Origin of the sequence: Halorubrum sp. AS12, assembly GCF_051122765.1 — an archaeon.
Taxonomy (GTDB): Archaea; Halobacteriota; Halobacteria; order Halobacteriales; family Haloferacaceae; genus Halorubrum; species Halorubrum trapanicum.
The window spans coordinates 846,582-903,804 of the sequence record NZ_CP185385.1 but is presented as its reverse complement, the minus strand read 5'-3'; the positions used below and the strand labels follow the sequence as shown (position 1 = coordinate 903,804).

45 protein-coding genes and 10 pseudogenes (2 of these 55 only partly in view) are annotated in these 57,223 nt (G+C 69.6%); 41 read left to right on the top strand and 14 right to left on the bottom strand.

Features of this window, described 5'->3' with window-relative positions:
* A protein-coding gene (locus ACODNG_RS04530; RefSeq protein ID WP_434522601.1) for a multiprotein bridging factor aMBF1 crosses the window boundary here: on the top strand, positions 1–398 show its 3' portion. It extends 139 nt beyond the left edge of the window; only the last 398 of its 537 coding nucleotides appear in the window; its start codon lies beyond the left edge, outside the window; the stop codon is at positions 396–398.
* An 81-nt stretch (positions 399–479) separates the two neighbouring features.
* On the opposite strand, the gene ACODNG_RS04525 is transcribed toward ACODNG_RS04530, so the two are convergent.
* Both ACODNG_RS04525 and ACODNG_RS04520 read right to left on the bottom strand, forming a co-directional pair.
* On the bottom strand, positions 480–890 hold the full coding sequence (locus ACODNG_RS04525) for a disulfide bond formation protein B (protein WP_434522600.1): 411 nt from the start codon (positions 888–890) through the stop codon (positions 480–482).
* Entirely contained in the window at positions 887–1,681 is a 795-nt protein-coding gene (locus tag ACODNG_RS04520) for a DICT sensory domain-containing protein (RefSeq protein ID WP_434522599.1), read from the bottom strand. The genes ACODNG_RS04525 and ACODNG_RS04520 overlap by 4 nt, the downstream gene beginning before the upstream one ends.
* A gap of 156 nt (positions 1,682–1,837) precedes the next feature.
* On the opposite strand from ACODNG_RS04520, the gene tpiA reads away from it, so the two are divergent.
* The 11 genes and pseudogenes from tpiA to ACODNG_RS04465 all read left to right on the top strand — a co-directional run bounded on the left by tpiA (position 1,838) and on the right by ACODNG_RS04465 (position 14,825).
* A complete protein-coding gene (tpiA, locus tag ACODNG_RS04515) occupies positions 1,838–2,482 on the top strand; it encodes a triose-phosphate isomerase (protein ID WP_434522598.1) in 645 nt (214 codons plus the stop codon).
* Positions 2,483–2,706: 224 nt separating this feature from the next.
* A complete protein-coding gene (dnaK, locus tag ACODNG_RS04510) occupies positions 2,707–4,653 on the top strand; it encodes a molecular chaperone DnaK (RefSeq protein ID WP_434522597.1) in 1,947 nt (648 codons plus the stop codon).
* A gap of 72 nt (positions 4,654–4,725) precedes the next feature.
* Entirely contained in the window at positions 4,726–5,892 is a 1,167-nt protein-coding gene (gene dnaJ, locus ACODNG_RS04505; protein WP_434522596.1) for a molecular chaperone DnaJ, read from the top strand.
* Between the two features lie 94 nt (positions 5,893–5,986).
* Positions 5,987–6,307 (top strand): cupin domain-containing protein, encoded by a 321-nt coding sequence (locus ACODNG_RS04500; protein WP_434522595.1) that lies wholly within the window; start codon positions 5,987–5,989, stop codon positions 6,305–6,307.
* Positions 6,308–6,580: 273 nt separating this feature from the next.
* Positions 6,581–7,342, top strand: coding sequence for a hypothetical protein (locus tag ACODNG_RS04495; protein WP_434522594.1), 762 nt, complete (start codon positions 6,581–6,583; stop codon positions 7,340–7,342).
* Positions 7,343–7,948: 606 nt separating this feature from the next.
* Positions 7,949–9,706, top strand: a complete 1,758-nt coding sequence (locus ACODNG_RS04490) for an ABC transporter substrate-binding protein (RefSeq protein WP_434523055.1) — start codon at positions 7,949–7,951, stop codon at positions 9,704–9,706.
* A gap of 88 nt (positions 9,707–9,794) precedes the next feature.
* Positions 9,795–10,751 (top strand): ABC transporter permease, encoded by a 957-nt coding sequence (locus tag ACODNG_RS04485; RefSeq protein WP_434522593.1) that lies wholly within the window; start codon positions 9,795–9,797, stop codon positions 10,749–10,751.
* The gene (locus tag ACODNG_RS04480; protein ID WP_210113204.1) at positions 10,744–11,796 is read left to right on the top strand and encodes an ABC transporter permease; all 1,053 of its coding nucleotides are present in this window, start codon (positions 10,744–10,746) and stop codon (positions 11,794–11,796) included. The genes ACODNG_RS04485 and ACODNG_RS04480 overlap by 8 nt, the downstream gene beginning before the upstream one ends.
* Positions 11,796–12,874 (top strand): annotated as a pseudogene (locus ACODNG_RS04475) (ABC transporter ATP-binding protein). Before ACODNG_RS04480 ends, ACODNG_RS04475 begins: the two are co-directional and overlap by 1 nt.
* Positions 12,867–14,195 (top strand): ABC transporter ATP-binding protein, encoded by a 1,329-nt coding sequence (locus ACODNG_RS04470; protein ID WP_434522592.1) that lies wholly within the window; start codon positions 12,867–12,869, stop codon positions 14,193–14,195. Before ACODNG_RS04475 ends, ACODNG_RS04470 begins: the two are co-directional and overlap by 8 nt.
* A gap of 90 nt (positions 14,196–14,285) precedes the next feature.
* Positions 14,286–14,825, top strand: a complete 540-nt coding sequence (locus ACODNG_RS04465) for a hypothetical protein (RefSeq protein ID WP_434522591.1) — start codon at positions 14,286–14,288, stop codon at positions 14,823–14,825.
* Between the two features lie 55 nt (positions 14,826–14,880).
* Here ACODNG_RS04465 and ACODNG_RS04460 read toward each other — a convergent pair whose 3' ends face one another.
* The 3 genes and pseudogenes from ACODNG_RS04460 to ACODNG_RS04450 form a co-directional block, all read right to left on the bottom strand.
* On the bottom strand, positions 14,881–16,224 hold the full coding sequence (locus ACODNG_RS04460; RefSeq protein WP_434522590.1) for an ABC transporter ATP-binding protein: 1,344 nt from the start codon (positions 16,222–16,224) through the stop codon (positions 14,881–14,883).
* Positions 16,221–17,346: pseudogene (locus tag ACODNG_RS04455) on the bottom strand (ABC transporter ATP-binding protein). The gene ACODNG_RS04460 and the pseudogene ACODNG_RS04455 overlap by 4 nt, the downstream one beginning before the upstream one ends.
* The gene (locus ACODNG_RS04450; protein ID WP_434522589.1) at positions 17,343–18,554 is read right to left on the bottom strand and encodes an ABC transporter permease; all 1,212 of its coding nucleotides are present in this window, start codon (positions 18,552–18,554) and stop codon (positions 17,343–17,345) included. Before ACODNG_RS04450 ends, ACODNG_RS04455 begins: the two are co-directional and overlap by 4 nt.
* A gap of 252 nt (positions 18,555–18,806) precedes the next feature.
* Here ACODNG_RS04450 and ACODNG_RS04445 point away from each other — a divergent pair, with 252 nt between their 5' ends.
* The gene (locus tag ACODNG_RS04445; RefSeq protein ID WP_434522588.1) at positions 18,807–19,748 is read left to right on the top strand and encodes an ABC transporter permease; all 942 of its coding nucleotides are present in this window, start codon (positions 18,807–18,809) and stop codon (positions 19,746–19,748) included.
* Between the two features lie 18 nt (positions 19,749–19,766).
* On the opposite strand, the gene ACODNG_RS04440 is transcribed toward ACODNG_RS04445, so the two are convergent.
* Together ACODNG_RS04440 and aglJ are read right to left on the bottom strand one after the other, a co-directional pair.
* On the bottom strand, positions 19,767–20,795 hold the full coding sequence (locus tag ACODNG_RS04440) for a hypothetical protein (RefSeq protein ID WP_434522587.1): 1,029 nt from the start codon (positions 20,793–20,795) through the stop codon (positions 19,767–19,769).
* 89 nt (positions 20,796–20,884) lie between these two features.
* Positions 20,885–21,919 carry an S-layer glycoprotein N-glycosyltransferase AglJ gene (gene aglJ / locus ACODNG_RS04435; RefSeq protein ID WP_434522586.1) on the bottom strand — a complete coding sequence of 345 codons (1,035 nt, stop codon included), beginning with the start codon at positions 21,917–21,919 and terminating at the stop codon, positions 20,885–20,887.
* Positions 21,920–22,103: 184 nt separating this feature from the next.
* Between aglJ and ACODNG_RS04430 the strand changes: the two genes are divergently transcribed.
* Positions 22,104–22,484 (top strand): DUF7522 family protein, encoded by a 381-nt coding sequence (locus ACODNG_RS04430; RefSeq protein ID WP_434522585.1) that lies wholly within the window; start codon positions 22,104–22,106, stop codon positions 22,482–22,484.
* Positions 22,485–22,514: 30 nt separating this feature from the next.
* Here ACODNG_RS04430 and ACODNG_RS04425 read toward each other — a convergent pair whose 3' ends face one another.
* The gene (locus ACODNG_RS04425) at positions 22,515–22,874 is read right to left on the bottom strand and encodes a response regulator (RefSeq protein ID WP_434522584.1); all 360 of its coding nucleotides are present in this window, start codon (positions 22,872–22,874) and stop codon (positions 22,515–22,517) included.
* Between the two features lie 199 nt (positions 22,875–23,073).
* Here ACODNG_RS04425 and ACODNG_RS04420 point away from each other — a divergent pair, with 199 nt between their 5' ends.
* From ACODNG_RS04420 to ACODNG_RS04395, 6 genes are all read left to right on the top strand, one after another.
* On the top strand, positions 23,074–24,105 hold the full coding sequence (locus ACODNG_RS04420) for a PhoU domain-containing protein (RefSeq protein ID WP_434522583.1): 1,032 nt from the start codon (positions 23,074–23,076) through the stop codon (positions 24,103–24,105).
* 89 nt (positions 24,106–24,194) lie between these two features.
* A complete protein-coding gene (locus tag ACODNG_RS04415; protein ID WP_434522582.1) occupies positions 24,195–24,377 on the top strand; it encodes a DUF7525 family protein in 183 nt (60 codons plus the stop codon).
* A 105-nt stretch (positions 24,378–24,482) separates the two neighbouring features.
* Positions 24,483–24,710 (top strand): DUF7123 family protein, encoded by a 228-nt coding sequence (locus ACODNG_RS04410; RefSeq protein WP_008440311.1) that lies wholly within the window; start codon positions 24,483–24,485, stop codon positions 24,708–24,710.
* Between the two features lie 145 nt (positions 24,711–24,855).
* A complete protein-coding gene (locus ACODNG_RS04405; RefSeq protein ID WP_434522581.1) occupies positions 24,856–25,287 on the top strand; it encodes a CoxG family protein in 432 nt (143 codons plus the stop codon).
* Positions 25,284–26,090 (top strand): carbon-nitrogen family hydrolase, encoded by an 807-nt coding sequence (locus tag ACODNG_RS04400; RefSeq protein WP_434522580.1) that lies wholly within the window; start codon positions 25,284–25,286, stop codon positions 26,088–26,090. The genes ACODNG_RS04405 and ACODNG_RS04400 overlap by 4 nt, the downstream gene beginning before the upstream one ends.
* 807 nt (positions 26,091–26,897) lie before the next feature.
* Positions 26,898–27,944: a presenilin family intramembrane aspartyl protease PSH gene (locus ACODNG_RS04395; protein WP_434522579.1), complete on the top strand. Its 1,047-nt coding sequence runs from the start codon at positions 26,898–26,900 to the stop codon at positions 27,942–27,944.
* Positions 27,945–27,950: 6 nt separating this feature from the next.
* Here ACODNG_RS04395 and ACODNG_RS04390 read toward each other — a convergent pair whose 3' ends face one another.
* The 3 genes from ACODNG_RS04390 to ACODNG_RS04380 form a co-directional block, all read right to left on the bottom strand.
* The gene (locus ACODNG_RS04390) at positions 27,951–28,568 is read right to left on the bottom strand and encodes a hypothetical protein (protein ID WP_434522578.1); all 618 of its coding nucleotides are present in this window, start codon (positions 28,566–28,568) and stop codon (positions 27,951–27,953) included.
* Between the two features lie 131 nt (positions 28,569–28,699).
* The gene (locus ACODNG_RS04385) at positions 28,700–29,209 is read right to left on the bottom strand and encodes a PUA domain-containing protein (protein WP_434522577.1); all 510 of its coding nucleotides are present in this window, start codon (positions 29,207–29,209) and stop codon (positions 28,700–28,702) included.
* Between the two features lie 101 nt (positions 29,210–29,310).
* Complete coding sequence (locus ACODNG_RS04380; RefSeq protein WP_434522576.1) at positions 29,311–33,162, bottom strand: tetratricopeptide repeat protein; 3,852 nt, start codon at positions 33,160–33,162, stop codon at positions 29,311–29,313.
* 117 nt (positions 33,163–33,279) lie between these two features.
* Between ACODNG_RS04380 and ACODNG_RS04375 the strand changes: the two genes are divergently transcribed.
* Positions 33,280–34,836, top strand: a complete 1,557-nt coding sequence (locus ACODNG_RS04375; protein WP_434522575.1) for an aldehyde dehydrogenase family protein — start codon at positions 33,280–33,282, stop codon at positions 34,834–34,836.
* A gap of 39 nt (positions 34,837–34,875) precedes the next feature.
* Here ACODNG_RS04375 and ACODNG_RS04370 read toward each other — a convergent pair whose 3' ends face one another.
* Positions 34,876–35,808 (bottom strand): HD domain-containing protein, encoded by a 933-nt coding sequence (locus ACODNG_RS04370; RefSeq protein ID WP_434522574.1) that lies wholly within the window; start codon positions 35,806–35,808, stop codon positions 34,876–34,878.
* Positions 35,809–35,952: 144 nt separating this feature from the next.
* On the opposite strand from ACODNG_RS04370, the pseudogene ACODNG_RS04365 reads away from it, so the two are divergent.
* The 7 genes and pseudogenes from ACODNG_RS04365 to ACODNG_RS04335 all read left to right on the top strand — a co-directional run bounded on the left by ACODNG_RS04365 (position 35,953) and on the right by ACODNG_RS04335 (position 43,242).
* Positions 35,953–36,637 (top strand): annotated as a pseudogene (locus tag ACODNG_RS04365) (haloacid dehalogenase type II).
* Positions 36,638–36,909: 272 nt separating this feature from the next.
* Positions 36,910–37,912: pseudogene (dapA, locus tag ACODNG_RS04360) on the top strand (4-hydroxy-tetrahydrodipicolinate synthase).
* On the top strand, positions 37,909–38,718 hold the full coding sequence (gene dapB / locus ACODNG_RS04355; RefSeq protein ID WP_434522573.1) for a 4-hydroxy-tetrahydrodipicolinate reductase: 810 nt from the start codon (positions 37,909–37,911) through the stop codon (positions 38,716–38,718). The pseudogene dapA and the gene dapB overlap by 4 nt, the downstream one beginning before the upstream one ends.
* Positions 38,719–38,775: 57 nt before the next feature.
* A pseudogene (locus tag ACODNG_RS04350) lies at positions 38,776–39,616 on the top strand (2,3,4,5-tetrahydropyridine-2,6-dicarboxylate N-succinyltransferase).
* Positions 39,613–41,085 (top strand): diaminopimelate decarboxylase, encoded by a 1,473-nt coding sequence (lysA, locus tag ACODNG_RS04345; protein WP_434522572.1) that lies wholly within the window; start codon positions 39,613–39,615, stop codon positions 41,083–41,085. Before ACODNG_RS04350 ends, lysA begins: the two are co-directional and overlap by 4 nt.
* Positions 41,082–41,996, top strand: a complete 915-nt coding sequence (gene dapF / locus ACODNG_RS04340) for a diaminopimelate epimerase (protein ID WP_434522571.1) — start codon at positions 41,082–41,084, stop codon at positions 41,994–41,996. Before lysA ends, dapF begins: the two co-directional genes overlap by 4 nt.
* Positions 41,993–43,242, top strand: a pseudogene (locus ACODNG_RS04335) (M20 family metallopeptidase). The gene dapF and the pseudogene ACODNG_RS04335 overlap by 4 nt, the downstream one beginning before the upstream one ends.
* 20 nt (positions 43,243–43,262) lie before the next feature.
* Here the strand turns inward: ACODNG_RS04335 and ACODNG_RS04330 are convergent.
* Positions 43,263–43,760, bottom strand: a complete 498-nt coding sequence (locus ACODNG_RS04330) for an NYN domain-containing protein (protein WP_434522570.1) — start codon at positions 43,758–43,760, stop codon at positions 43,263–43,265.
* A 117-nt stretch (positions 43,761–43,877) separates the two neighbouring features.
* On the opposite strand from ACODNG_RS04330, the gene ACODNG_RS04325 reads away from it, so the two are divergent.
* The 3 genes from ACODNG_RS04325 to ACODNG_RS04315 all read left to right on the top strand — a co-directional run bounded on the left by ACODNG_RS04325 (position 43,878) and on the right by ACODNG_RS04315 (position 47,066).
* Entirely contained in the window at positions 43,878–44,981 is a 1,104-nt protein-coding gene (locus tag ACODNG_RS04325; protein WP_434522569.1) for an AI-2E family transporter, read from the top strand.
* An 81-nt stretch (positions 44,982–45,062) separates the two neighbouring features.
* Positions 45,063–46,244 (top strand): cell division protein FtsZ, encoded by a 1,182-nt coding sequence (locus tag ACODNG_RS04320; protein ID WP_434522568.1) that lies wholly within the window; start codon positions 45,063–45,065, stop codon positions 46,242–46,244.
* An 87-nt stretch (positions 46,245–46,331) separates the two neighbouring features.
* Entirely contained in the window at positions 46,332–47,066 is a 735-nt protein-coding gene (locus ACODNG_RS04315; protein ID WP_434522567.1) for a hypothetical protein, read from the top strand.
* Between the two features lie 54 nt (positions 47,067–47,120).
* Here ACODNG_RS04315 and ACODNG_RS04310 read toward each other — a convergent pair whose 3' ends face one another.
* The gene (locus ACODNG_RS04310) at positions 47,121–47,807 is read right to left on the bottom strand and encodes a DUF7344 domain-containing protein (protein ID WP_434522566.1); all 687 of its coding nucleotides are present in this window, start codon (positions 47,805–47,807) and stop codon (positions 47,121–47,123) included.
* Between the two features lie 335 nt (positions 47,808–48,142).
* On the opposite strand from ACODNG_RS04310, the gene ACODNG_RS04305 reads away from it, so the two are divergent.
* The 10 genes and pseudogenes from ACODNG_RS04305 to ACODNG_RS04260 form a co-directional block, all read left to right on the top strand.
* On the top strand, positions 48,143–49,660 hold the full coding sequence (locus tag ACODNG_RS04305) for a PGF-pre-PGF domain-containing protein (RefSeq protein WP_434522565.1): 1,518 nt from the start codon (positions 48,143–48,145) through the stop codon (positions 49,658–49,660).
* 134 nt (positions 49,661–49,794) lie between these two features.
* Positions 49,795–50,976, top strand: a complete 1,182-nt coding sequence (locus tag ACODNG_RS04300; protein ID WP_434522564.1) for a 5-(carboxyamino)imidazole ribonucleotide synthase — start codon at positions 49,795–49,797, stop codon at positions 50,974–50,976.
* 519 nt (positions 50,977–51,495) lie between these two features.
* Positions 51,496–52,104, top strand: a complete 609-nt coding sequence (gene purE, locus ACODNG_RS04295; protein WP_434522563.1) for a 5-(carboxyamino)imidazole ribonucleotide mutase — start codon at positions 51,496–51,498, stop codon at positions 52,102–52,104.
* A 198-nt stretch (positions 52,105–52,302) separates the two neighbouring features.
* A complete protein-coding gene (locus ACODNG_RS04290; protein WP_210113239.1) occupies positions 52,303–52,719 on the top strand; it encodes an NADH-quinone oxidoreductase subunit A in 417 nt (138 codons plus the stop codon).
* Positions 52,719–53,421 (top strand): annotated as a pseudogene (locus ACODNG_RS04285) (NADH-quinone oxidoreductase subunit B). Before ACODNG_RS04290 ends, ACODNG_RS04285 begins: the two are co-directional and overlap by 1 nt.
* Positions 53,418–55,082, top strand: coding sequence for an NADH-quinone oxidoreductase subunit D (locus tag ACODNG_RS04280; protein ID WP_434522562.1), 1,665 nt, complete (start codon positions 53,418–53,420; stop codon positions 55,080–55,082). Before ACODNG_RS04285 ends, ACODNG_RS04280 begins: the two are co-directional and overlap by 4 nt.
* Positions 55,082–56,154: pseudogene (locus ACODNG_RS04275) on the top strand (complex I subunit 1/NuoH family protein). The gene ACODNG_RS04280 and the pseudogene ACODNG_RS04275 overlap by 1 nt, the downstream one beginning before the upstream one ends.
* Before the next feature lies 1 nt (position 56,155).
* Positions 56,156–56,619 (top strand): annotated as a pseudogene (locus ACODNG_RS04270) (NuoI/complex I 23 kDa subunit family protein).
* 43 nt (positions 56,620–56,662) lie between these two features.
* Positions 56,663–56,931: pseudogene (locus ACODNG_RS04265) on the top strand (NADH-quinone oxidoreductase subunit J).
* Positions 56,928–57,223, top strand: partial view of a hypothetical protein gene (locus ACODNG_RS04260; RefSeq protein WP_434522561.1) — the 5' portion only. It continues 52 nt past the right edge of the window; only the first 296 of its 348 coding nucleotides appear in the window; its start codon is at positions 56,928–56,930; its stop codon lies off the right edge, out of view. Before ACODNG_RS04265 ends, ACODNG_RS04260 begins: the two are co-directional and overlap by 4 nt.

Sequence of the window (57,223 nt, the reverse complement as noted above, 5' to 3'; positions counted from 1 at the left end):
GCAAGTACTCCACCAGCTCCAGCACCGGGAAGTCGTCCTCGTCGTCCGGCTCGTCCGGCTCGTCGAGCGGTTCCGGAAGCTCCGGCGGCTCGACCCGCCCCCGCGACATGTTCGACGACATGGACGAGATCGCCACCGACTACGACGAGCGGATCCGCGAGGCGCGGGAGTCGCGCGGGCTGAGCCAAGAGGAGCTGGCCGACCAGCTCAACGAGAAGGCGAGCCTCATTCGCAAGCTCGAACGCAGCGACACGCTCCCGACCGACGAGGTCCAGCGCAAGCTCGAACGCGCGCTCGACATCTCGCTGGTCGAGGGGCAGTCGTCCGACGACGCCGACTGGGAGACCAACGACGCGGGCACGATGACGCTCGGCGACGTCGTCAAGCGCAAGGACTGAACGGGCCGGGTTCGAACGGGCCGGGTTCGAACGTGACCGTCCGGGCCGCCGTTCTCGTTTCTGTCGCTCGCGCTCACCTCCTCAGACGCGTCGCCGCATGCCGACGAGCAGGACCGCGAGCAGCCCGAACGCGACGAGCGAGAGGTTCGGAATCGTGAGTCCGAGCACTGGACTCCGCCACAGCACGGTCGCGCACGGGCCGCCGAGCGAACACTGTCCCATCGTCGCCTGGAGGTACGAGTGATACGCGGCGAGGCTCAGACCGATCGCCACGAGCGGCAGCGCGGTCCGCCGGACTGCCGGTCGCTCCTCGACGGTCGCGACGCCGAGGACGACGACGAGCGGGTACATGGCGATCCGCTGGTACCAGCACAGGTCGCAGGGGGTGAGACCGAGTCCGAGGCTGAACCAGAGGCTCCCCGCGGTCGCGACCGTCGCGACGACCGTCGCGGCCGACAGCCACGCGGTCGTCTCCGAAAGCCGACCCCTCACACAGTCTCCCCGCCCTCGTCCGTCTGCTCTGACCCCCCGTAGCGCTCGGTCAGGTAGTCGATGATGTAATCGACGGTCTCGGGGTCGTAGCTCCAGAACCCGTAGAACTCCCCCGGGGCGCGCTCCTCGGCGAGCAGCGCGCACTTCGCGTCCTCGTACCCGCCGCCGTCGTACGCGACGAACCACGTCTCGCGGATCTCTGCGGTCTCACCGACGTGGACGGCGTAGTGTTCCACGTCCGGTGCGTCCCCCTCGTCGGCGGCGTACGCGTGGACGTCGAGCCGCTCCTTCTCGCCGAGTAAGTCGTAGGTGTCCGCCTCACCGGTGAGTACGTCGAGCGTCTGGAACCCGGCGTGAAGCTCCCCGTCGCCGACCCGCCAGGCGCGGTCCTCGATCTCGCGGGACGCGGCGACCATGTCCTCGCGAGAGTAGGAGGTGAACATCGTCTCGTCGAGGTGGTCCAACACCGGCCGCCCGACGCGTTCGCCGGTTCCCACTTCGGCTCCCGGTCCGTCATCCGCCGCTGCTCCTTCCCTGTCCCCCGACGATCTCGCTCCGTCCCCGCCGGGGCGCGGCAACAGCTCGTCGACGGTCACGGCCGTGACGAACTCCCCGTCCCGCGCCAGCACGGCGAACTCCTTCGGTCCGGAGGCCGTCTGGTCGCCGACGATCCGGACGTTGCGGTCGGCGAAGTGCTCCCGAAGCTCGTCCGTCACCGCCGGATCGGCGTTGAACACAGTCAGCGTGGCCTCGTGGGCTTCCACGCCAGCGATGAGCTCGATGAGGGACATCCCTTGTCGGACCCACAGTAGCGGGGTATAAGGTCGTTTCTGCTGTCCGGACCTCGGGCCCCTCGGAACTGAAACTCGCGAGGAGTCACGACGAGAGGTCGTCGGGGGAGCGCCGCGAAGCGTGAAGCTATTTGCGCCGCGTCCCCGAGTGAGGGTATGTTCATTCTGGTGAACCTCAAGGCGTACCCGTGCGATCCGATCGAAGTCGCGACCGCGGCCCGCGACGTGGCCGAGGCGTCCGGCGCCCGGATCGCGGTCTCGCCGCAGGCCGCCGACATCGCCCGCGTCGCGGACACCGGCGTCGAGACGTGGGCACAGCACGTCTCGCCGAACGCGCACGGCTCCCACACCGGCTCGACGCTCTCCGAGGCCGTCGCGGAAAACGGCGCCGAGGGGACCCTCATCAACCACTCTGAGAACCGCCTGAAGCTCGCGGACGTCGACGGCTCCGTCCGGGCGGCCGAGCGCGCCGACCTGGAGACGATCGTCTGCGCGAACAACCCCGCGCAGGTCGGCGCCGCCGCCGCGCTCGGTCCCGACGCGGTCGCCGTCGAACCCCCGGAACTGATCGGAGGCGACGTCTCCGTCGCCACCGCCGACCCCGGGATCGTCGAGGACGCGGTCGCGGCCGCCGAGTCCGTCGACCCCGCGGTCGACGTGTTCTGCGGTGCCGGCGTCTCGACCGGCGAGGACGTCGCGACCGCCGGCGACCTCGGCGCCGCGGGCGTCCTGCTCGCCTCCGGCGTCGCGAAGGCGGACGACCCCGAATCGGTGCTCGAAGACCTCGTGAGCGGGATCTGAGACGGATATCTGAGTTGGAGACCCGAGATGAGGGCGGCGAGGCGATCCGCGACCGGGTCCTCGGCGATTCCGAAGCGCCGCTGCGTTTGCGGATCTGTATAAAGACATCGATGTGACCGACTCACACGATCGGGAAATCGCACGACTGCGGCGCCTTCTTTCTTCCGGCGGAATGGCAGCGTCTAGTAACCTTTAACCGAAACAAGCCGCTACCTGTGAGCAAGATGGCGAGCAACAAAATTCTCGGTATCGACCTCGGTACCACCAACTCCGCGTTCGCGGTGATGGAGGGCGACGAGCCCGAGATCATCGCCAACGCGGAAGGCGACCGAACCACTCCGTCGGTCGTCGCCTTCGCCGACGACGACGAGCGGCTCGTCGGCAAGCCGGCGAAGAACCAGGCCGTTCAGAACCCCGACCGCACTATCCAGTCGATCAAGCGGCACATGGGTGAGGACGGTTACACCGTCGAGATCGGCGACGAGGAGTACACGCCCGAGCAGGTGTCGGCGATGATCCTCCAGAAGATCAAGCGCGACGCCGAGGAGTACCTCGGCGACGACGTCGAGAAGGCGGTCATCACCGTCCCCGCCTACTTCAACGACAAGCAGCGGCAGGCGACGAAGGACGCCGGCGAGATCGCCGGCTTCGAGGTCGAGCGCATCGTCAACGAGCCGACCGCGGCCTCCATGGCGTACGGTCTCGACGACGAGTCCGACCAGACCGTCCTCGTGTACGACCTCGGGGGCGGCACGTTCGACGTGTCGGTCCTCGATCTGGGCGGCGGCGTCTACGAGGTCGTCGCCACGAACGGGGACAACGACCTCGGCGGCGACGACTGGGACGAGGCGCTCATCGACCACCTCGCCGACGAGTTCGAAAACGACCACGGGATCGACCTCCGCGAGGACCGACAGGCGCTCCAGCGGCTGAAAGACGCGGCCGAGGAGGCGAAGATCGAGCTGTCCAACAAGAAGGAGACCACCGTCAACCTCCCCTTCATCACCGCGACCGACAGCGGTCCGGTCCACCTCGAACAGTCCGTCACCCGCGCGACGTTCGAGAACCTCACGTCGGACCTCATCGGGCGCACCGTCGATCCGACCGAGCAGGCGCTCGCCGACGCCGACTACTCCAAGTCTGACATCGACGAGGTCATCCTCGTCGGCGGCTCCACCCGGATGCCGCAGGTTCAAGAGAAGGTCGAGGAGTTGGTCGGTCAGGAGCCGAAGAAGAACGTCAACCCGGACGAGGCGGTCGCGCTCGGCGCGGCGGTCCAGGGCGGCGTGCTCTCCGGCGACGTGGATGACATCGTCCTGCTGGACGTCACCCCGCTCTCGCTCGGGATCGAGGTGAAGGGCGGTCTCTTCGAGCGGCTCATCGAGAAGAACACCACGATCCCGACCGAGGAGTCGAAGGTGTTCACCACGGCCGCGGACAACCAGACCTCCGTCAACGTCCGCGTCTTCCAGGGCGAACGCGAGATCGCCGAGGAGAACGAGCTGCTCGGCGCGTTCCAGCTCTCCGGCATCCCGCCGGCGCCCGCCGGGACCCCGCAAATCGAGGTCTCCTTCAACATCGACGAGAACGGCATCGTCAACGTCGAAGCCGAAGACCAGGGCTCCGGCAACGCCGAGTCGATCACCATCGAGGGCGGCGTCGGCCTCTCTGACGAGGAGATCGATGAGATGGAAGAGGAGGCAGAGAAGCACAAGGAGGAGGACGAGGCCCGTCGTGAGCGGATCGAGGCCCGCAACGAGGCCGAGACGACGATCCAGCGCGCCGAGACCCTCTTAGAGGAGAACGAGGAGGAGCTGGACGACGAGGAGCTCGTCGCCGACATCGAGGCGGCCATCGAGGATGTCGAGGAAGTGCTCGAAGACGAGGACGCCGACACCGACGAGATCGAGTCCGCCACCGAGGCCCTCACCGAGGAGCTGCAGGAGATCGGCAAGCAGATGTACGAGGGACAGGCCGCGCAGGCCGGTCCGGGCGGCGCGGGCGGCGCCGGTCCCGGCGGCATGGGCGGTATGGGCGGCGCGGGTGGTCCCGGCGGCGCGGGTGGTCCCGGCGGCGCGGCCGGCCCCGGCGGTGCCGGTCCCGGCGCCGACGCGGACGACGAGGAGTACGTCGACGCCGACTTCGAGGACGTGGACGACGACGAAGAGTAACGCCGACCCTCTCGCCTTCGGACGGGCCGTTTAACACGACCCAACCACGAACGACTCAACAACGAACAACGCATGAGCGAAGATTTCTACGACGTCCTCGGCGTGTCGCGGGACGCCAACGAGGAGGAGATCAAGAAGGCGTACCGCAAGCAGGCCGCCGAACACCACCCCGACGTCAGCGACGACGACGACGCCGAGGAGCGGTTCAAGAAGATCCAGAAGGCCAAGGAGGTGCTCACCGACGAGCAGAAGCGGAAGCAGTACGACCAGATGGGTCACGACCGGTTCACCGAGGCCGACAAGCGCGGCGCGACCGGGGGCGGCGGTCCGGGCGGCGCCGGCGGTCCCTTCGGCGGCGCGGGCGGTGCCGGGGGCGCCGGCGGCTTCGAGGACATCTTTAACCAGTTCTTCGGCGGCGGCGGTCGCGGCCGCGGCGGCGGTGGCGGCGGCAACCGACCGCGACAGGGCCGCGACCTCAAGACGGGGCTGACGATCGACCTCGAAGCGGCGTTCGAGGGCGCGACAAAGGAGGTCACGCTCACGCGACCGACGACCTGCGCCACCTGCGACGGCGCGGGCCACCCCCCGGACGCGGACGTGGAGACGTGCCCGCAGTGTAACGGCCGCGGACAGGTCCAGCAGGTCCAGCAGACGCCGCTCGGGCGCGTCCAGCAGACGTCGACGTGTCCCCGCTGCGAGGGCGAGGGCGAACTGTACAGCGAGGACTGCGCCGACTGCGGCGGCGACGGCGTCGTCCGCGAGGAGGCGACGCTCTCGGTCGAGATTCCGGCCGGGATCCGTTCCGGACAGAGCCTCCGGATGGAGCGCGAGGGCGCCCCCGGTGAGAACGGCGGCCCGAAGGGCGACCTGCTCATCGAGGTCGACGTCGACGTCGGCGACCGATTCGAGCGCGACGGCGACGACCTCCGCGTCAACGAGGCCGTCTCGTTCCCGCAGGCCGTCTTCGGCGACACCGTCGAGGTGGAGACGGTCGACGGCAGCGTCGAGATGGACGTTCCCGCCGGCACCCAGAGCGGCGAGACGTTCCGGCTTCAGGGGAAGGGAATGCCCCGTCTCCGTCGTCGTGGGCGCGGCGACCTCTACGTTCAGGTCGCGGTCGTCGTCCCCGAGTCGCTCAACGACGAACAGCGCGAGGCGCTGGAGGCGTTCGCCGAGGCCGGCGGCGAGGACATCGACGTCGGCGGTGGCTTCTTCGAGAAGCTGAAAAGTTCGTTCTGACCGGCGTCTCCGCCGCCGGTCACGCGTCTCCGACTGCGGAATCTTGGCTTCCGCAGCCCGTAGCTTTTCCGCCCTCCGGCTCGTCCACCGAGACATGGGCTACGACACGACGGCCTACGACGACGTCGAACCGCGCGCTCCCGGGATGTACTTCCTCCGTGAGGCGCTCGACTGCGAGAACCTCGGCGTGACCGTCGTCGAGGCCGACGACGGTTGGGAGGGGATGGAGCACGACCACGGCGACGCCGACCACGAGGAGGTGTACGTGCTGCTCCACGGCGAGGCGACGCTCACCGTCGACGGGGACGACGTCGACCTCGCGCCCGGCGACGCGGTCCGCGTCGACCCCGGGTCCACGCGCGACCTCGCCTTCTCGGCGGACGGCTCGAAGATGGTCATCGCCGGCGCACCCTGACGCCGGCTCGAAGATCGTCATCCCCGGCGCGCCCTGACGCCGGCTCGAAGATGGTCATCGCCGGCGCACCCTGACGCCGGCTCGAAGATGGTCATCGCCGGCGCACCCTGACGCCGGCTCGAAGATGGTCATCGCCGGCGCACCCTGACGCCGGCTCGAAGATCGTCATCCCCGGCGCGCCCTGAGCGTCGGCGTCGACGCTGCCGGGTCTGTTCTCGACCTCCCGACGGGCGACGCCGCAGCGTTAAGGCTCGCGCGCTCCGAGAGCCGCGCATGGACCTCGTCGGCGACCTGCTCGCTCGCGACCGGCGCAGCCGCGACGCGGCGCTCGTCACGCCGGACGGCCGGGAGCGAACCCACCACGACCTGATCACGAACGGCTACAAGGCGGCGAACGTGCTCCGCTACCTCGGCGTCCGCGCGGGCGCGACCGTCGCCGTCGACCCGACACCGGGGTTTCACACGACGCTCGCGTTCCTCGGCGCCGCCGCCGTCGGCGCCCCGGTTCGGTTCGACCCGGAAGCAGGGATTGAGGCGGGCGACCGCGTCGTGCTCGCCCCGGTCGCGACCGCGGCAGCTCTCGATCCGGCGCCCGGGACGAACATCGCTGCGTTCGGGGGAGCGCCCGACCGCCCCGACACGACTCACTGGGAACAGGAGCTGTGGAGCGAGAACCCGGGAACCCCGCCGAGCGATGTCGATCCCGCCGACACCGCTATCGTCGGGCCGGGTCGCGAGTTCAGCCACCGCGAACTGTGTTCCACCGCGACGGCCGCAGTCGAGGCGGTCGAGATGGACGCGGAGACGCGGGTGGTTCTCCGCCGCCCGTTCTCCGATCTGCCCGCCGTCGCGGCCGGTCTCGTCGCCTCGCTCTCGGTCGACGGGACCGCGGTGCTCGCCCCTCCGAGCGACGGTCGCGAGGCGGACGACGGAGACGGGGAGTCCCGCGGCGACGTGGCCGTGGCTCCGGCGGATACGAACGTTCCGGAGCCGCGCCGGGTCGACCCGGCGACGCTCGCGTCGACGGCGGAGTGAACGCTGTTCGGAGCCACGGCTGGTCGGACCGAACGCCGACGTAGGTGATTCGCCTCTCGGCTCACGCCTCCGAACCACGACCGAACCGTCATATTCCGGCCCAGTTCTTCTCAAAATCCCGTCACATCTGCGGCAGATCGGGTATGGACTGGAACTTACTCGACATATTTGTGGTTTCAAGATCTAAACACACTTTTATTCTATAATGATTATTCATTTTTCCTTGTCGGCTTGCCGTTCTATACTTTTCGATTGTATATGTATTCGGTCGTATAAATCCGATTTTGTCCAATAATACGTTCCAAACGCACTACCCCAGCGTATCGTAACATATTATAGTAATCAGTTGTAGGATGTGGTATGCCAAGTCGGCACAACGCATCCGATAACAACCAAACGATAAATCGACGTAACGTTATCGCCACCATCGGGGCGGCTGGAGCAGCCAGCCTGGCCGGGTGTGGCGGCCAATCCGACGGCGGCGACGGCGGCGATGGCGGCGATGGCGGCGACGGAGGTGACGGCGGCGATGGCGGTGACGGTGGAGAACTCTTCCCCCTCGACGTCCAGCTCGAAGTCAACGCCGACAACAGCGACCGGCTTCAGATGGTCGAGCTCATCGCCGAGTCGATGGAGCAGACCGGCTACTTCAACACGACGGTCGAGACGTACGAGTGGAACACGTACACCGGCCGCGTGCTCGACCCCGAGTACCAGAACAACGGGTACGTTCCCTGTATCGGCCTTTCCGGCACGTTCAACCCCGGGAGCTTCTGTAACGCCCTCCACCACTCCAGCAACATCGGCGCATGTTGTAACCTCAACGGGATCAGCGACTCCGAGCTGGACGACATGATGGACTCCGCGCGGTACGGTGTCGAGGTCGCTCAGGACCCCGAACTCCGCGCAGAGCGGTACGACGAGGTCTGGAACTACCTCGCGGACGAGCGCTACAGCTCGATCACTCACTTCGGTCTCTCCACCTCCGTCTCCAACACGGACCTCCACGGCTTCGACATGTGGCCCTTCCAGGGCAACCTGTACAGCTACAACATGTTCGCGCCGCAGGAAGAGCAGGTCATGTGGATCGACCGCGACAACACCGCGGGCGACTCCGACCTCTCGGATTTCCGCGAAGGCGGCACGCTGTCCATGGCCATCTCCGCGAACGTCGAGTCGTTCGACCCGCCGCACAGCAGCGACACGACGTCGACGCTGGCGCAGAACTTCATCTACGAGGGACTTGTCGCCAACGACAAGCAGGGTAACATCCACCCGTGGCTCGCCGAGAGCTACGAGCTGCTGGACACGGCCGACGTCGACCGAACCGCGTACGCGGACTACATGTCGGCGGTCGGGACGACCGAGGAGGGCGCGATAGACACGGACGAGCAGGTCATCGTCCAGCACCCGGAGGACAGCCCCGCCGAGGACGACGAAGTCCGCGTGCTGCTCCCCGACGACGCCACCAAGGCGGCCGAGGACGGAACCTACGGGATGGAGTACCGGTACAACCTCCAGGAGGGCGTCGAGTTCCACAACGGCGACGAACTCACCGCGGAGGACGTGGTCGCGACCTACGAGTACGCCGAGAACTCCGTGCTCGCCCCCCAGACGTTCGACTCGGTGCTGACCGTGACTCAGGTCGACGAGTACACCGTCGACATCTACGCTCAGATTGCCGACGCCGAGGCCGAGCGCTCGCTCCCCGCGCTGCTCATTCTCAACTCCACGCAGATCGAGGAAGTCGAGAAGGGCAACATCGACCCGCGTCAGGGCAACACCCCCATCGGGACGGGTCCCTACGAGTTCTCCGAGTTCGAGGACGCCCAGTACTACGAGGTCACGAAGTTCGACAACTACTGGACCGAGCAGAAGGGCGTTAGCGAGGCGTTCAGCTGGTTCGACGGCTCCGATGAGTTCCCGGACGGTCCGGTCATCGACGCCTTCGAGATCGACATCGTCCCCGACAACTCCACTCGTTCCGGGGCGCTCCAGAACGGCGAGATCGACTCCACCTACGGGCTGAACACCTCGACGCTCGACCAGTTCGACTCCTCGGAGGACTTCCTCCTGTACGAGATCGAGACCGGCGGCTACGAGTACATCCAGTACCCGGCCAACGTCGCGCCGTTCGACGACGCTCGGCTCCGGCAGGCGATCAACCACCTGATCCCGCGCGAACGGATCGTCGAGAACGTGTTCAGCGGCTACGGGCGTCCGGCGTGGACGCCTATCCCCGAGCTGGCACAGGGAAGCGGGACCACCGACGCCGAGGCCTTAGAGGAAGAGCTTCGGCCGACGAACGAGTACAACGTCGAACGCGCCGAAGAGCTGCTCGAGCAGGTCGCCGCGGACAACTGAGGCGTTCCGCGGACACCCCGTTTCCGATCACACAAATGACGTCATTACGTCTACTGACAACTGAACTCGACACGATAACCACGCAACGATGAGCCTCCAACGTTTCATACTGAAACGAACGCTGTCGATAATCCCGATCATGTTCGGGGTGTCGGTGATCACGTTCGGGATGTTCCACCTGACTCCCGGCGACCCGGTCACCCAACTTGTCGCACTGAACCCCGACGTGAGTGCGGCCGAAGAGGCCGCGCTCCGCGAGCGCTGGGGACTTTCCGGCCCGGTATGGCAGCAGTACCTCGACTGGATCTCGAACGTGCTCGTCGGCGACTTCGGTCAGGAACTCCAGACGGGCCGTGAAGTCTCCGATATCGTGTGGCGGCGACTCCCGGAGACCATCGCGCTCGGTCTCTTCGGGTGGGCGTTCGCGCTCGTCATCGCCATTCCAGCGGGGATCTACGCGGCGGTCAACAAAAACCAGCTCGGGGACACCGTCAGCCGCTTCCTCGCGCTGTCCGGGATCTCGATCCCGAACTTCTGGCTCGGCTTGATCTTGATCCTGATATTCTCGCTGTATCTGGGTCTGTTCCCGGTGCTCGCGCCCTCGAGGCAGTCGCTTCTCTCCCCGGAGATGCTGTGGTATCTGATCCTTCCGGGCATCACCATCGGGACCGCTTCGGCGGCGAGCATCATGCGCGTGATGCGGACCTCGATGACGGAGGAACTGAACAAGGAGTACGTCACCGCGGCCCGCGCGAAGGGACTCCCCGAGCGGACGGTGATTCTCAAACACGTACTGCGGAACTCCCTGATCTCGGTCGTCACGCTCGCGGCGACGCTCACGGCATCCATCGTGGCCGGGTCGGTCGTCGTGGAAGTCGTGTTCAACTGGCCGGGACTCGGACGGGAGTTCATCAACGCTATCAACCAGCGGGAGATCAACGTCGTCATGGCGATCACCCTCTTTACCGGGTTCTTCGTCATTCTCGCGAACCTCGTTGCCGACATCGTGTACGCGGCGCTTGACCCGAGGATCCGATATGACTGATCGACACACCCACGACGAACGCGGCCGGATCCGCATCTCCGGATTCGATTCGGACCGCGTCAGAGACCGAGAGCCGATGTCCGACTGGACCGACGAATCGAGCGGCGAAACGGTCGGTCGCTGGCGGCGCGGCTTCAGGAAGTTCAAGCGGAACCGCTCCGCGATCGGCGCGCTCGTCGTCGTCGTCGTGATGGCGCTGGCGGCGTTCTTCGCGCGCCCCATTGAGGTGTTCGGCGTGGTCGTCCAGCCGTTCTCGCTGGCCCCGTACGACCCCACGACGATCCTGTACTTGGGGGTCGACCCGAGCGTGAACGTGTACGATCCGCCGTCGTGGCAGTATCCGATGGGCGTCGACGGCTCCGGCCGCGACCTGTTCTCGCGGCTCCTCGTCGGCGGTCGGTACAGCCTCTCGATCGGCTTCATCGTCGTCGGACTCACGGCGTCGTTCGGTCTGATCTACGGCTCCATCTCGGGGTACTACGGCGGCAACGTCGACGAGCTGATGATGCGAATCGTCGACACAATCTTCGCGTTCCCCGGACTCATCCTGGCGCTCATCATCGTCGCCATCCTCGGCGGCGGCTACTGGCAGCTGGTCTTGGCGTTCAGCCTCTTCGGCTGGGCGGGATACGGTCGTCTCGTCAGAGGTGAAGTGCTGAAGATCAAGGAGAACGAGTACGTGCTGGCGGCGAAAGCGCTCGGTGCGCGCGACCGCTCGGTGGTGTTCAGACACATCGCGCCGAACGCGATGCCGCCGCTCATCGTTCTGGCGTCGCTCAATATCGGAAGCGTCGTCATCGGCGTCGCCGCGCTCGGGTTCCTCGGACTCGGGCTGGACCCCAGCTCGGCCGAGTGGGGAACGATGTTGAACGCCACGCGGTCGACGCTGATCCAGGGACCGGGCGGCCAGATCCCGTGGTGGGCGACGGTGTACCCCGGTGCGGCCATCTTCATCTTCGTGATGTCAATGAACATGATCGGTGACGGTATCAACGACGCACTGGACGCACAGCAGACTGGTGTCGGCCGCGGGGGTGAGGACTGATGGCGCTGCTCGAAGTGAAGGATCTCACCGTCCGCTTCTACACGCAAGAAGGCGTGGTGACCGCCGTCGACGACCTCTCGTATCGCATCGAGCGGGGCGAGAAGTTCGGTGTGGTCGGCGAGAGTGGAGCGGGCAAAAGCGTCACCGCGCTCTCCGTGTTGCGACTGATCGACAGCCCCGGCCAGATCGAGAGCGGCGAGATCCTGTTCAAAGGTGAGGACCTGCTGGAGATGTCCGAGTCGGAGATCCGCTCGATCCGCGGCAACGAGATCTCGATGATCTTCCAGGACGCGCAGACGGCGCTCAATCCGGTGTACACGGTCGGCGGTCAGATCGCGGAGGCGATCGAACACCACTTGGACTACACGTCGGAGGAGGCGAAGGCTCGGACGATTCAGCTGCTCGATCGCGTCGGTATCCCGGAGGCCGAAGAGCGGTTCTCCGACTACCCGCACGAGTTCTCCGGCGGGATCGGAACAGCGGGCGATCATCGCGATGGCCCTGTCGTGCGACCCCGACCTGATCGTCGCGGACGAGCCGACGACCGCGCTCGACGTGACGATCGAGGCGCAGATCCTCGACGAACTCAGAGAGCTGGCCGACGAGTTCGACACGGCGATCCAGCTCATCACCCACGACCTCGGCGTCATCGCCGAGGTCTGTGACCGCGTCATGGTGATGTACGCCGGGAAACCGGTCGAAAAGGCGCCGGTCGAGGAGCTGTACTACGACCCCAAACACCCGTACACGGTCGGACTGATGAGCTCTATCCCCCGCGTCAACGACAAGCGAGAGCGGCTCCAGACTATTCCCGGCGTGATGCCGGACCTCGTCGAGCTTCCGTCCGGGTGTAGCTTCCACCCGCGCTGTCCGTTCGCCGAGGAGAAGTGCGACGCGGAAGGAGCCGCCGCTCACCGACGTTGAATCGGGCGCGGAGGCCACGCTCGACACCGAACACTCCGCCGCCTGCCTCGAGTACACGGAGGGTCTCTCGCAGGGACTCACCTACTCCGTCGAGACGACCGGTCCGGCGGACGGCGCCGCTGCGCAGTACGTCGAGGGTGATCGCGATGAGTAGCGCCGAGCCGATCCTCCGCGTCGAGGGGTTAGAGAAGTACTACGACTCCACCGGGGGGTTCGTCGACAAGCTGCTCGGTCGGTCGCAGTGGGTGAAGGCGGTCGACGGCGTCGACCTCGAACTCCACGAGGGCGAGACGCTCGGCGTCGTTGGCGAATCCGGGTGCGGCAAGACGACGCTCGGCCGGAGCATGCTTCGCCTGATCGAGCCGACTGGCGGCTCCGTCTACTACAAGGGCGAAGATATCACAGACCTGTCCAGCTCGGATCTCCGGAACCTCCGGAAGGACGTTCAGTACATCTTCCAGGACCCGTTCTCCAGCCTGAACCCCCGTCTGACCGTCGGCGACATCATCGGGGAGCCGCTCGACATCCACGACATCGCGTCCGGGGAAGCGCGGAAAGAGCGGATCTACGAACTGCTCGAAACTGTCGGGCTGAACCCGAGCCACGCGAACCGCTACCCGCACGAGTTCTCCGGCGGCCAGCGGCAGCGTATCGGCATCGCCCGCGCGCTCGCCGTCGACCCCGAGGTGATCGTCTGTGACGAGCCGGTCTCGGCGCTCGACGTGAGCGTTCAGGCGCAGATCCTCAACCTCATGGAGAACCTGCAAGAGGAGTTCGGTCTCTCGTACGTGTTCATCGCCCACGACCTCAGCGTCGTCGAACACATCTCCGACCGGATCGCGGTCATGTACCTCGGAGAGGTGGCCGAGATCGCGCCGACGGAGGAGGTGTTCGAACCGCCGTACCACCCGTACTCGGAGGCGCTCCTCTCCGCGATCCCCGAACCGGACCCGCTCTGGGAGGGCGAGCAGATCTTCCTGTCCGGCACCGTCCCCTCCCCGCTGGACCCGCCGTCCGGCTGTCGGTTCCACACCCGGTGTCCGAAGGTGATCCGCGACGCCGACTACGACCTTCCACAGGAGACGTGGCGGTCGATCATGGATCTGAAACTCCGGGCGCGGGAGGCGGACTCCGTCGGGTCGGTGACGGCGGAGCTCGAGAGCGACGTCGAGGGGTCGCGTATCGACCCGGCGGACGCGTCGCGCGAGGAGTTCGGTCGGATGGTCCGCACCGAGTTCGACCTCCCGGAGAGCCTGTCGGACGACGACGCGGAAAGCGCGGTCTCGGAGGCGATCGACCTGCTCCGCGCCGAGGACATGTCCTCGGCGGCGACGATGTTGGACGACGCGTTCACCTCGCCGTGTTCGACCCACGAGCCGGACGCCTACGAGGTGGGCGACGACCACCACATCTCGTGTCTCCGGTTCGACGACCGGTTCGACTCCGAGCGGGAAGTGTTCGGTAACGCGGCGTAACCGCCGCCGGCGCTTCTTCTCGCCCGAAGTCCGGCGCGTCGCTCGTGTTTCGGCGTAATGTTTTATCGTTCGCTCCTCGTAGCTACCCTAATGCGTCGGATCTACGAGTCGAACGCCCTCCACCGCGACGATGAGGAAGCGCACGCCCCGTCGGAAAAGGAGCGAACGACCAAGCTTCAGGCGCTGCGGTCGGTCCCGTCGTCGACGCTGAGCGATCTCCCGATCCCGCGACGGCTGCGTCACCTTCCGGTGTCGGTCGGCGTCGAAACCCCGGACGACGAGTACGAAGTCGGCGAGCCGGTCCCGTTCACCGTGACGATCCGCAACCGCCTGCCGCTCCCGATATCGCTCCCGACGGTCTCGCCGCTCCTCTGGGAGTGGACCGTCGACGGCAACGTCGAGGCGGCCGAGGTCCCGATCCGGGACCCGCCCGACGAGGCGGGACAGCTGTCGTTCGACCGCGGCGAGCGCAAGGAGTTCCGGAAACGGTGGGACCAGCTGTTCAGAGTCTCGGAAAGGGAGTGGGAACCGGCGGCGGCGGGGAATCACACCATCGGCGTCGCGGTCAACGCGACGGACGCCGAGAACCGCGGCCTAACCGACGAGACGACAGTGCGGATCGTCCGCTGATCCGGCGTCGCCGTCCGACCGGGGGCAACCGTCTCTATCTCGCCTCTCACCCGCTCTAACTCTCTGTTTTTCCGTCACCGTCCGACCGGACCGGCTCCGAGGTTCTCCCTCGGCCGTGTCGGAGACAGCTGACGGTCCCGGTCGCGTCCCGGTCTGTGTCGCGCCCGGCCGGGCGAGCGACGGCCGCTGGGGTCTCGCGTTCGCAGACGCTGGTGAAGGCCGCGGCCAGAATCTCGTCCGCGGCGTCGATGTCGCCGTCGGCCAGCGCCGCGGCCGCGTCCTCGACCGCCGCGTCCGCTTCGGGATCCGGGAGTTCCTCGCCCAGACCGACGGCGCGCCGGACCTCCGTCGCGGTGCGGCTCCCAGCGTCGCCGTCGCCGCTCGTCGGCGTCTCGCTTTCGGGACCTCCGACCGCGCTCTCCGGAAGCTCCCCCGCCTGGACCGAGAACCTGAAGCCCGCGATCGTCCGCCAGGTCTCCTCGGGAACTGAGAGGTCGTCCGGTGGAATCACGTCCGGACACCGGGGGTGGAACCGGCAGCCGGACGGCGGGTCGCTCGGGTTTGGCACCGTGTCCGTCAGCGGCCGCCCCAGCTCCCTGTCCGTCGGGTCGAGCGAGGGGACTGAGGAGAGCAACACCCGCGTGTACGGGTGCGCCGGGTCCGCCAACACGGTCTCGGTCGCGCCCCGCTCGACGATCTCACCGAGGTACATGACCGCGATCCGGTCGCAGCTCCGTCGGATGACGTCGAGGTCGTGGCTGATGAACAGGACGGCGATGTCGAACTCGCGTCGGATCCGGTCCAGCAGGTCGAGTATCTCGGAGCGGACTCGCGCGTCCAGCGCGCTCGTCGGCTCGTCCGCGACGATGAGGTCGGGGCTGACGACGAGCGCCCGCGCGATCGAGATCCGCTGTTTCTCGCCGCCGGAGAACTCGTGCGGGTAGCGGTCCAGGTCGTCTCCCGACAGACCGACGCGTTCGAGGATGTCCGCGACGATCGCGCGCCGCCGTTCGGCGTCGTCGAGACCGTGGATCCGGAGGGGTTCGGCCACCGCCTCCCCGATCGTCATCCGCGGATCGAGGGCGTCGTTGGGATCCTGGACGATCAGCTGCGTGCGCCGGCGGAACGCTCGGCGCTCGTCGCCCGACAGCTCCGACACCGGGTCGCCGTCGAACCGGACTTCGCCGGCCGTCGGCTCCTCGAGTCCCAAGACGGTGTGGGCGGTCGTCGTCTTCCCGCTGCCCGACTCGCCGACGATCCCGAGGGCCTCCCCGCGTTCGACGTCGAAGCTCACCCCGTCGACGGCGCGGACGCGACCGACCTCGCGCCGGAGCAGTCCGCGGGTGATCGGGTAATGTTTCTCCAGGCCGCGGACCGAGCAGATCGGCTCCTCGGTCATCGCTGCTCGCCCTCCGTGTCCGGGGTCGGCGTCGCGGGCGACTCCGCGGGGTCCGCGGACCGCCGCTCCGCTCCCCGCTCCGCCCGGCTGTCCATCGGCGACGTCGCGTTCTCGCGGATCGCCGACGGGTCCCCGTCCGGTCCGTAATGGACGCACGACGCCGCGTGGTCCGACGAGTCGGCGACCGAGCGGAACGCCGGCTGCGCGCCGCCCGCGCACTCGTCGACCGCGTGCGGGCACTCCGCGCGGAACCGGCAGCCGTCGGTCGGTATCTCGCCGCGGGCGGTCCGTTCCGCGATGGACGCCCCGTCGCTCACCCCGTAGCTGTCGAACAGCGCCTGCGTGTACGGATGTGAGGGGTCGGAGAACACCGCCTCGACGGGACCTCGCTCGACGATCGTGCCGCCGTACATGACCAGCACGCGGTCGGCGACGGCGGCGACGACACGCAGGTCGTGCGTCACGAGCAGCATGCTCGTTCCGTCGCCGGCGATCGACCGGAACAGGTCGAGCAGCCGCGCCTGAACGGTCACGTCCACCGCGGTCGTCGGCTCGTCGGCTATCAACAGGTCCGGGTCTCCCGCCAACGCGACCGCGATGGCGATTCGCTGCTCGCATCCCGCCCGAGAACTCGTGCGGGTGGCTGTCGAGGCGCTCGTCCGCCCGGGGGATACCCACCCGGCGCAGCAGGTCGACCGCCCGGTCCCGCGCCGTCGACCGGCTCACGTCCTCGTGGATCCGTATCGGCTCCGTCACCTGTTCGCCGACGGTGTACACGGGGTCGAGCGCGCTCTGCGGGTTCTGGAACACGTGCGCGATCCGACGCCCCCGGATCGACCGTAGCTCCGCTTCCGACCGGTCGGCGACGGACTCGCCGTCGAACTCGACGGCGTCGGACGACACCTCGGCCGGGGGCTGGGGGACGAGACCGGTGAGCGACTCGCAGGTGACGCTTTTGCCGCTGCCGGACTCGCCGACCAGGCACACCGTTTCGCCACGGTCGACGTCGAAGCTCACCCCGTCGACCGCGTGGAGCCAGCCGTCGTCGGTTCGGATCCGCGTCCGGAGGTCGCGCACGGAGAGGAGCGGGGTCCCGGCGGCTCCGTCACGGGAGGGACTCACGACCGGTCACCTCGCGGGTCGAGGGCGTCCCGGACGCCGTCTCCTAGCGTCTTGAACGCGACGAGCGTCGCCGTCAGCGCGACGGCCGGGAGCGACGACACCCACCAGATCTTGTAGGCCGGCTGGTCGGCGCGCTCCTGTAACTGTCCGGCGACCGCCGCGTTGATCGACTCGCTGATCGTCGACCCCCACGAGTACGTGCCGATCTCGTGGAACCCGAGGAAGGCGACGCCGGCCTCGATGAGGACGAACAGCGCGAGCAGCTGAAACACCGCCGGAACGAGCGTGTTCGTGCTGTTGGGGAGGATGTGCCGCCGAGCGACGTACGCGCCCGACGCCCCGAGGCTCCGGGCGACCAGGACGTACCCCTCCTCGCGGCGCTGGATCACCTCGCTGCGAACCAACCGAGCAATCCCGCCCCAACTGAGCAGGCCGAACGTCGCGAGCAGCAACAGGAGCGAGGGACCGTAGTAGGCGTAGCCGATGAAGTACAGCAGCAGCGCCGGGATACACAGCTGGACGTCGACGTACGACGACAGCAGGTCGTCGACGACGCCGCCGCGGATCCCCGCGACGACGCCGACCGCCGCGGCCAGCGGAACGATGAACGCCGCCGAGATGACGGTCACGTACGCCGCGGTCCGGGCGCCCTCGACCAGGAGGAACCCGAGCGGGTGGCCGCGCTCGTTCGTCCCCAGCGGGTACTCCCACGTGCCGTGACACACCTGATCGAACGGCCCGCCCGTCGTGACGCCGAGACACTCCTGCGGGGGAACGGTGCTGGCGAACCCCACGGGCGGGTGGTAGGCGTGGTGGAACCGGAGCGGTGGGGAGCCGCCGAGCGCCGAACCGACCACGCCGACGGCGACGAGTCCGGCGACGAACGCGCCCGAGAGCACCACCGCGGGCCGCCGTCGGAGGACGCCGCGGAGCGAGACGGGCCGTCGCCGCAGCCGCTTCGCGAACGGGACCGCGCCGTACGCCGCGACGACCGTCACGGCGAGGAGGAACACCCAATCGAGGGTGACCGGCCGCCAGTCACCGATCAGGTACAGCCCCGCCGACAGCTCCTGGTACGCGCGACCGAGCGCGAGAATCGCCACGCCGACCGCCAGCGCTGCCCGCTCGGCCGTGACGGTTCGTTTCGACTGCTGAATCTCGTTCCAATCGAGGTCTTCGAACTGCGGATCGTCTTCTGTCGGCGGCATACGGAGGGTGACCGTAGTATCGACGGACGGGGGTTAAAACCACCTGACCGATCCGCGATGCGACGGTAAATATTATCCGCCGTTCGGCGTGAATCGGAGACACGCGTCAGAGATACGCCCGTGATTTAATATCTTCCCGCTCGTGGTGCCCGCAAACGTGTCCTCCGAATCGCCCTCGAAGCCTCGGTCGATCCCCCCGATTTTGGGGGTCGTTCACGCGACGACGCCGGCGCGGAACGGAGGTCCGTCCGGATGAACCCGCTGCGGATCCTCACGAAGCGGGTGCTCATGGGTCTCGCGACCTCCTGGGTCGTCCTCACGACGATATTCGCGCTGTTCACGCTCACCGAAGACTGGGTGTTGTCCGGGCAGATCGGCGCCGCCAGGTTCGCCGGCGAGAACGATCCCGAGGCGCTCGCGGCGATCAGAGAGGAGTACTTCGCGGCGCGCGGACTCGACAGGCCGTTGATCGACGTGTACGTCGATTGGCTCGGAAACATGGTCACTCTCAACTGGGGCAGTTCTATGTCCACCGGCGAGCCGGTGTTTCCGCTCGTGATGGACGCGGCCGCCCGGACGGCCGCGTACGTCGTCCCCGCCCTCGTCTTGGCCGTCGTCTGCGGGGTCTCGATCGGGATGTTCGCCGCGTTGTACCCGAAGAGCCGCGTCGGGTCCGGCGGCGTCGCGGCCGCGTATCTGCTCTTCGCCCTGCCCGGCTTCTGGCTCGGCGGGATGCTCTTTTCGTTCACGCTCGACGGCCGACTGGACCGCTCGCCGCTCGTCTTCGATCACCTGCTCCCGATCGGACTGACGTTCACCGCGCTGCTCGGCGGCTACGTCAGCTACTCGCGGGCTCACTCGCGGGAGTACGCCACGGCCGAGTTCGTCTCGCTCGTCAGAGCGAAGGGCGCGTCGGGGTATCGCGTCGCCTATCACGTCCTCCGGAACGCCGCGATTCCGTTCTTCTCGATGCTGTTCACCGAGGCGCTCGGACTGCTCGTCCTCTCGACGTTCGTGATCGAGGTCCTGTTCGGCATCGAGGGGTTCGGTCTCCTGTTGTTACAGGCGGTCGCCGACCGCGACCTCCCCGTGCTCCTCGGCGGAACCGTCGTCGTGATCGGCGTCGGCGTGTTCGGAAACGTCGTTCAGGACATGGCGTACGGCTACCTCGACCCGCGGGTCGAGATGGGGTAGAAACCGTCCGGACCGAGCTCAGGGCGTTATGCCCGTGTCCTCGCCCGGCGTCGCGACCTTCTCCGGTTCGAGTTCGAGGATGTGTTCGCCGCAGTCCTCACAGCGGATCGCGACCACCTCGTGCGCCATACAGCAGGACTCGACGGTGTTCGCCGTCGCGGCGACCTCGCCGCCGCACACCGGACACGAGGAGATGAACGACCGGAGCGACTGGAGAATCGAGAGCCGCTGTTCGGCCGGCACGTCGAGCCACCGATTGGTGCGCTCGACGAGGGCGAGATGCGACGCCACGTCCGCGAGGTACGCGCCGTCGCCCGGCCACTTCCGGACGCGCCGCAGGACGGTCACCGCGGGGTAGTCACGGTCCTCGAAGGCGACCTCGTCCGGGGTCACGCCGAACATCTCGGCGAGCGTCTCCGCTCCGACGGCTTCGCGTTCGAGCGACGAGACGTGCGCATCGACCGTCTCGGCGAACTCCGCTTCGAAGACCAGGTCCTCGCCGTCGTCCGTCGGCTCGACGACGCCGACGTCGAGGAGGAACTCGATCGGGTCCACGGCGTTCTCGCGCTGGTCGCGGATCCGCTCGACCGTCTCGAACTCCGGCTCCTCGGCGTCGGCCCGGTCTACGGTTTCGGCTTCGTCGGCGTCGGCCGCTTCGTCGTCGGCGTCGGCCCGCCCGGAGGTCTCGTCGACCGTCTCGTCCGGCTCGAACGTGGTCACCGTCACCTCGTCGGACCGCCCGGTCGGCGCCTCCTCCCAGCCGTCTCGGGGCCCCTCGGGGGCCTTCCCGAACAGGCGGAGCACGCGGTCGGGGAGATACCGCTTCGTCAGCTCCGGCGTGCCGGGAACCAGATAGCCTCGGTAGTAGATGCTTCCCAGCGACGCGACCAGCACGACCGCAGCGACCACCGGCCCGAACACCGCCGCCGCCGCAGTCAGCGCGACGGCGAGAATCCCGTTGAGAACGGTACACGGAACGCAGCGGTTCTCCCCGGTGTACTCCGGCTCGCGGATCCTGTCTCGCAACGACGTGCCACGGGAGCTCATGTTCGCAGATGTCTCCGCAGCGATAAAAGCGGACGGTGTCCCGGATCACGTCGCCCCGAAACCGACCGTCGAGGGCGTTTCGGTCCCGGTCAGTCGTCGGCCTCTCCGGCCTCCTCGTGCGGCGTCGAATCGGGGCCGTGGCCCTCGGAACCGCGGTCCTCGCCGGCGTCGCGGCCCCCGGTCTCGGAGGGGCGCCCGGTCGTCCCGGCGTCGACCGCCCGCTCGTACCGCTCGATCTGCTCGCGGTGGAGCGAGTGGATCATGTCCGCGAGGACGCCGAACACGAGCAGCTGGATCCCGAGGATGACCGCGCCGACCGCACCGACGGCGATCACCTCGTGGCTGATCCCGAACGCGAGGTACCGGTACAGCACGAACGCCCCCATCGCGGCTCCCGCCGCCGTCGACGCCACGCCGGCGCTGCCGAAGTAGAACAGCGGGTTGTTCGTCTTCGCCTTGCGGTACAGCTCCAAGAAGATCACGCCGCCGTCCCGGACCGGGTGGAGGTTCGTCGCCGAGCCGCCGGGTCGCTCTCGGTAGGTGATCGGCACCACGGCGACCGAGACGCGGTTCTTCACGCACTCGACGGCCATCTCGGTCTCGATGCCGAACCCGTCCGCGGTGAGGTGGAGCCGAAGGAACGACTCGCGGGTGAACGCGCGGTACCCCGAGAGGATGTCGCGGTAGCCCTCGCGGTGGATCGCCCGGAACGCGACGTTGATCAGGCGGTTCCCGATCTGGTTGAGCCGAGTCATCGCGCCCGGTCGCATGTCCGCGAAGCGGTTCCCGATCACGTGGTCGGCGTCGCCGGCGAGGAGGGGTTCGAGCATCGCGTCCGCGTCCGCCGCGTCGTAGGTGGCGTCGGCGTCCGCCATCAGCACGTACGACGCGTCGACGTGGTCGCGGACCGCCTCCCGAACCGCCTGCCCTTTCCCGCGTCCCGACTGCTCCACGACGCGCGCGCCGGCCTCGCGGGCGATCGACTGCGTCTCGTCCGTCGAGCCGCCGTCGATCACCAAGACCTCCTCGAACCCGGCGTCGCGGAAGTCCTCGACGACGCGTGCGACCGTCTCGGCCTCGTTCATCGTCGGCAACAGGACGCAGACGTCGTCGTACTCGCTCATCAGACGAGCGATCACGGGGAGTCGGTAAACTCTGTCCCTCCGGGTCGCCGCGACCGCCCGCCGACTCGGACGGCGCTCGCGGCTGCGGCGGCCCCCCGGAGCGCCGTCGCCCCCGGTCGACGTCGCGCCCGCGGGCGCGGCGGCCACCCACACGCTCATGTATGTGAACATCGATCGTGGTCGTATGTCGCACCCACCGGAGGAACACGCCGACGAACTGCTCAGCGCCGCCCGCACGGCGACGGGCGACGAACTGCGGAGCCTCACGTACTTCACGACGGAGGACGTCGAGCAGCTGTACCTCCGCAGCGACCTGAGCCGGACCGCCGATCTGGTCGGTTTCGCCGAGAACGAGCGACAGGGGTTCCACGCGCAGTCGATGTACGCCGACACCCAGCTCGGCGACTACCGGTTCACGGTTCGGGTGTTCGAGAACGGCTACCTCACCCGGGTCATCGCCAACGACCACGGGGTGTGGGTGACCACCGACTCGATGGAGATGGACCGGTTCGAGGAGCTGGCGAGCGCGCTCGCGTCGATCCTCCGATCGTTCGATCCCACCTAACCCTCCGGAGAGTCGGATCTCGGAGGGCGTTCAGCCGAGGTGGCTCTCGAACTCGCCGACCAGCTCCGCGGCGTCGACGGGCTTCGTCACGTAGCCGTCCGCGCCCGCCTTCACCGCCTCCATCATCTTCTCCTCCTGGTCGACGCTCGTACACATCACGATCACGGCGTCGGGCCACCGGTCTTTGATCGCGCCGGTCGCCTCGATCCCGGTCATCTCCGGCATCACGACGTCCATCGACACCGCGTCCGGTTCGTACGCCTCGAACAGCTCGACCGCCTCCGCGCCGTTTTCCGCCTCGTCGACGACCTCGAACCGATCCTCCAGCGCGTCGCGGACGACGGTCCGCTGGAACGAGGAGTCGTCGACGACGAGTACCCGCTCGGTCATACCTGTTGTCCCCGCCTGACCGACATAAGCGCGCGGATCGTTCGCCGTGGTATCGGTGTCGATCCCCGGCCTGATCTCGGTCCCGCCTCTCGGACGTCCGAGCGCGGCGCCGTCTCCGAGCGAGTCCCCTTGTATATTCGATGAAGCATATAATGAACATGGGAACAACGTTAAGGTCTATCCCACGATACGGTCGCGTATGGAAACGCGGAAGGTCCAACGGTTGGGACCGTCGACGCTGGCGATGACTCTCCCGGCCGAGTGGGCACAGGAACACGGCGTGAACAAAGGCGACGAGGTGTCGCTGCGGATGGGCGGCAAGGGAACGCTCACGGTGCTCCCCGAGTCGGTGAGCACGGAGGAGTCGGAGGCGGTGATCAACGCCGACGGACTCGACGCGCGCTCGCTCGAACGCGCCATCGTCGCGCAGTACGTGCTCGGCCGTCGCGTGATCCACGTCCGGAGCGAGGGGACGCTCGACAGCGAACACATCAACGCGGTGTACAAAGCCGAGACGCAGCTGATGGGACTCGGCGTCATCGAGGAGACGCCGGAGGACATCTCGATCCGCTGTTCCGTCGACCCCGAGGACTTCACGCTCGATAACCTGCTCGAACGGCTGGAGAACACCGGATCGACGATGCGCGGCGAGGCCGTGAAGGCGCTCGCGCACGGCAACCCCGACCTCGCGCAGCGCGCGCTCAACCGCGAGCGGCAGGCGAACAAGATATTCGTCCTTCTGCTCCGGCTCATCTTCACCGCCTACCAGAACCCGAACCTCGCCCGCGCGGTCGGTCTCGAAGAGGGATTCCCGCTGATCGGCTACCGCTCCGTCGCGAAGAACCTCGAACTCACCGCCGACAACGCGGAGGACATCGCCGAGATCGTGATGGAGGCCGACGGCCACACCCTCGACGTCGACAGCGCGACGATGCGGCAGATCCGCGAGTTCACCGACCAGGTCGACGAGTTGACCGCGCTCGCGGTCCGGGCCGTCGTCGAACGCGACTACGACCTTACCGTCGAGTGCCGCGACCTGTTCTCGCGGCTGGAGGACCGCGAACAGGAGATCCTCGACGAGCTGCCGAACGACCTAGACAACGAGACGCTGCTCATGACTCGCGAGGTGCTCGTCAGCCTCCAGCACACCGCTGAGTACGCCATGCGGAACGCCGAGATCGCGGCGAACCTCGCGCTCAACGAGGCGTCCGACCACGTCGAGATCATCTGACCCCGGAGCCGCGTCAGCGCTCGCCGCGTTGCCCCCGACCGCGTCGCTCGGTTCGCATGAACTAAGTGGTCCCCCGCGAAGCGGTTCGTATGAGCGAGGGTTCCATCGAATCGGACAAGGAGGTCGGCGTCGCGCTCGCGCTCGGCGCCATCGCTGTCGTCGGCGCCGTGGTGATGGTAGCGTATCCCGGACAGCTCGGGAAGGCGTGGGGATTCGCGGCCGCGTTCGTCTTCGCGACGCTCGCCGTCGGCGCGGTCCAGCTGTTCGACTGACCGGTCGCGGGGACCGCCGGCTCGACCGTTTCTCCGCGGCGGCTTCGGCGTCCGCCTCGTGGAAAACGAGAAACCGTTAAGAATGTCAGACACGTACGTCCGCCAATGAGCGAGTACACCGAGGAGGAACAGCGGATCCTCGCGTACCTCACGGACAGCGTCACCCGTGGCGAGCGGTACGTTCGCTCGAAGACGATCGCCGACGCGATCGGTCTCACCGCCAAACAGGTGGGGTCGCGGCTCCCCCGCCTCGCCGAGAAGTCGGACGACGTCGACATCGAGAAGTGGGGCCGCGCCAAGTCGACGACCTGGCGCGTGACGCCCGAGGGGTGACGCCCTGCCGGAAGGGTGACGCCTCGCCAGAAGGTGACGCGGTCCCCCCGTCCGCGCGCTGTCGCGTCCCCCACTGCCGTCACGTTCTCCGCATCCGACTCCGCCGACGCGCATTTTTAACCCCCGTCGCCCCAAACGGGATCGTATGACCGTTCGAGTCTCCCGGACGTTCGAGTTCGACGCGCCGCCCGCCGACGTGTGGGCGTTCATCTCGGACGCGGAGCAGCGCGCGGGCGCCATCAGCGTGGTCGACTCCTTCGAGGTCCACGACGACGGGAGCGCGACCTGGCACGTCGCGCTCCCGATACCGATGATCCGCTCGACGATCGATGTCGAGACGGAGGACGTCGAGCGCGACCCCCCGAACCGAGTGAAGTTCGTCGGGAAGTCGCGGGCGTTCCGCGTCACCGGCGAACACGAGATCACCGAGATCGACGGCGGCGGCTGCCGGCTCGCAAACGAGTTCGTCGTCGACGGGAGCCTCCCCGGCGTCGAGTCCTTCTTCAAGCGGAACTTCGACGCCGAACTGGACAACTTAGAGGACGCGCTCCGCGCCTCGCTGGCCTCGCCGGCATGAGGCTCGCTGGCGTCCAGCTGGCGGTCGAGGGCGGCGACGTCGAGGGGAACGTCGAGCGCGCGCTCGACCGCATTCGGGAGGCCGCCGCCGAGGGCGCCGACCTCGTCGTCCTCCCCGAGCTGTTCGACGTGGGCTACTTCGCGTTCGACTCGTACGGCCGCGCCGCCGAGAGCCTCGCCGGCGACCGGCTCGCCCGGTTCGCCGCCGCGGCCGCCGACCACGACGTAGCGGTGCTCGCCGGGACCGTCGTCGAGGACCTGTCGGCGTCGGCCGCGGACGGGATCGACGTGCCGGCCGAGTCCGGTCTCGCCAACGCCGCGGTGCTTTTCGACGCCGACGGCGAGCGCCGGCTCGTCTACCGGAAGCGGCACCTGTTCGGGTACGGCTCCGAGGAGACGGACCGGATGGTCCCCGGCGATCGGACGCCGGTGGTCGAGCTCGGAGGCGTCACGGTCGGGGTGACGACCTGCTACGACCTCCGGTTCCCGGAGCAGTTCCGGGCGATGGTCGACGCGGGCGTCGAGTGCGTACTGGTGCCGAGCGCGTGGCCGTACCCGCGGATCGAGCACTGGCGGACGCTCGGCCGGGCGCGAGCCATCGAGAACCTGACGTACGTCGCCGCCGTCAACGGGAGCGGTCGGTTCGGTGACGACGCGCTCTGCGGCCGGAGCGCGGTGTACGACCCCTGGGGGACCGCGCTGGCGTCGGTCGGTGACGAACCGGGCGTCGTCACCGCGACGGTGGATCCCGAGCGGGTGGCCGCGGTCCGCGAGGAGTTCCCCGCGCTCCGCGACCGTCGGTGAGTCGGTTCACGGCTGCGGGCGGACCGCTGAGCGCGCGGCGTCAAGCGCGCCGTTCGGCTCCGGGGAACCCCCGAGCGACGGATCCGGATCTCACATATTTATACCCGTGAGGCACGTAGCATCTATCGCCGAAGTCCGACGCTTTTCTCGTTGGAGTTCGGCGCTAACAATCCGCGCGCCCGTCCCGACCACTCGGGCGGCATCGCCGCCGACAGCCTGGGGGTCCGCTGTCCGGCCGCCGCCCGTTCGTCCGCCTCCCCACTCGCCTTTCGCCCACCCCTTTCCGCTTCCACCCCTTTCCGCTTCCACCCCTTTCCGCTTCCACCCCTTTCCGCTTCCACCCCTTTCCGCTTCCACCCCTTTCCGCTTCCACCCCTTTCCGCTTTCACCCCTTTCCGCTTCCACCCCTTTCCGCTTTCACCCCTTTCCGCTTCCACCCTTCTCGGCCGCTATCGCTCTGCGTTCTCTCGTCGGATCGAGTTCGATTCGGTGACGACACGGCGGAACCTCCCTCGCCGCGCCGGGAGTATCCGTACTGATAACTCGGTCGGTAAGTTCTTACGTCGGTCGACGGAGGGAGTAAACGCCGCGGACGAATCCGACCGGCCCCATCCCGTTTCGGACGGGTCGGTCGGCCACTCGCTTCCACCGTCCGTCGTCCGTCGGCTTGGGTTCGGGTCCACCCGCTCCCACACCGAGCCCGAACCCCTTTCGGTACCCCTTCGCCTCACCGAACAGCGGCGGCCTCAGTGAGTGGCGAGGCCGAAGCGCAAGGCCGAAAGCCTCGGCCGACGAACCGACGGTCGAATGTTCCCCCGCGAGTACCGCGGCGTCGCCTTCGTCGTCGGGCTGTTCTTAGTCGTCCAAGTGGGCGCGCTGGCGTTGGTCCCGGAGTTCGTCGCGAGCGACTATCAGGCGGTCGAGAATCCCGATAACCCCGCCAACAGCGTGCTGTACGTCGTCGCCATCGTCGCGATGACCGGGCTGATGCTGGCGGCGTTCCGATACGACCTCGACGGGGCGATCCGACTCCTCATCGTCGGCGTCTCGGCGTGGCTCTCGTGGTACGTCTTCTCCGCGCTCGTCTCGCCGCTCGCGGCCGCCGTCCCCGCGGTCGCGGTCGCGGTCGGCCTGCTCCTCTACCCCGAGTGGTACGTGATCGACACCGCCGGGGTGTTGATGGGCGCTGGCGCGGCGGGGCTGTTCGGCATCTCCTTCGGCCTGCTGCCGGCGCTCGTCCTGCTCGCCGTCCTCGCCGTTTACGACGCGATCTCGGTGTACGGCACCGAGCACATGCTGTCGCTCGCGGAGGGAATTATGGACCTCAACATCCCGGTGGTGCTTGTGATCCCGCTGTCGCTGTCGTACTCGCTGCTGGACGCGGGGGCCGCCAGCGAGGAGGCGGCGGGCGTCGGCGAGGAGCCGGAGTCGGACGCGGAGACCGACGCTGACGCGGAGGCCGACTCCCAGAGCGCTTCCGCCGGCGAGGGAGGTGAAGACGGCGACCCCGGTGAGGACGGCGACCCCGGTGAGGACGGCGAACCCGGTGACCGCGACGCCTTCTTCATCGGTCTCGGCGACGCCGTCATCCCGACGGTGCTGATCGCGAGCGCGGCGACGTTCTCGCCGGCGGCGGACCTCGCGGTCCCCCTCCTCGGCGTCAACCTCCCCGCGCTGCTCGCGATGGTCGGGACCCTCGCGGGCCTGCTCGTGCTCATGCGGTGGGTGATACAGGGGCGACCGCACGCGGGGCTTCCGCTGTTGAACGGTGGCGCCATCGGTGGGTACCTGATCGGATCGCTCGTGGCCGGCGTCCCGCTTATCGAGGCGCTGGGACTCGCGGGGTTCTTCTAAACCGATTCAGACGGACCGTCTTGCTCGGTCACGACCACCACCGAATCCCCGGCCGCTCGGCCGTACGACGATCTTCTTTATAAATAGCTGATCGTCATGACCACCACCGAAGCCCCGGTCGCTCGGCCGTACGACGATCTTCTTTATAAATAGCTGATCGACATGACCACCACCGAAGTCCCGGTCGCTCGGCTCTACGTTTCTGCTTTTAAATAGCTGATCGACATGACCACCACCGAAGTCCCGGTCGCTCGGCTCTACGTTTCTGCTTTTAAATAGCTGATCGACACGACCACCACCGAAGCCCCAGTCGCTCGGCTCTACGTTTCTGCTTTTAAATAGCTGATCGACATGACCACCACCGAAGTCCCGGTCGCTCGGCTCTACGTTTCTGCTTTTAAATAGCTGATCGACACGACCACCACCGAAGCCCCAGTCGCTCGGCTCTACGTTTCTGCTTTTAAATAGCTGATCGACATGACCACCACCGAAGCCCCAGCCGCGAGACGGGCGCACGCTCGCTGCGCGCTTCGGTCGCTCGCGTTGCTCGCTCCCTCCAGTGCTTGCGTCGCCTGCGCCCGTCTCGCGGCTGCCCCTTCGAGTCCCGCCCGACCGCAACCGCACGGCACCTCATACCTCCCCAGCCTCGTCGCGGCCGCTTAAAAGCGGCCGCGACTCCCTCGCGCGTGCGATTCGCGCCCTTCGGGCGCTCATCGGCACGCGCCACCGCAGAGAGATCACCGCAGAGAAATTCGTTAGTCGTCGTCAGCGGGGTTCCCGTCGCGCGTCTTCACTGCGACGCCGGACCCGAGCTGTTCGGCCTCCGCGCCCGAGAGCTCGGCGCGGCCGACGCCGAAGATGGCGCCGCTCTCGTCGACGACAAGGACTTCGTCGCCGGGACGGATCCCGTCGTCCGCGGCGGTGACGAACTTCGCGAACGCGTTGCGCCCCTCGCGCACGAACGGCTCGCTTTCCTCGCCGACGACCATCCGGTGTCGGGGGGCGGCGAACGCGTCGGCGATCCGCTTCCCGCCCGCGAGACCCAGCGTGAACCGGCCGTCGGTGCCGTACGAGACGAGCCGGTCGCCCTCGCTGCTCCCGGGGGTGTCGTCGACGTCGCCGTCGATCACCTGCCGCGGGCGGCCGCCGCTCGACCGGCGCACGGTGAGGGGGTCGTCCGGCGGGAACAGGGCCTCGCCCGCGCCGCTCCCGAACTGGTAGTCGGCGGCGGTCCGCAGGTCCGCGAGCGTGTCGGCGTCGGTCATGGCCGCGATACCGACCGCGCGCTGAAAGCGGTTGCGAACCGTTCGGTCGCGATACTGACGACGGCGGCGCGGCCGTCCGCCGCCGCTCGCAACCCGACTCCTCAACCGAGCGCGGGGTACGTCGCGGCGACCCCGTCGCCGTCGACGCGCCAGCGGTCGGCGATCTCCCGGTACGCGGCCGGGTCTGCGGCCGCGTCCGCCGGAATCGCGTCCGGCGGCGACTCCCGTAGCGCCTCGGCCAGCGTCTCGGGATCGATTCCGTCGGTCCCGCTCTCCCCGTCGGACTCCTGAGCGAGCAGGTCCGCGATCCGGTCGGCCGCGTCGACCATCGCGCCGGCACCCTCGATCCGGCGGCCGAGATCGAGCGCCGCGGTGAGTCGGTCGGCGGCCGCGACGGCGTCGCCGCGCTCGGCCTCGACGGCGCCGAGCGTCGAGAGCGCCTCCGCCTCGGCCTGCGTGAACCCGCCCTCCCTCGCGGCGTCGATCGCGGACCGCAGCGCCGTCGCCGCCGCGTCGTGGTCGCCCCGTGCGAGCGCGAGCCGTCCCTCGACGCGGTTCAGCTCGGCCAGTCGCTTGTGGCCGGCGTGGTCGTCGAGCAGCGCCGCGGTCCGCTCCACCCGCCGCTCGGCCGCGGACAGGTCGCCGCGGTCGACCGCCACCTCCGCCAGGATCGCGGTCACCATCGCGCACCGCGTGTCGGCGTCGAGCGCGTCGAGGCGGTCGAGCGCGCCCGTCAGGAACCGCTCCGCCCGGTCGAGATCGCCGGCGAGGTGCGCCGCGCTGCCCAGGTGGCTCAGCGCGAACGCCTCGTACATGTCCGAGCCGATCCGCTCGGCGATGGCGCGCGCCGCGGACGCGCGGTCGACCGCCTCCCCGACCGCGCCGCGCTGCTCGGCGACCGCCGCGAGGTTCAAAAGGGAGATGGCCTCGCGGTGTTCGTCGCCAACCGTCCGGTAGCCGTCGAGCGCGCGGCTCGCGGTCCGTTTCGCGGCGTCGAGGTCCCCCCGTCGCCGCAGCGCGACCGCGAGGTTCGTCCGGACGTTCGCCTCGCCGTGGGTGTCGTCGTGCGCGCGGAACAGGTCGCCGGCGACGCGGTAGTGGTCGAGGACCGCGTCGGTCCCGTCGAGGGAGTCGAGCGCGTTGCCAACGTCCATCAGCGCCTTCGCCCTCGCGATGGGGTCGCCGACCTCGACCGCGATGGCGTACGCCCGAGACGCCGCCTCGTAGGCCCCCTCGTAGTCGCCGTCGAAGTGCGCCGCCTGCGATCGCCCCCTGACCGCCGCCGCGAGTCCGCCGCGGTCGCCCGCGGCCGCGAACAGCTCCTCGGCCCGCTCGAACCGTTCTCGCGCCGCGTCGTACTCGCCGCGTCGCCGCGCCACGTCGCCGTACCCGCGCTGGCGCTCGGCCGCCCCGGCCTCGTCGGCCGGTCGCCACGCGTCCAGCGCGTCCGTCGCGCCGTCGAGGTCGCCGGCGTCGACGTACATCCGCGCCACCCACTCCGGCAGCCGGTCGCGTAGGTCGTCCGGGCACGCGTCCGGGAGGTCGATCCACGCGTAGCGGACACGGCCGTACAGGGGCGCGAGCCGTGGGTAGCGCCGTCCGACGCCGTACACCGCCCGAACCGTCTCGGCCGCCCACGCGCTCGGGTCGCGCTCGATCCGGTCCACCGTCGGGGCGTCCCCGCCGACGGCGCGCCGGATCCGAGAGCGACGCGCGGGGTCGTCCGCGAGCGCGAGCACCCGCGAGACGGCTCGCCCGACGCGTCTGGCGACCACCGGCTCCGGCTCCCGGTCCAAGAGCCGATCCAAGAACAGCACCGACCACTCGTCGTGAACGGTGCGATACTCCCCGTCTCCCGACTCGACGAGGACGGTCCCAGTGAGCCGGTCGAGCGCCCGCCGAACCTCCTCGACCGTCGGCGAGGGGTCGCCGTCGGTCCCGTTCGTCCCGCCCCGATCCGGGCCGTCAACGAGCGCGTACGCCAGGGTCCGAACGCCGTTCACGCCGGCGACGTTGAGGAGGTTCGCCAACACCGCGACGTCCGCGGTCGGCGGCGGCCGGTTCCGGACTTCCCGGACCGCCTCCGCGACCGCCGCCTCCAGCCCCGACGCCGGTCCCCCGTCGCCGTCGTCGCCTACCGCCGCTCCGTCGCCGCCGCTTCTCTCCTCCCTCGCTCCGTCGCCGCCGCTTCTCTCTGCCCTTGCTCCGTCGCCGCCGATATCTTCGACCGCTCCGCCGACTCCGTCGCCGGTCGCGCGGACGAGCCGGTGGACGAGCGCGAGCAGTTCGCCGACGCGCTCGTCGTCGGCGCGCCGCACGTCGGCGAGCAGCGCCCCCGGCTCGGCCGCCGGGGCGGATCCGGTGCGGTCGGCGACGTGACGGACGAACCGCTCGACCTCGCGCTCGTCGAGCCGCGGCATCCGGACGGTCTCGATCGCCCGCCGGTAGCGGAGGTCCGCGGGCGAGAACGGGAGTCCGTCGGGGTCGTCGTACGACTCCTCGCGGGCGTCGAACAGGAACGAGACGTCGTCGCGGTCGGCCAGCTCGTGGGCGACGCCGACTGCCTCCGCGGCCCCCGGATCGACGGCGTCCTCGACGACGACGAGGTGGTGCCCCTCGCCTCCGGTGACCCGCTCGCGCAGTTGCTCGGTCGCGGTGAACGCCTCGCCGCCGTCGCTCGATCGGTACGTCACCGGACCGCGACCGGAGCGGTACCACTCGACAGCGACGCGCCGGCAGACGGTGCTTTTCCCGCTTCCTGGCGGGGCGACCAGCGCGTGGTCGGTCCCCTCGGCGAGACCGTCGGCGAGCAGCCCGGCGATCGAACGCCGGTCGTCGTCGCGCACCGCGGTCCTGTCGAGGACGTACCCCGCGTCGACCTCCGGGAACGACGCCGTGGCGCGGAGCGGTCCGTACGGGTCCGGGTCCCCGGCGAGCCGGTCCTCGTCGACCGCGTGGAACCCCTGCGCAGAGAGCGCGTCGCGTCCGTCGCCGGTGCCGCTCCGCCCGAACAGCCCGCCCGCGCCGCGCTCTCCCCTCGCGCCCGTCTCGCCGCGCTCTCTCCTCACACCCACCCCGCCGTCGCTTTTCCGGTCGCCCGGGTCCGCGGCTTCGTCGCGGGTCGAGTCGCCCGAGCCGTCTCCCTCGGACCGATCGCCCTCCGCCTGCGTCTCAGTGTCGCCCATCGCCGCGAGCGCCTCGCCGCCGTCGCGGCCCCGGTCGATCAGGTCGCGCACCCTCGCCTCCGCCCACGCGACCGCCTCGGGATCGGTCGACGCGGCCGCGCCGTGGAGCGTGCCGTCGTCGTCGAAGGTGAGGAGGAGCGCGGTCCCGTCGGCCGCAACCACCCCCACGTCGACGGTGTCGACCGCCGCGATCCGACACCCGTCACGGCGCGCGACGGCTCCGAGGTCGTCCGCAAACCGATCGGCTGCGTGCCGGTACGCCCGCTCCGCCAGCGCGAGGTCGACGGTCCCGCCGCCGACCCCCGTGCGTCGGAGCCGCTCCGCGACTCGGGGGTAGGGGAACGCCGGCAGCGCGGCGGCGACCGCGTCCGCGTCGGCGAGCGCGCCGTCGAGGACCTCGAGCGGTCGGTACGGGTCCGGGGCCGCGGCCCGGTACGTCTCCGCCTCGCGGAGGACCGCGGGGGAGACGTCGGCGTCCGCGCCGAGCGGGTCGAGCACGTCGCCCGCGGCCGCGAGGTCGTCGGCGACCGTCAGGAACTCGCGGTACTCGCTCGCGAGCAGCCGCCCCGAGAGCGTCGTCCGGTAGCCGTCCGTCTCGCCCGCGACGAGTCCGGCCGCCTCCAGCTCGTCTATCGCGCGGTTCACCGTCGACCTGGAGTGGCCGAGCGCGTCGACGAGCTCGTGTTTTCGCAGCGGTCCCGCGGCGAGCCGTTCGAGGAAGTCGAGGCGCCGCTCGACGACGCCCACGAGGTCCGACGGCTCCGTCATACGTCCCTCCGCACCGCCCCCACCGATATAACTGTTTCCTCGGTGACGACTCGACCCGCGCGGTGACACAGTGTTTCACGGGGTGAGAATAAGCCGGATCAGGCCGCAGTCGGGTCTATGGTTGGGGACCGAACGACAGAGAGCAACGAGACGGGAGCGACGGACGACCTCGACGAACCGGAATCGGACGGTTCCACGGCGAGGGACGAACTCGACGACGCGGACGATCTCGGCGAGCTGGAGGGGACCGACTCTGACGAAGCGACTCCGAGGGACGGCCGGCCCGGAGCGAGCACCCCGAACCTGTCTGGCCGCGCGTCGCGGACGGTCGATTCGGCGCGGACGGCGGCCGACGAGCTCGCGACCTGGGACCCCGACGACGTCGACGCGCTCGTGCGATCGGTCGGCGAGCGTCTGGCGGACAGGGAAACCGTCAGCCGGCTCGCGCGGTCGGCGGCCAACGAGACGGGGCGGGGGCATCCGGGGACGAAAGCCGAAAAGGTCGCGACCGCGCTCGACGCCGCCCGGCGGACGCTCCGGGACGCGCCGACCGCGGGCGTGGTCGACCGCGACAGCGCGGCGGGCACGGTGACCGTCGCCGGACCGATCGGCGTTGTCGGCGCGGCGGTCCCCGCGACGCATCCGGTCGTGGTCCCCGCGGTCCTCTCGCTGTACGGGCTCGCAGCCCGGAACGCGGTCGTCTTCGCGCCCTCGCCGTCGACCGTCGAGACCTGCGACGTCGTCGTCGAGACCGTCCGCCGGGCGCTCGCCGAGGCCGGAGCGCCGACTGGCGCGGTCTCGATGCTGCCCGCGCCCGCCTCCAAGCCGGGGACGGACGCCCTGTTCGAGCGGGCCGACTTCGCCATCGCGGCCGGCTCCGAGGCGACGGTCGCCGCCGGGCAGCGCTGCGGCACGCCGAACGTCGCCGCCGGCGCGGAGGGGGTCGTCGCCGTCGCCGACGGGTCGGTCCCGGCCGAGGCCGTGGCGACGCGAGTGGCGGTCGGCGCGACCTACGACTTCGGCGCTCACCCCGCGGGCGACGCCGCGGTCGTCACGGTGTCGCCGGCGGTCGGCCCGCTGTGCTCCGCGCTGGAAGAGGAGGGCGGATACGTCCTCGACGCCGCCGAGCGCGACCGCCTCCGGGCGCTCCTCGACGGGGGCGAAACGGACGAAACCGCTGAGGCGGACCCCCGCGGGAACTCGCCGCGGTGGCTGGCGGCCGCGCTCGACCTCCCGGGCGCGGCCCGCGAGGCGGCCTTCCTCGTCGCCGAACCCGACGGTGTCGACGACCCGCTCGCGACGCTACCGGGGATCCCCGCGGTCGCGGTCCACGGCCGCGACGGGTTCGACGCCGCGACCGCGCTCGCCGCCGAGGTCGGCGCCCCCCACGCCGCGGCGGTCCACACGACCCAACAGCGCCGCGCTCGCCGGGTCGCGGAGCGGCTCTCCCCCGGCCGTCTCGTCGTCAATCAGCCAGGGATCGCGGCGACGGGCGCGCGCTCGAACGGGTTCGAGGCGGCGCCGCTTCTCGGCGGCGGGACCGCCGAGGGGAGCCAGCTGTGCGGCGGACTCACCCCAGAGCGCCTCGCGCGGACGACGACCGTCGCCGCGACGAGCGTCGTCGACGAGGCGTCGCACCGGAACGGCGCGGGCGACACGCTTCGCGGGCCCTGAGTCGAGCGGGTCGGAGGGGGTCCGGCGCGAACCGAGCCGTCAGAGCTCGATCCGGTCGACGATCGCCTCGTTGCCGTCGACGCCGTCGCTGTGGGTGTTGATCGCGACCGTCCGGATCTTCTCTTCGAGCAGCGACCCCTCGATCTTTGCCTTCAGCAGCGAGTCGACCTGATAGACGCCGGCGGCGTTGTTCATCCGGATCACGACCTGAACGGGGGTCTCGTCGCCCTCGCGGAGCGAGACGCGCTCGATCGCCTGCGAGGAGACGGTGTTTATCCCGCGGCCGCCCTCCTCGTAGGGGACCCGCGAGCGGCCGCGCTCCATGTCCAGCCCGTCGGCGATCCGGACGACGCCGGCCTCCAGCGTGAGCGGCTGTTCCTCGGTGTGGTGACATAAGATCGCGTGGAGCACCTCCGCCTTCACGCGGACCTGCTCGGCCACGTCGTAGAAGGCGGGAAGGAGGTCGTCGAGCAGGTCGGCCGCGAGCGGGATCGAGTAGTACGGGTGGTCGTGGCGGTGGACGACGTGGCCGATGTCGTGGAGCGTCGCCGCCAGCGCGATGACCACCGGTTCGTCCGCCTCGTCCAGCCCCTGCTGTCGGGCGCCGTTGAACTCGACGCCGCCGGACTTGAGCAGGTCGTACAGCCGGAGCGCGCGGTCGCGGACGATCTCGACGTGCTTGGAACCGTGGTCGTTGTACCCCTTCCGCGCGACCGGGTTGACGTTCTGCGCCTCCAGGTAGGTGAGGATCTCCTCGTCCGACGTGAGCCGCGACATGACCTCGTTGAGCCGGTCGTCGGGGAACGCGTGGTTGGCGTCCGGGTCGTACTCGTGGCGGCCGGCGTCGGTGTCGGCGTCGACCTCGTCGCGCGCGGCCGGCGAGTTATCGTCGGTCGGGTCGGGAGTGTCGTCGTCGGTCGGATCTGGAGCGTCGTCGGTCGGCTCGGGGGCGTCATCGGCAGGGTCGCTCATGCGTCACCAAGAGTCGCCCGCCCGGGATAAATGTGCGAGCCGCGGGGCCGGGGCGACCGGGTCGCCGCGAGTTCGCCGGTCGGACCGCGACGGGGCCTGTCGGCGCCCCCGGCGCTTATTCCGCCGCCAACTGTGGATCGGGACATGACCTTCGACCCCGACCGCGTCTCGACGGTGACGTTCGACTCGTACAGCACGCTCGTGGACGTGGAGGCCGCCGAGGCGGCGCTCGCGGACCGCGTCCCCGACCCCGAGCCGGTGTCGCGGCTGTGGCGGTCGCGGTCGCTGGCGTACACGTTCGTCGCGAACGCGGTCGACGCCTACCAGCCGTTCTACGAGATGAACCGCGACGCGCTGACGTACGCGCTCGCGGCGCACGGCGTCGACCTCTCCGACGCCGAGCGCGACGAGATCCTCGCGGTGTACCACGAGCTTGAGGTGTTCGACGACGTGCGCGACGCGATCCGACGCCTCCGCGACGCCGGCTACGACTGCTACGTCCTCTCGAACGGCGACCCAGAGATGCTCGCGTCGCTCGTCGACCACGCCGACATCGCCGACCTCGTCGCGGACGCGATCAGCGCCGACGAGGTGCGGACGTTCAAGCCCGACGCCGAGATCTACCGCCACGGCGCGGCCCGGACCGGGACGCCGATCGACGAGGTGGTCCAGCGCGACCGCCGGCTGGTTCGACGTGTTGGGCGCGCGCCACGCCGGGATGCAGGCCGCGTGGGTCGACCGGAAGGGGACGCCGTGGGAGCCGTTCGGCGGCGATCCGGATGTCACCGTCGAGACGCTCCACGAGCTCGCGGACCTGCTCGGGGCCTGACCGGTCCCGGATCGGTATCCCGGGAAGCGGGTCCCTCAGCGACCGCCGCGGCAGTTTCGACCCGAGGCACAATCTATAAGCGCGAGAGAGATCCATATGCCGGTGTGACCCGACCCGCGTCCGCACGCGGTCAGCCGTCGACGCCAGCGGCGCGGCTCTTCTCGAAAAAACGCGCGTGAACCGTCCGCCGGCGGGAGTGGCGACCCCGTCCCGGACGACCCCCGGCCCGCGCGCACCGGTCCGCTCACCGACCCGGACTCACCGCAGTACCCATGACAGACACGACCACCACGACACCCTACGCGACGCACGAGGAGACGGACAGAGAAGCGACTGACGCGCCCTTCGAGGGCGTTTACCCGGCGATGACGACCCCGTTCACCGACGACGACGCGGTCGACCACGACCAGCTCGCCGCGAACGCCCGACACTTGGAGCGCGCCGGCGTCGACGGCGTCGTTCCCGTCGGCTCGACCGGCGAGTCGGCGACGATGAGCCACGACGAACACGTCGCGGTGATCGAGACGGTTCGCGACGCGCTCGACGACATCCCCGTGATCGCGGGCACCGGCTCGAACAACACCGCTGAGGCGCTCTCGCTGTCGCGGCGCGCGGCCGACGCGGGCGCCGACGGCCTGCTGCTCATCTCGCCGTACTACAACAAGCCCGAGCCGCAGGGGTTCCTCGACCACTATCAGACCATCGCCGACGCGGTCGACCTCCCGCAGATCGTCTACAACGTGCCGAGTCGCACGGGCCAGTCGATCCCGGTCGACGTCACCGCCGAACTCGCGGAACACCCGAACATTCGGGGGTACAAGGCGGCCTCCGGCGACCTGAACCTGATCAGCGAGGTGATAGAGCGCACCCGCGACGAGGCGTTCGCGGTGCTGTCGGGCGACGACGGACTCACGCTCCCCGTGCTCTCTATCGGCGGCACGGGGACGATCAGCGTCGTCGCCAACGTTGAGCCGGAGCGGGCCTGCGCGATGGTCGGCGCCGCGCTCTCGGGCGACTACGACCGGGCGCGGACGCTCCACCACGAGCTGTCGCCGCTCGTCCGCGAGCTGTTCGCGGAGACGAACCCGATCCCGGTGAAGGAGGCGATCGGACGTCCGCGGGCGCGGCGGTCCGCACGTTCGTTCGCCGCTCTCGCGGCTCTCCGAGGACCGCCGCGAGTCGCTCCGCGACCTGCTGGCCGCGTACGACGAGCGCGCGCCGGGGACGATCGACCCGACGGCCGTCGACCCGTCGGCGACGGGGGGCGCGGAATGAGCGGAGCAGACCTGTCGATCGCCGTCACCGGCGCGGGCGGCCGCATGGGCCGGGAAGTGATCGAGGCGGCCGCCGGCCGCGAGGGCGTCGCCGTCGCGGTCGCGGTCAACCGCACACCGACCGACCCCGTCGCGGGCGTCGCGGTCGAGGACGCCGACGACCTCGCCGAACTGCTCGCGGACGAGGAGCCGGACGCCCTCGTCGACTTCACCGGGCCGACCTCGGCGGTCGCGTACGCCGAGACCTGCGCCGACGCCGGCGTCCCGCTCGTGACCGGGACGACCGGCTTCGCGGACGCACAGATCGACAGCCTCCGGGCCGCGAGCGAGACGGTTCCCGTCCTCAAGGCGTCGAACTTCGCGCGCGGCGTGGCCGCGCTCCGCCGGGCGGTCCGCGAGGCCGCCGCCGCGCTGCCAGGCTACGACGTGGAGCTGACGGAGACGCACCACAACGCGAAGCGCGACGCCCCCTCGGGCACCGCGAAGTCGATCCTCGACGACGTCGAGGGCGTGCGCTCCGACCTCGACGAGCGCGTCCACGGCCGCGAGGGCGACGCCCCCCGGAGTCCGGGCGAAATCGGCGTCCACGCCCGTCGCGCGGGCGACGTGACCGGCGAACACGAGGTCCTCTTGGCGGGGAACCGCGAGACGCTCGAACTCACGCACCGCGCCGGCGATCGCGGGGTGTTCGCCGAGGGCGCGCTCGACGCCGCCGCGTGGCTCGCCGAACGCGACCCTGGCTGGTACGGGTTCGGCGACGTGTTGGACGGCGGGGAGGGAGGCGACGTCGGGGGCGCCGATGAATAACTCTCGTACATACGAACATCGACGAGTAAATACCGACACTCATCCATACACCATCCAATGAGCCTCGAAGCCGATGTCGCCAACCTTTGGAACCGCTATCAGGACGGGCTGACCGCCGCCGACGCGACCGACGCGGACGCGGCCGTGATCGACGAGTTCCTCGCCGCGCTGGAGGCCGGCGAGGTCCGCGCCGCCGAGAAGACCGGCGACGACGTGACCTCGTGGGAGGCCAACGAGTGGGTCAAGCGGGGGATCCTGCTCAACTTCGGCCTGCGCGAGACGGAGCCGCGCGAGTACGGCGGCGTCACCTACCACGACGTGCTCCCGCTGCGCGACACCGACGACCTCGGCGAGCGCGGCACCCGGAACACGCCGGACGGGACCGCGATCCGCCGCGGCGCGTACCTCGGCAGCGACTCCGATCATGATGAGCCCCTCGTTCGTCAACATGGGCGCGTACGTCGGCGATGGCACCCTCGTCGACTCCTGTGACACGGTCGGCTCCTGCGCGCAGCTGGGCGCGAACGTCAAGCTCGGCGCCAACACGCTGATCGGCGGCGTCCTCGAACCGGTCGAGGACGCGCCGGTGATCGTCGAGGACGGCGTCTCGCTGGGCGCGGGCTGCCGGGTCACCTCCGGCTTCCGCGTCGGCGAGAACAGCATCGTCGGCGAGAACACGCTGCTGACCCCCCGAATTCCCGTCTACGACCTCGTCGAGGAGGACGTGATCTACGGCCACCTCCCGGCCGAGCGCCGCGCGTTCACCCGGATGGTTGAGTCGTCCGTCGGCGACCACGACCTCTTCGAGGGCGGCGCGTACAAGCCCGCGGTCGTGGCAACGCACGTCGAGGAGGACACCCTCGAAGCGACGCGGCGGGAGGACGCGCTCCGCGAATGAGTGACCGCGACGCGGGTGGCACTGGCGACGCGGGTGGCACGGGCGACGTGGGTGACACGGGCGACGCGGGCGCGGAAGCGACGGGCGAACCCGCCGCCGACAACCCGCCGGTCCGCCGCGTGAGCGACTGGGACGCCGAGCGCCTCCGCGCGCTCGCCGCCGAGCACGACACGCCCCTGTACGTCCAGGACCTCGACCGCGTCCGCGAGAACTGCGAGCGCCTGCTCGCCGCGTTCCCCGACGCGGACGTGCGGTACGCCGTCAAGGCGCACACCGGCCGCGCCGTCCTGGCGGCGGTCCGCGACGCCGGACTCGACGCCGAGTGCGCCTCGGCGGGCGAGGTCGACCGCGCGCTCGCCGCCGGCTTCGACGGCCCGCGGCTCCACTACACCGCGGTCAACCCCCCCGCCCGAGACCTCGACTACGTCGTCGACGTCGCCGAGGCGGAGCCGGAGCTAACCGTCACCGTCGGCGCGGTCGACACCCTCGACCGCCTCGCGGAGCGCGGCTACGACGGCAGAGTCTGCGTCCGCGTGAACCCCGGCGTCGGCGCGGGCCACCACGAGAAGGTCACGACCGGCGGCGCCGCGAAGTTCGGAATCCCGTACGACCGCGCCGCGGAAGCGACCCGAGCGGCGGCCGAGCGGTTCGACGCGGTCGGGATCCACGCCCACGCAGGCTCCGGCATCGACCCGGACCAGCTGGACAGCCACCGCGAACTGGTCGCGCGGATGGGAGAGCTGGCGCGAGAGCTGGCGGACCCGAGCGACGCGGGCGCCGGTCCCTCCGGCGGCGCCGACCCCGTCGACCTCGAGTACGTCGACGTCGGCGGCGGGTTCGGGGTCCCCTACGAGGAGGACGCCCCGGTACTCGACCTGCCGGCCGTCGCGGAGGCGACCCGGGAGGCGGTCGCGCCGCTCCCGGAGGGAACCGACCTCGCGATCGAGCCCGGCCGCTACGTCGTCGCCGACGCCGGCGTCCTCCTGACCCGGGTGAACTCCGTGAAGCCGACGCCGGACGAGACGGTCGTCGGCGTCGACGCGGGGATGACGGACCTCCTGCGGCCGGCGATGTACGACGCGTACCACCCGATCCGAAACCTGGGGGGAGGCCGAGCGCGCGAGTGGAGCGACGCTCTCCCCGTCGACGAGCGGGAGGCAACCCCTGTCACGGTCGCCGGACCTATCTGTGAGACCGGCGATACCCTCTGTAGAGACCGAGCGCTCGCCGACCCGGCACGCGGGGACTGCCTCGCGGTCGGCGTCGCGGGCGCGTACGGATACGAGATGGCGAGCCAATACAACTCACGACCGCGGCCGGCGGAGGTCGCGCTCGACGACGGAACCGCGACTGTCGCCCGACGCCGAGAGACGCTCGGCGACCTGACGGCGGTCGAACGGGAGGCGACCTCCGGCGGCGACCGGTCGGAGGCGACTCGCGGCGACGACCGAACGGGGGCGGACCGATGAGCGTCCACGCCGTCCCGGTCGAGAAGTATCACGGCACGGGCAACGACTTCCTCGTCGTCGACGCGGCCGCCGAGGACGTCGGCGACCGCGCGGCGTTCGCCCGCGCGCACTGCGACCGCGAGACCGGCGTCGACGGGGGAACGGGTCGGCGCGGCGCGGACGGCGTCCTCTTCCTCAGCCTCGCGGAGCGGTTCGACCCGACGCGTGTCGTGATGACGCTCGTCCAGCCGGACGGCTCGACCGCGACGATGTGCGGCAACGGCGCCCGCGTCGTCGCCCGGTGGGCGCACGACCGGACCGGCGACCGCGAGTTCATGATCGACACGCAGGCCGGCACCCGGCGCGCGACGGTGACCGCGGACGCGAGCGCGGCCACCATCGAGATGGGCGTGCCGACGTTCGACCCCCGCCGCGTCCCGGTCGCCCGCGAGCGCGCGCTCGCCGACGGGCCGCTGGTCGACGAGTCGGTCGAGGGACTGACCGTCACCGCCGTCAACACCGGCGTCCCCCACGCGGTCGCGTTCGTCGACGGCGGCCGCGACGCCCCCGACGGCATCGACGCGGTCGATCTTGAATCTGTCGCGCCGCCGGTCCGCCACGCCGACGTCTTCCCCGAGGGCGCGAACGTGAACCTCGCGGCGGTCGTCGACGACGGCTCCAGCGACGGGCCGGCGGTCCTCGACCAGCGCACCTTCGAGCGCGGCGTCGAGGGCGAGACGCGCTCCTGCGGCACCGGCGCGGTCGCGGTCGTCGCGGTCGCCCGCCGGCTGGGACTGATCGACGGCGACTCGGCGGTGAGCCGCCCGCCGGGCGGCGAGCTGGAGATCACCGTTCCAGACGCAGGCCACGCGACGCTGACCGGGCCGGTCGCCCACGAGTTCTCTGGGACGCTTCCCGCCGATCCGCGATGAGCGGCGGGACCAACACCGATTCCGGCTCAGACGCCGTCTCCGGCTTCGATCCGGTCTCGTTCCTCGAAGACGCGGTTCAGATCCCCTCCCACGAGTCGGTCGACGAGGTGCGCGAGTTCGTCGTCGACCTCCTCGACCGGCGGGGCGCCGACCCCGCGGTCGTCGCGGGCGGCTGCGTCCTCGCGGAGAAGCGCTCTCCGGCGCCCGAGGCGGGACCGCACCTCGTGTTGAACACCCACCTCGACACGGTGACGCCGCACGTTCCGTTCGAGCGGGGGAAGCGCGTGAGGACGAACGCGGCGGTTCCACGCCGGGTGAAGGGGACCCCGAAGAAGTGATCCGCGGGCGCGGCGCCTGCGACGCGAAGGGACCGCTCGCGGCGCTCTTGTCGGGATTCCTCGCCGCCGACCCGGACCGCGGGCGGGTCACGCTCGCGCTTACGCCCGACGAGGAGGCGCTATCGCTCGGCGCGGCGGCGCTGACGGGGCGGCTCCCGGGGACCGACGACCGGCTCGACGGCGACCTGTACCTGGTCGGCGAGCCGACCGGACTCGACGCGTGCACCGCCGCGAAGGGCCGGTTCCAGGCGACCGTCGAGCTGTCGGGGACCGCCGCGCACGCCGCGGAGTTCGCCGGTGCGAACGCGGTCTCGGCCGCGGAGGACGCGCTCGCCGCGATCCGGACGTTCGACGTGGGCGCCGACGTCCATCCGCAGCTCGGCCCGCCGAAGCTCACCCCCACGGTCGTCGAGGGCGGCGCGGCGACGAACCAGGTGCCCGCGGACTGCGGTATCACGGTCGACCGGCGGAGCGTCCCGCCCGAAACGGCCGAGGAGTTCCGGTCGTCGCTCGCGGACGCGGTTCGGGAGTCGCTTGCGGCCGCCGCCGGCGACCGCGACGGCGTCGACGTCGCGGTCGCGCTCACCGACCGCGAGTCGCCCTTCTTGGAGGCGTTCGCGACGGACCCTGACCACGAACTCGTCCGAGCGGTCGCGGGCGCGGCGCGCGAGGCGGGCGACGCGGTCGGCCTCTCGAGCGAGCGCGGCGGCGACGTTCGGCCGTTCGGCGCGGCGACGGAGGCGTCGTACTTCGCGCCGGCGCCGACGGTCGTGTTCGGCCCCGGCGACCTCGCGGACGAGGCGGGCGCGGTCGCGCACGCCGAGCGGGAGTACGTCCGAGTCAGCGAGGTCGAGGCGGCCGCGAAGACGGTCGAGCGCGCGGTCGCGGCGCTGCTCGGTGAGGAGTAGGAAACGCCGAGCGCGGCCGACTACAGCAGGAACTGCTCCTCGTCGTCCGCGAGGTCGATGAAGTCGTCGGCGGCCTCGATCAGCTCGTCTGCGGCGGAGTTGCCGAACCCCATCGCCTCGACGCGGACCCCCTCGTGGCGGAGGTGCGAACAGAGTCGCGCGAAGTCGCCGTCGCCGGTACAGAGGACGACGGTGTCGACGTGGCTCGCGAGCGAGACGGCGTCGAGGCTCATCCCGAGGTCCCAGTCGGCCTTCTTCGAGCCGTCCGCGAACGTCTTGATCTCCTTGATCTTCGTCTCGAAGCCGATGTCGCGCAGCGCCTCGAAGAAGCTCTCCTCCTCGGGCGAGTCGGCGCGGATCACGTACGCGATGGCCCGGACGAGCGACCGGTCCGCGACGGCCGCTTCGAGCAGGCCGGCGTAGTCGATGTTCCGCGAGTAGACGCTCTGTGCGGAGTGATACAAGTTCTGCGAGTCCGCCAGAACCGCGACGCGCTGGTCCGGGTGAATATCGCTCATAGGTCCCCCTTCACTCCCCGCCGTTAGGGGCTTTGGGATCGACGCGACCGCGTTCTCGGTCTCGTTGCCCCCGCAGTGACCACCATGGTTTATGTCGAGCGCTGGCGACCGTGTCCCATGGACGAAAAGCGGTTCGTCGTCGCCCTCTTCGGTCTCGCGGTCGCGATCGTCTCCGGCTACGTGGCCTATCGGTTCGTCGCCCCGCTCACCGTCGCCGTCTTCCTCTACTACTCGACGCGGCGCTTCTACCACCGGCTCGAACGCTTCCGGCTGCCGGCCCGGGTCCGCGCGGTGGTGTCGCTGTCGGTCATCGGCGTGCCGCTCATCGGACTGGTGAGCTACACGCTGGTGTTGCTGATCTTAGAGGCGCGGCGGTTCATCGAGGAGTACCCCGTGGCCGACACCATCGGCGCGGAGAACTCGGTGATCGCCGACCTCGCGGAGCTGTCGAACCCGACGATGGACGAGCTGCTCGCGGCGTACCGCTCCGGGCAGTTCGACCCCCTCATCGACCTCGTCTCCGAGCAGGCGTCGCTGCTGGCGAGCACGCTCTCCGGGCTCGCCTTGAACCTGATCATCACCGTCATCGTCACGTACTACCTGCTCATCGACGGCTCCCGGTTCCACGACTGGCTGCTCAGGTTCGACGACGACGCGATCGTCCGCGAGTACCTCGAAACCGCGGACGCGGAGCTGGAGGCAGTGTTGTACGGGAACCTGCTCAACGTCATCGCCATCTCGATCATCGCCGTCGTCACCTACCTCGGGTACAACGCGGTCGCCCCCGCAGCGGTCGAGATCCCGTACCCGACCCTCGCGGGCGCGCTCACCGGCGTCGCCAGCCTGATCCCCGTGATCGGGATGAAGATCGTCTACATCCCGATCGCGGCGGCGATGTCGATACCGATCGCGCTCGACGGCGAGATCTCGCTGCTCGCGTACGTCGCCGGGTTCCTCGCCGTCGCGGTCGTGGTCGTCGACACCATCCCCGACATCGTCCTCCGACCGTACTTCAGCGGCGAGACGACCCACGTCGGCCTGCTCATGCTCGCGTACATCTTCGGCCCGGTCGTGTTCGGCTTCCACGGGCTGTTCCTCGCGCCGATCATCCTCGTGCTGGCGCTAACGTTCGCGGACACCGCGCTGTTGCGCCTGCTCGGCGCGGATCCGGATCCGGGACCCGAAGTCGCCGAGAGCCAGCGCCGGATCGACGAGTTCTGAGCCCGCGCGGGCGCTCGGCGGTCCGGCCGCAGTTCGCGGCGAGCCGAAGTCATATATCCCCGCTCGACGACCGGGGCACGTATGCGAGTACACGTCATCGGTCTCGGGGGGGCCGGGGGGCGAATCGCCGACCGGCTCGCCGCCGAGCACGACCCCGACCCGTTCCTCGCGGGCGTCAACGCGTTCGACACCGACATGGACGCGCTCGGGACGCTGGACGCGCTCGGCGAGGAGCGCCGGTACCGGTTCGGCGACGCCGCGGGCGGGGACGGACTCGGCGGCGACCTCCACGCGGGGCGCCGCCTCGGCGACGCGCACGCGAGCGAGCTGGGCAGGGCGATGGACGACCAGCGGCCGTCGCGCGCGGAGGCGTTCCTGATCGTCGTTGGTCTCGGCGGCGCGGCCGGGGCGGGGGCGGCGCCCGCGCTCGCCGAGGAGCTGTCGCGGCTCTACGACGCCCCCGTCTACGCGTTCGGGTTCCTGCCGACCCCGAGCGAGACCGAGGAACCCGACGACGGCGACGGTCCGGGAAGCGCGTCGGCCGGACCGTCCGGCGCCGCGACCCCATCCGGGAACCAGCCGGCGCCGCCGACTCCACACCGCCCGCTGGCCGAGCGGAACGCCGCGCGGACCCTCGACGCGCTCTCGGACCGCTGCGCGGCAGTCTTCCCGTTCGACAACGCGGCGTGGCTCCGCCCCGGCGAGACGATCGGCGGGGCCCGCGACCGGCTCAACGGGGTCGCCGCCGAACGGATCGCGGCGCTGTTCGGCGCCGGCGAGACCCCCGACGGCACGGCGACGCCCCAGCAGGTGCTCGACGCGAGCGACGTCGCCCGGGCGGTGGGAAGCGACGGGGAGATCGCGGCGATCGGCCACGCGACACAGCAGGTGGAGTCGCCCGACGAGGGGTCGCGGTTCGGTCTCGGGCTGTTCGGCTCCTCGGAGCCGGCCGAGGTCGACGCGAGCGCCGCGGTGTCGGCCATCGAGACGGTCATCCGGAAGGCGACCCGCGGGAAGAACACGATCGAGGTCCCCGAGGGGAGAGCCGACCGGACCCTGCTCGTGGTCGGCGGGCCGCCCGCGTGGCTCAACCGCGAAGCGATCGCCGACGGGCGGCGCTGGCTCGCCGAGGAGACCGGCTCCGACGCCATTCTGAGCGGTGACGCACCCGTTCCCGACGGCGGCGCCGTCTCCGCGGTCGTGATCCGGTCGGGTATGGACGAGCCGGAGCGGGTCCGCGAGCTCCGCGAGACGATCGCGTGACCGCGCTCGAACGGACGGCGGCGGCGCTCGGCGCGGTCGGCGGCGCGGACCCGAACCGATTAACCGCGTGGCGCGCCCACTGAGACCGTGACGACGCAGGCAGACCTCGGGATCGACGTCGACGTCCGCGACGCCGCGGCGGTGGCGGAGCGCCGCGACGAGCTCGTCGCCGCCGTGCGCGACCACGCGGGACGGATCGCCTACCAGCTCGCCAAGTTACAGGGAGGCGACTACGGCCGCGAGACCCTCTCTACCCCCGGCGGCGAGTGGACGGTGAAGTACGAGGCGGGCGAGCTGGAGTTCCTGTTGTTCTCGCCGAACTCCGGCTCGGACACGTACGTGATCTCGACGAAGCAGCCGCCGGAGCCGGCGGCGTTGGCGACCGCCCTCGCCGACTACGCGGCGTTCGTGGCGGCGTGGAACGACCGCGTCGAATCGCTGTCGGGCGTCCTCGACGACGTGAGCGCCGAGTTTCCCGACCCGGCGACCACCGACGGCGTCGTGGCCGAGCGCGACCGCGTCCTCGATCGGATCCGCGACACCTGCGCGGTCATCGCGGGGGAGGTCCACCGGTACGAGAGCGACGACTACGGGACGTTCACGGCTCGCGTCGAGGGCGACCGCTGGGAGCTGAAGTACGACGAAGGGGCGGTCTCGTACCTCCGGGTTGGCGGCTCCGGCGGACTCTACCTCCTCTCGCAGTACGAGGCTCCCTCCGCGGCCGACGTCCGGGAGTACGCGGACCGGTTCCGCGGGTTCGTCGAGGCGTACAACGAGTTCGTCGACGAACTCGAGAGCGACCTCGAACGCGTCTCCGTCTGAGTCATCGACCCGGCTGGCTCCGTCCGACTCATCGGCCCTCCCGGCTCCGTCTGCTCACCGATCCGGTCCATCTGCGGCGCGCAGGAGGTCGGCGAGGCGGACCGGGTAGCGGCGCGAGACCACCGCCGCGTACACCGCGACCGAGACGGCGGCGCTCACGGCGACAGACACGCCGAACTCGGCGGCGGAGAGCGACGCGAGCAGTGGCGCGTCGAGCGCCCACCCGACGCCGACGGCGCCCGCCGCGGCCGCGAGCGAACCCGCGATCGCCCGCGCGACCGGTCTCGAATCGACTTCGAGGTCGAGGAACCGCTGTCGCTCGGCGGCCTCGACCGCCGCGACGGTCGACGCTTCCCGGTCGAACTCGATCACGCCCGCCTCGGCCATCACCGGACAGTGGTGTTGGTACAGCGACGCGTACACGCTTTTGCGCTCCTCGCTCGCGACGGCCCCGGGGTCGATACCGCGTTCCCGGGCCGCGACTCGGCGGGACGCGTCGGCCAGGTCGACGCGGTCGTCTCGGCGGTGGAGCAGCGCCCACAGGAGCCGCCGCCGGCGGTTTCCGAGTATCTCGAGTAACTCCGCCTGACTGACGATCCGCTCCGACTCCGTCGAGCCGAACGGTTCCCACGTCGTACCGTCGTCGGTATCGGGACCGTCGGTACCGCTCTCTCCGCCGTCGGCGCGACGGGGAGGTCTCGCAGCGTTCTCGCGAGTCCCGTCTGTGTCTGTTGGTAACATATCACTTTCTACGGCGACACCCGTCTAATGTATTGGCCGATATGATCGCGAACATGAGGGATTGTTCCCGCGTCCGTGTCCGCTCTCTCCGCCGGCCGGAGGGGCCGTCTCGTCGCGCTGTCGTTCCGGGCCGCCACCGTCGCGGATTCCGTTGACGGCACGGCGTCGTCGACCGGCGAAACGACTCGTTACCCCGCGTCCCGCTTCGGTAATCCGTCGTAGCAATCGGTTAATAACTACTTATTCCGGTGGTCTGGTGTCGGGCGTCCCTCCCCCGCGACGTTCGGGCGCCCCGTTCGGGCCGCTCCGTTCGAACCGGCGTGGGACGTTCCCCCATGTCACGAGTACGCTCGACACCGGTCACGATCGTCATCGTCTCGCTACTGGTCGTCTCCGCGGTCGCCGGCGCTCCGGCGGCCGTCGCGCAGGACGGGCCGCCGCCGACGCCCGCGGCCTACTTCGGCGACGTCATCATCGACGGGGAGCCGGCCCCGGAGGGCGTCGAGGTCACCGCCTATATCGACGGCGAACAGCGCGGGAGCCTCACCACGACCCAGTCCGGCGCGTACGGCGGGTCGTCGGCGTTCGACCAGAAGCTCGTCGTCGAGGGGACGGACGACGACGCGGGTGCGACCGTCGAGTTCCGCGTCAACGGCGAGGTCGCCGGGACCGACGAAACGGTCGAGTGGGAGCCAGGCGAGGTCCGCCGCGTCGACCTCGCGGTCGGCGACGGAGCCGGCGGCGGCGACGGCGGCGACGGTTCGGATGGCGGCGACGGTTCGGATGGCGGCGACGGTTCGGGCGGTGGCGACGGAGCCGGCGGTGGCGACGGCGGCGACGGTTCGGATGGCGGCGACGGAGCGAACACCGGTGGCGGCGGTGGCGGCGCGGTCGCTCCCCCGCCGACCGGGGACACCGTCGAGACGACGACGGCCTCGGTCGAGATGGCGAACGCCACCGCGACCCTCTCCGCCGGGAGCGTCGACGCCGACGAGGTCGTCGAGGCGGAGCTGCCGGCCGAAATGTCGGTGTCGAACGCGACGCTCTCGGCGCTTTCAGTCGCTCCCTCGTCCGAAATTCTCTCGTTCGATCTCGACGTGACGCCGATGGAACCCGCCGAGATCCCCGACGACGTGCGCGACCACGAGGACGCGGAGACCGTGTCGGCGTTCGAGATCGTGGCGAACTCGTTCGAATCCGGCGACGTCGACAGCGCGGAGATCCGCTTCGAGGCGGAGATGTCTGCGTTCTCCGACGCCGACTCGCCCGAGGATGTCGCGCTGTACCGCTACAACAACAACCAGTGGCGCGAGCTACCGACGGCCTACAAGGGCGACGGCGTTTATGTCGCCGAGACGCCGGGCTTCTCGTACTTCGCCGTCGGCGGCCCGCAGTCGGACGTGACGGTCGCGAACGCCGCGCTCGGCGCCGAGGAAGTGGCGCCGGAGCGTACGACGGAGGTCGCCGTCGAACTTCGGAACGACGGCAGTGCCGAGGGAACGACCAACGTCGGTCTCCGGGTCAACGGCGAGCTCGTGGACGACCGGACGATAACCGTCCCCGCCGACGCGACGCGGCGCGTCACGTTCACCCCCCAGTTCCCCGAGGTCGGCGAGTACGACGTCATCGTCGGCTCGACCGAGGTGGGGACCGTCTCGGTCGTCGAGTCGACCTCCGACGGGGAATCGGGTGAGGGCGCCTCCGCGTCGGGCGACGGCGCGGGCAGTGTCGACGGCGCCGCGGAGGGCGGCTCACCGCTCGAAGGGTTCGGGGTCGGTCTCACGCAGGTCGTCGGTCTCGTGAGCCTCCTGCTCGTCGTGGTCGGCGGGTTCCTCCTGCTGCGCCGGGAGTAGCCCGACGGTCCGAGATCGAACGGAACGGTCGATCGGCTCGCCGGGACGCTCCCGGAACGTTTGATCCGTCTTCGTGGATATCTGTCTCCGGTTTTGGTAATACTTATTCACTTCTGTTCAGTACCGACTCGTACATGTCGATCACTCTGCCGGGACCGACGCTCGGCGTCGTCGGCGGCGGACAGCTGGGCCGCATGCTGGCCGAGGCAGCCGCGCCGCTCGGCGTCGACCTCGTCGTGTTGGACCCGACGCCCGACTGTCCGGCGGCGCCCGTCGCGGCCGATCAGATCGTCGCCGACTTCGACGACGCGGACGCGATCGACGAGCTCGCGGCCCGCGTCGACGCCCTGACCTTCGAGATCGAACTCGCGGACCCGGCGGTCCTCGCGGCCGCGAGCGAGGAACACGGCGTGCCGGTTCATCCCGATCCGGGCACGCTGGAGACGATCCAGGACAAACTGGTACAGAAGGAAGCGCTCGCGGACGCCGGGATCCCCGTCCCCGAGTTCGTCGCGGTCGCGACTGCCGACGGACTCGAACGCGTCGTCGAGGAGTTCGGCGGCGCCATGCTGAAGGCCCGCGAGGGAGGGTACGACGGCCGCGGAAACGTCCCGGTCGAAACGCCCGAGGAAGCGGCCGCCGCGCTCGACGCGGTCGGCGGCGCCGCGATGGCCGAGGAGTTCCTCGACTTCGAGCGCGAGATCGCCGTGATGGGGCTGAAGGGCGCGGACGGCGAGACCCGGACCTACCCCGTCACCGAGACGGTCCACCGCGAGGAGATCCTCCGCGAGAGCGTCAGTCCCGCCCGGGCCGACGACGCCGTCGTCGCCGAGGCCGAGTCGGTCGCACGCGACGTGCTCGACGTGCTCGACGGCCGGGGCGTCTTCGGGATCGAGCTGTTCGAGACCCGCGACGGGGAGGTGCTGGTCAACGAGATCGCGCCGCGCCCGCACAACTCGGGTCACTGGACGATCGAGGGCGCGCGCACCTCGCAGTTCGAAAACCACGTCCGCGCCGTCCTCGGGTGGCCGCTCGGCCCGACCGACCTCGTCGCGCCCGCGGTCACCGCGAACGTGCTCGGCGACGTAGACGAGACCGAACCGGCGACGCTGTCCGGCGTCGAGGCGGTGTTCGCGGCGCCCGACGCCGACCTCCACTGGTACGGCAAAGACGACGTGTACCCGCTCCGGAAGATGGGGCACCTGACGGTGACGGAGCGGGGAGCGGACTCGTCAGGCGACGACGGAATCGACCCCGACGCGCTGCTTTCGCGGGCGCGTGACCTCCGGAACAGGCTGACGTTCCGGGACGCGTAATCCCGTCGGACAACCGACTCCTTCAGTGATCGTATTTAAAACGACGCCAGCGACGGCGACGATTGTCTATAAACAGACCCGCGGTGGCGCGTGCCTGCGAGGCCGCTTCGCGGCCGAGCAGCGCCGCGCGAGGGAGTCAGTCGCCGGAGCGAAGCGGAGGCGACTGACGAGGCTGGGGAGGCGTGAGGTGCGGCTGCTGTGCGGGGTGGGACTCAAAGGGGCAGTCGCCGGCGGCGAAGCCGCCGGCTGCCCGTGGCGCGTAGCGCCACGCTGCCGCGAGGGCGGAAGGCGCGTGACGCAAGCACCGCAGGAGCGAGTGAAACGAGCGACGAGGAGCGCAGCGAGCGCACCGAGCCGTCGCGGCTGGGGCTTTGGAGGTGTTCGTCGCAGGAGCAACCACGTATCGCCGAGCGGCTGGGACTGTGTGGGTGTCGACCACGGAGCACCCGCGGCTACCTACTGATCTACGTAGTCGCCGCATCCGGGAGTTCCTTGTAGCCCTCCGCCGAACCCCCGTTCATGACCACGGTGGACGACCTGATCGACCGGCTCGAAGCTGAAGCGGCGGCCGACGCGGACCCGGCGACCACCCCGGACGTGGGGATCATCATGGGGTCGGACTCGGACCTCCCCGTCATGGAGGACGCCTACGAGGCGCTCGACGACCTCGGCTTCGCGGAGCAGACCGACTTCGGCGAGGCGCCGGACGCACGGTTCACCTACGAGAGCTACGTCGTCTCCGCGCACCGGACGCCAGAACTCATGTACGCGTACGGGGAGACGGCGACCGACCGCGGGCTGGACGTGATCGTCGCCGGCGCGGGCGGGAAGTCCGCCGACCTGCCGAACATGACCGCCTCAATCGCGTACCCGGTGCCCGTGATCGGCGTGCCGGTCCAGGAGAAGTCGGTGGACTCCGTCATCGGGATGCCGACGGGAGCGCCGATCGTCGCCGTCGACGCCGGGAAGTCGTACAACGCGGCGCTGTCGGCGGCGCAGGTGCTCGCGCGCGAACACGACGAAATCGAGGAGCGACTGGTCGACCTCCACGACGAGCAGAAGGCGGGCGTTGCGGACGTCTCGACGGCTCTCCACGACCTCGGGATCGACGGGTTCCGAGAGCGGTAGCGGGACCTCGGCACGGGGACCGCTTCGCGGTCCGGACACGTTCCTTTTCACTCCGCGACGAACCCGTTCGACGGCTCTCGGTCGGTTCGCGGGCGCTTCGACCGCAAACCGTCGATACCGGCCCGCACGCCCGCGGACGCACAAGACTCAACGCTTATGAGGGGGCGGTCCAAACCCCAGCACGTTACGGAGACCTATATGAGCGATTGGATAGCGATTGGCGCCTTGGCGGTCGTCGGCCTGCTCATCCCGATAGCGATGATGACAGTGTCGGCGCTGCTCCGTCCGAGTGTGCCTGAGACCGGTAAAAGTACCACCTACGAGTCCGGCGAGACCCCGACGGGCGGGACGCGGATCCGGTTCAACATCCAGTACTACATGGTCGCGTTGTTGTTCGTCGTGTTCGACATCGAGACCGTGTTGCTGTTCCCGTGGGCGGTCATCTACCGCCCGGCCGTTCAGGCCGGCGTTCCGATGGCCGACCTGCTGTGGCCGATGTTGGCGTTCGTCGGCATTCTCGCGGTCGGACTCGTCTGGGCGTGGCGGTCGGGGGCGATCAGCTGGGCCCGCAGCCCCCGCGCGACCAGCAGAAAGACGACGGAGGAACTCAACTAATGAGCAGCGATCAACCGTTTATCACCGACGAATCGCAGGTCGTAACCGAGACCAGAGACGCCCGGATGACCGGGCAGGGGGACCGGTTCAACTCCCGGCTCCGCGAGGCGTTCGGCTCCTCGCCGTTCATCCTCACCAAGTTCGACAAGTTCCTGAACTGGTGTCGGGGCTCTTCGATGTTCATGCTGCAGTTCGGCATCGCCTGCTCCGAGCATCGAGATGATCCGACACCTACGCGGTGAAACACGACCTCGACCGCTTCGGGTCGGGCGTCCCCCGCGCGTCGCCGCGACAGGCCGACGTGATGATCGTCCCCGGGACGATCGTCTCGAAGTTCGCCCCGCGGATGAAGCGCGTCTACGACCAGATGCCCGAGCCGAAGTTCGTCGTCGGTATGGGCTCGATCGCACCATCTCCGGCGGCCCGTTCCAGGAGGGGTACAACGTGATCAAAGGCGCCGAGGAGGTCATCCCGATCGACATCCACGTCCCCGGCTGCCCGCCCCGTCCCGAGGCGCTCGTCTACGGCGTCGTGAAGCTGCAAGAGCGCGTCGCCAACGGCGAGGCCGCGCCCGTCACCGTCAAGCCGTACGAGCTGGAGGAGTTCTCGGACCTCGAACGCGACGAACTCGTCGACAAGCTGACCGACCAGATCGACGACGACGAGCTCGTCATGCGGTACAACTTCGCTGATTCGCCATGAGCCTCGAACGACCGGACACCGTCGACGACGGCGCCGTTGAGCGCACCCCCGACGAGCTGGAGGCGCTGCTCGGCGACCTCGTCGTCGACCGCGACGACCACCTGAACGCGCCCGGGTTCGTCATCCGCCCGGACACCGTCCAGGAGACGCTCTCGATCCTGAAACAGCAGGCGGGGTACGACCACCTCTCCGTCGTCTCCGCACAGGAGTACGAGAACCGCTACGAGTCGATCTACCACCTGAAGAAGTACGACGACCCGACCCAGGAGGTCAGCGTCGTCGTCCCCGCGGACAAGGACGACCCCGTCTCCGAGTCGGCCGAGCCCGTCTTCCGCACGGCCGACTGGCACGAGCGGGAGGCGTACGACCTGATCGGCGTCGAGTACGAGGGGCACCCCGACCTGCGCCGGATCCTGCTGCCCGAGACCTGGCAGGGCCACCCCCTGTCGATGGACTACGACAAGGACCGACCGCAGATCGCCACGCTGCCGGAGCACGCGAATCCGCTCGAGGAGCATCATAAGGACGCCGAGTCCGACACGATGTTCCTCAACATCGGGCCGCATCACCCGGCGACCCACGGGGTGCTCCACCTGAAGACGGTCCTCGACGGCGAGCAGGTCGTCGACGTCGAGCCCGACATCGGCTACCTCCACCGCAGCGAGGAGCAGATGGCGCAGTCCGGGACGTACCGCCACCAGATCATGCCGTACCCCGACCGCTGGGACTACATCTCGGCGGGCCTGCTCAACGAGTGGGCGTACGCCCGCGCGGCCGAGGACCTCGCGGACATCGAGGTGCCGGAGTACGCGCAGGTCATCCGGACGATGGGCGCGGAGATGTGCCGGATCGCCGCGCACATGCTCGCGCTCGCCACGTTCGCGCTCGACATCAACGGCGACTTCACGGCGACGTTCATGTACGCCATCAACGACCGCGAGCGCGTCCAGAACCTCTTGGAGGATCTGACGGGCCAGCGGCTGATGTTCAACTACTTCCGGCTCGGCGGCGTCGTCTGGGACCTCCCGGAGCCGCGCGACGAGTTCTTCTCGAAGACCCGGGACTTCCTCGACCAGCTCCCGGAGTCCGTCGAGGAGTACCACAACCTGATCACCTCGAACGAGATCTTCCAGATGCGGACGATCGACACGGGGATCCTCCCGCCGGAGGTTGCCAAGAACTACGGCGCGACCGGTCCCGTCGCCCGCGGCTCGGGCGTCGACTACGACCTGCGCCGCGACGACCCGTACGGCTACTACGACGAGCTGGACTGGGACGTCGTCACCGAGGGGGGCTGCGACAACTTCAGCCGCCTGCTCGTCCGCATGCGCGAGGTCGAGGAGTCTGCGAAGATCATCGAGCAGTGCGTCGACCTGCTCGAAGACTGGCCCGAAGACGAGCGGAACATCCAGGCGAACGTGCCGCGCACGCTGCGCCCGGACGACGACACCGAGATCTACCGCGCCGTCGAGGGCGCGAAGGGCGAGCTCGGCATCTACATCCGCGCGGACGGGACGGACAAGCCGGCCCGGTTCAAGATCCGGTCGCCGTGCTTCTCGAACCTCCAGACGCTGCCGGAGATGGCGAACGGGGAGTACATTCCCGACGTCATCGCGGCCCTCGGTAGCCTCGACGTCGTTCTCGGGGAGGTGGACCGCTGATGGGCACGGCGCCCGCGCAGCTGTTCCCCGAGTTCATCGTCGACACGCTCGGGCTCGACAGCGTGATCGGCGAGGTCGCGGCCTCGCTCGTCGCCGCCTTCGTCGTCGGGAACATCATCCTCGCGTTCACGGGCGTCGCGGGCCCGTGGGCGAAACGGAAGGTCACGGCCGCGTTCACCGACCGGATCGCGGTCGACCGGATCGGCCCGTACGGGCTGCTCATCATCCCGGCGGCCGCGGTCCAGCTGCTCGCGAAGGAGCTGATCGTCCCCGAGGGCGTCGACCGCCCCACGTGGGACATCGCGCCGATCCTCCTGCCGGCGTCCGCGCTGCTCGGCTTCTCGGTTATCCCGATGGGACGGATCGGCCCGATCAACCTCCACCTCGCGGACCCGGAGGTCGGCTTCGCGCTGGTGTTCGCGTTCGCCTCCATCGCCTCCGTCTCGCTGGTGATGGCCGGCTACGCGTCGAGCAACAAGTACTCGCTTCTCGGCGGCCTCCGCGCCGTCGCGCAGAACCTCGCGTACGAGATTCCGCTCATCGTCACCGCGATGTCGGCCGTGATATTCGCCGGCACGCTCCAGATGAGCGGCATCGTCGGCGCGCAGACGGAGACGCTCGCGACGATCGGCGGCGTCGCAATCCCGTCGTGGTACGCGTTCGTGAACCCGTTCGCGTTCGTGCTGTTCCTCACGGCGAACATGGCGGAGATCGGACGGAACCCGTTCGACATCCCCGAGGCGCCGACGGAGATCGTCGGGGGTACCAGACGGAGTACTCCTCGGCGTACTTCGTCCTCTTCTATCTCGGAGAGTTCGTCCACATCTTCCTCGGCGGAGCGATCCTCGCCGTGACGTTCCTCGGCGGCGCCTCCGGGCCCGGCCCGGAGAGCATCGGCTTCATCTGGTTCGTGGTGAAGATCTGGGGCTTCTTCCTGTTCACGCAGTGGGCCCGCGCGGCGATACCCCGCGTCCGGATCGATCAGCTGATCGAGATCGGCTGGAAAGGTATGCTGGTGCTGTCGTTCGCGAACCTGGTTCTCACGGCCGTAATCGTGGGGGTGATCGCGTAACATGATCGGACTCATGAAATCCATGGCGACGACGATGAAGCACGCGCTGGACGGGAAGACGTTCACCGTGGAGTACCCGGAGGACGCGCCCGAGGTGAGTCCCCGGTTCCGCGGGGTCCACAAGTTCAGCCAGGAGCGGTGTATCTGGTGTCGGCAGTGCGAGAACGTCTGTCCGAACGACACGATCCAGATCGTTCAGGACGACCAGCGCAACGGCGAGCAGTACAACCTCCACATCGGGCAGTCGGCATCTACTGTCGGCTCTGCGAGGAGGTCTGCCCCGTCGACGCCATCCTGTTGACGCAGAACTTCGAGTTCACGGCGGACACGAAAGACGACTTCGTGTTCAACAAAGAACAGCTCAAGAACGTCCCGTGGTACAAGGGGATCGACCCGCTGGAGTCCCGCAATCCCGATCGCGGCGCGTGGATCGGGGAGGGCGACGGCGAGGTCGACTACCAGTAGCGTCTCGAAATCTTCAAAGGGGTTCTCATAGGAGACAAACACAATGGTTGAAGTCACCATCGCGTTCGGGCTGTTCGCCGCGGTTACGCTGGCGTTCGCCCTCGGGGTCGTCCTGGCGCGCGACGTGTTCCACGCCGCGCTGCTTCTGGGCGGAGCCCTCACGAGCGTCGCGGTGCGACTACGTGATGCTGCGGGCGGAGTTTATCGCCGCCATGCGAGATCCTCGTCTACGTGGGCGGGGTCCTCATCTTAGTCACGTTCGCCGTGATGCTCACGCGATCGGATTCCGAAACGGAGGTGAGTCGCGCGTGAGCAACGACGAGAGCCGCGGGTCGCGGATCGTGCCCGCAATCGCCGTCGGCGCCCTGTTCGCCGTGCTGGCCGCGACGGTCAACGCGGCGACGTTCGGTTTCGAGGAGGTCGGGTTCCCGGCCGACGCTTCTGTCGTCCATAACATCGGGTACGCCCTGTTCAATCTCGGCGGGTACGACATCGCGACGATCCCCGCAGAGGGGTTCCTCGCCGCCTTCCTGATCGCCGCGGTCGCGCTCGACGTCGCGGTCGACGGAGCCGTCTACCTCGCGAAGCGCGAGGAGGACGACTC

Coding starts and splice junctions, on each gene's coding strand:
- ACODNG_RS04520 (WP_434522599.1), bottom strand. CDS start 1,681: ATGTCCCTCATCGAGCTCATCGCTGGCGTGGAAGCCCACGAGGCCACG.
- tpiA (WP_434522598.1), top strand. CDS start 1,838: ATGTTCATTCTGGTGAACCTCAAGGCGTACCCGTGCGATCCGATCGAA.
- dnaK (WP_434522597.1), top strand. CDS start 2,707: ATGGCGAGCAACAAAATTCTCGGTATCGACCTCGGTACCACCAACTCC.
- dnaJ (WP_434522596.1), top strand. CDS start 4,726: ATGAGCGAAGATTTCTACGACGTCCTCGGCGTGTCGCGGGACGCCAAC.
- ACODNG_RS04500 (WP_434522595.1), top strand. CDS start 5,987: ATGGGCTACGACACGACGGCCTACGACGACGTCGAACCGCGCGCTCCC.
- ACODNG_RS04495 (WP_434522594.1), top strand. CDS start 6,581: ATGGACCTCGTCGGCGACCTGCTCGCTCGCGACCGGCGCAGCCGCGAC.
- ACODNG_RS04490 (WP_434523055.1), top strand. CDS start 7,949: ATGGTCGAGCTCATCGCCGAGTCGATGGAGCAGACCGGCTACTTCAAC.
- ACODNG_RS04485 (WP_434522593.1), top strand. CDS start 9,795: ATGAGCCTCCAACGTTTCATACTGAAACGAACGCTGTCGATAATCCCG.
- ACODNG_RS04480 (WP_210113204.1), top strand. CDS start 10,744: ATGACTGATCGACACACCCACGACGAACGCGGCCGGATCCGCATCTCC.
- ACODNG_RS04470 (WP_434522592.1), top strand. CDS start 12,867: ATGAGTAGCGCCGAGCCGATCCTCCGCGTCGAGGGGTTAGAGAAGTAC.
- ACODNG_RS04465 (WP_434522591.1), top strand. CDS start 14,286: ATGCGTCGGATCTACGAGTCGAACGCCCTCCACCGCGACGATGAGGAA.
- ACODNG_RS04460 (WP_434522590.1), bottom strand. CDS start 16,224: ATGACCGAGGAGCCGATCTGCTCGGTCCGCGGCCTGGAGAAACATTAC.
- ACODNG_RS04450 (WP_434522589.1), bottom strand. CDS start 18,554: ATGCCGCCGACAGAAGACGATCCGCAGTTCGAAGACCTCGATTGGAAC.
- ACODNG_RS04445 (WP_434522588.1), top strand. CDS start 18,807: ATGAACCCGCTGCGGATCCTCACGAAGCGGGTGCTCATGGGTCTCGCG.
- ACODNG_RS04440 (WP_434522587.1), bottom strand. CDS start 20,795: ATGAGCTCCCGTGGCACGTCGTTGCGAGACAGGATCCGCGAGCCGGAG.
- aglJ (WP_434522586.1), bottom strand. CDS start 21,919: ATGAGCGAGTACGACGACGTCTGCGTCCTGTTGCCGACGATGAACGAG.
- ACODNG_RS04430 (WP_434522585.1), top strand. CDS start 22,104: ATGTCGCACCCACCGGAGGAACACGCCGACGAACTGCTCAGCGCCGCC.
- ACODNG_RS04425 (WP_434522584.1), bottom strand. CDS start 22,874: ATGACCGAGCGGGTACTCGTCGTCGACGACTCCTCGTTCCAGCGGACC.
- ACODNG_RS04420 (WP_434522583.1), top strand. CDS start 23,074: ATGGAAACGCGGAAGGTCCAACGGTTGGGACCGTCGACGCTGGCGATG.
- ACODNG_RS04415 (WP_434522582.1), top strand. CDS start 24,195: ATGAGCGAGGGTTCCATCGAATCGGACAAGGAGGTCGGCGTCGCGCTC.
- ACODNG_RS04410 (WP_008440311.1), top strand. CDS start 24,483: ATGAGCGAGTACACCGAGGAGGAACAGCGGATCCTCGCGTACCTCACG.
- ACODNG_RS04405 (WP_434522581.1), top strand. CDS start 24,856: ATGACCGTTCGAGTCTCCCGGACGTTCGAGTTCGACGCGCCGCCCGCC.
- ACODNG_RS04400 (WP_434522580.1), top strand. CDS start 25,284: ATGAGGCTCGCTGGCGTCCAGCTGGCGGTCGAGGGCGGCGACGTCGAG.
- ACODNG_RS04395 (WP_434522579.1), top strand. CDS start 26,898: ATGTTCCCCCGCGAGTACCGCGGCGTCGCCTTCGTCGTCGGGCTGTTC.
- ACODNG_RS04385 (WP_434522577.1), bottom strand. CDS start 29,209: ATGACCGACGCCGACACGCTCGCGGACCTGCGGACCGCCGCCGACTAC.
- ACODNG_RS04380 (WP_434522576.1), bottom strand. CDS start 33,162: ATGACGGAGCCGTCGGACCTCGTGGGCGTCGTCGAGCGGCGCCTCGAC.
- ACODNG_RS04375 (WP_434522575.1), top strand. CDS start 33,280: ATGGTTGGGGACCGAACGACAGAGAGCAACGAGACGGGAGCGACGGAC.
- ACODNG_RS04370 (WP_434522574.1), bottom strand. CDS start 35,808: ATGAGCGACCCTGCCGATGACGCCCCCGAGCCGACCGACGACGCTCCA.
- dapB (WP_434522573.1), top strand. CDS start 37,909: ATGAGCGGAGCAGACCTGTCGATCGCCGTCACCGGCGCGGGCGGCCGC.
- lysA (WP_434522572.1), top strand. CDS start 39,613: ATGAGTGACCGCGACGCGGGTGGCACTGGCGACGCGGGTGGCACGGGC.
- dapF (WP_434522571.1), top strand. CDS start 41,082: ATGAGCGTCCACGCCGTCCCGGTCGAGAAGTATCACGGCACGGGCAAC.
- ACODNG_RS04330 (WP_434522570.1), bottom strand. CDS start 43,760: ATGAGCGATATTCACCCGGACCAGCGCGTCGCGGTTCTGGCGGACTCG.
- ACODNG_RS04325 (WP_434522569.1), top strand. CDS start 43,878: ATGGACGAAAAGCGGTTCGTCGTCGCCCTCTTCGGTCTCGCGGTCGCG.
- ACODNG_RS04320 (WP_434522568.1), top strand. CDS start 45,063: ATGCGAGTACACGTCATCGGTCTCGGGGGGGCCGGGGGGCGAATCGCC.
- ACODNG_RS04310 (WP_434522566.1), bottom strand. CDS start 47,807: ATGTTACCAACAGACACAGACGGGACTCGCGAGAACGCTGCGAGACCT.
- ACODNG_RS04305 (WP_434522565.1), top strand. CDS start 48,143: ATGTCACGAGTACGCTCGACACCGGTCACGATCGTCATCGTCTCGCTA.
- ACODNG_RS04300 (WP_434522564.1), top strand. CDS start 49,795: ATGTCGATCACTCTGCCGGGACCGACGCTCGGCGTCGTCGGCGGCGGA.
- purE (WP_434522563.1), top strand. CDS start 51,496: ATGACCACGGTGGACGACCTGATCGACCGGCTCGAAGCTGAAGCGGCG.
- ACODNG_RS04290 (WP_210113239.1), top strand. CDS start 52,303: ATGAGCGATTGGATAGCGATTGGCGCCTTGGCGGTCGTCGGCCTGCTC.
- ACODNG_RS04280 (WP_434522562.1), top strand. CDS start 53,418: ATGAGCCTCGAACGACCGGACACCGTCGACGACGGCGCCGTTGAGCGC.